Source organism: Streptomyces sp. NPDC059224 (genome assembly GCF_042754285.1).
Classification (GTDB): domain Bacteria; phylum Actinomycetota; class Actinomycetes; order Streptomycetales; family Streptomycetaceae; genus Streptomyces.
In genome coordinates this window covers 1-47,666 of sequence record NZ_JBHZAN010000058.1, presented here as the reverse complement: position 1 = coordinate 47,666, position 47,666 = coordinate 1, and the positions used below count along the sequence as shown (strand labels likewise).

Genomic DNA, 47,666 nt, shown 5'->3' with positions numbered 1-47,666 from the left:
TCGGATAGTCACCACGGACCTCGGCAACCATACGGACCGCTCGTTTGCGCAGCTCAACGGGATAGGAGGAGGGACGTGCCATGACTCAATCCTTTCACGGAATCGAGTCTCTACCGAACCCGGAACGGTTCAGTCCGCGCATGGGACGTGAAGCTGAAGAACAACGCCAAATCCATGGCTGCACTGGTCACAGAATCCGGAAGCCGGCTGACCGACACTCCCGGCATCGCAGCCATAACCGCCGCCCGCCTCCTGGGCCGGACCGGAAACCCCACCCGCTTCCCAACTGCCAGCGCCTTCGCCCAGTACGCTGGCACCGCCCCCATCGAGATAGCCAGCGCCGGCCGCGCACACCACCGCCTGTCCAGGCGCGGCGACCGCCAGCTCAACTCGGCACTCCACACCGTGGCCATCACGCAGATCCGCATGCCCGGCACCCGGGGCCACGCCTACTTCAAGGCCAAAATCGCAGAAGGCAAGACACCCAGGGAAGCACAGCGCTGTCTGAAACGCCGCCTGGCTGATCACGTCTGGCGCACGATGGTCGGCGATGAACGCCGCCGCACCCGAACGACGGGCCCAGGAGGACAACCGGGGGCGACTACAGCATCCAGCGCGGTCGGCCCAACCCCGACGGCCGACTCTTCGGACAAGTCACTTCCCGGACCCGCCGAAACCGACCTTACGCCACTACACCAGACACCTTGACAAACACAGAGGCACCCGAAGGGCAGCGATCTGTCCCGGTGGTCGTCCACGGACCTCGAAGCCGTCGCCATGGCGATCAACAACCGGCCCCGCAAGACCCTCGGCTGGCGGACACCCGCCGAGGTCTTCGAAGAGCAGCTACGCTCGCTGCAACAGCCCGGTGTTGCAACGACTGGTTGAACTCGCCCAGTACACCTCCGCCACGTTCGCCCAGGTCAACGAGCGTTTCGGGGTCCACAGAAGCATGGGTCGCGCCGGGTCGAGTTACGACAACGCGCTGGCCGAATCGTTCTGGCAGGGGCTGAAGAGAGAAGCCCTGCACGGCACGTTCACGACGGTTCGTCAGGCCCGGCTGGAGATCTTCCAGTGGCTCACCTACTACAACGCCCGCAGACGCCACAGCTCACTCGGCTACCTCTCACCTGTCGAGTTCGAACAGCAGCACCAGCGAGGACATAGACTCACACTCGCGGCATGAACCCCTGTGTCCACACTCCGGGGGTCACCTCACTGCTGGCCCATCCCCGGTTCCACATGCACTTCACTCCGACCAGCTCGTCCTGGCTCAACCAAGTGGAGCGCTGGTTCGCGTTGCTGACGGGCAAGCAAATACGGCGTGGTGTCCACAGGAACGTCCAAGTCCTGGAGAAGGACATCCGGGCCTGGATCGCCGACTGGAACGACAACCCCAGGCCCTTCGTCTGGACGAAGACCGCTGACGAGATCTTCGAACGCCTCACCGGATATTTGAACCGAATCAAAGACTCAGGACACTAGGGCGAACCTAGGACGGCGCGGTTGCGGCGCACCGAGGACCAGAAGGACCAGGCGATCAGGATCACACCGACCGAGCCGGTGATGAACTCGTTGATCTCGTACTGGATGGTGACCAGCAGGATCGCGGCGAGCGCGCTGATGGCGTAGTGCGCGCCGTGCTCCAGGTAGACGTAGTCGTCGAGGGTGCCCTGGCGCACCAGGTACACGGTCAGCGACCGGACGTACATGGCCCCGATACCGAGGCCCAGCGCCATCAGGACGATGTCGTTGGTGATGGCGAAAGCGCCGATCACACCGTCGAAAGAGAAGGAGGCGTCCAGGACCTCGAGGTAGAGGAACATGAAGAAGGCGGCCTTGCCAGCCAGGACGACCGCGGAGCGGGGCTTGCCGGTGCGCTCGGCCTCTTCCTCCGCCTCGTGCTCGTGTTCCTCCTGCTCTTCGAGCTTGTCCTCGAAGTAGCCGGAGAGACCGCCCACGATCAGGTACGTGATCAGGCCTCCGATACCGGAGAGCAGGACCGTCTCCGCCTTGTCGACGTGCGTGCCGCCGTGCTGGTGTGCGTTGGTCGCGAAGGTGAGGGCCGAGATCAGCAGGACGATCAGGGCGATGCAGACCGACAGCATGTCGACCTTGCCGAGCTTGGCCAGCGGGCGCTCCAGCCAGCTCAGCCACTTGATGTCCCTGTCCTCGAAGATGAAGTCCAGGAAGATCATCAGCAGGAACATGCCACCGAACGCGGCGATTGCCGGGTGCGCGTCCGTCACCAGTTGCTGGTAGTGGTCCTTGTCGTTGAGCGCGAGGTCGACCGCTTCGATCGGTCCGAGCGAGGCGCTGATCGCGACGATGACGACGGGGAACACCAGACGCATACCGAACACGGCGATCAGGATGCCGATGGTGAGGAAGACCTTCTGCCAGAAGGCATTCATCTTCTTCAGGATCCCGGCGTTGACCACCGCGTTGTCGAACGACAGCGAGATCTCGAGGACGGAGAGGATCGCCACGATGCCGAGGGCGGACCACCCCCCGAAGAGGACCGCCGCAACCAGGCCGAGCGCGGTGACCACGAACGACCAGCCGAAGGTTTTCAGAACCACTGGGTACTCCACTTCGGAGATTGAGCCCGTCTGCTGGAGACCCGGGCGTGGCAGGCAGCGCGCCGGCTACCCCCGGCCGGATGTGAGGCTGCGGGTAGCCGGCGCGCTGAGTGTCGGTCAGTCGGTCAGCACACGGGGCCCTCGATGAATGCTGCTCGGATCGAGCCGGCGTGGGCGCCGAGCAGTCCCAGGGACTCTGCAGTTCGGCCGCTGGCGACGAAGTCTTCTCCGCACAGGGTGTTGGTCAGGGCGATGAACGCGTCTGTCAAGGGCATGGAGAGGCCAATCTGTGCGGCCAGTGAGCTCCAGATGACCAGTCCGAACGGGACGTCTTCGGTGAAGTACCGGTGCTTGAGCGAGTCCGGCTCGGGGAATGCCTGACGGCCGTAGCCTTGTTCGATGCGCTCGGCGAAGCTGCCTTCGGAGACGCCGTAGGCGGTGTTGAGGAAGTCCCAGAAGCTCCCAGATTTCACCCCCAGCGCGTCCGCCAGGGCGATGCGCTCCTGGTCGAGTGCGTCGATGACTTCGGCGATGCGGGGGGTCACCAGGGAGTGAAGCGGCCGGCGGTCGACGTCCTCGACGGTCTTGAAGTTCAGCACCGCTGGCGGAACGTGGTAGATGGGGTTGGAGTTGGTGAGTCCGACGGCCAGCGCGTCACCTCCGGACACGTACCGATCGCCGAAGTACGCCCGCAGGATCGTCAGTGCCTGGGGAGTGTCCGCACTGGGGACGGCTGCCAGCGGGACAGTCTGCTTTATCGCCCCGATGTAGACATGGGCGGGCTCGCGCAGGCGGCACGTGTAGAGGCTGGTGGCTGTTTCAGCGATGAGGGACGGTGTCCGTCCGGCGACCCCGAACATGCGGGCGAGTTCAACGCCACTGCCGAGCACGGCTGGCTGGAACAGCACGAGCTGGGAGGGTTCGAGTACCGCCGCGAGTTCCTTCGAAATGTAGGCGTGGGCGAAGGCCGGTGCTGCGACGATGACGACCTGGGCGCCGTGGACGGCTTCAGCGAGGTCGGTGGTCAGCAGCGCGGGTTTGCCGTGACCTTCCAACTCGCCGATCAGGGTGATGCCGCCGTCGTTGGCCTTGATCGGTTCGAGATCGTGGCCCCACCTGTCGAAGAGCCGCACGTCGTGGCCCTGGATCGACATGTGGCCGGCGATTGCCTGACCGACGTTGCCTGCGCCGATAATGGCGATGCTTCCCATTAAAGGACTATCCGTTCTGTTGTGTTTCGATGGGAGACTCGGCTTTGCCGAGCCGCGAGGTGCGCAGGGGTCTCGGAGCTGTGACCCTGCGCGTGTCAGGCCGCGGCTGCCCGGCAGGGGAGTGCCGGTGCTGGGCTGCGGTTCTACCTGACGGCCACTCCTGGGCCGAGGGGGATTCCGATCACGTACCAGAGGGTGAAGAAGGCGGACCAGGAGATGAGCACGGTGAACGCGATGGGGACCGTGAACGACAGCAGAGTTCCGATGCCTGCGCCCTTGCGGAACTGCTGGACGAAGCTCAGGGCCAGGATGAAGTAGGCGTTCATCGGGGTGGTGTTGGTGACCGAGTCTCCGATCATGAAGGAGACCATCGCCGCTTGTGGGGCAAGCCCGACATACATCACCAGCGGCACCAGCACGGGCGCGAGGATGGACCACATCGCAGACCCGCTGCTGATGATGATGTTGAGACCGCTGATGGCCACGATGATCACGAGCAGGATGACGAGGTGGGGCGCGTCCAGGGACTTGAGGAAGTCGGCGCCTTCGACGGTGATCACCTGGCCGACGCCGGTCCAGGTGAAGTAGGCGAGGAACTGCGCTACCACGAAGAAGAGAACGATCACGGGGGCGATGGACCTGATGCCATCTGCCATGGCGGCCGGGACGGCCGACAGGGAAGGGAAGGTGCCCACTCGTCTGCCGTACACGATTCCGAGGATCGCGAACAGCAGGGCGATGAACACGGCAATGTTCACGACAACCACCGACTGGGCGATGCTGCCGCCCTCGCCGAGGAAGGGGGAGCCCGGGAGTAGGAGCGCAGAGACACCCAGCGCATAGATCACGAACACAGCAGCGGACCACGCCATGCCGCGCTTCTCCGCGGCTGTGAGCTCCATCGTGAGCCGGACGTTGCCGTCGGATCCGCCGTCATGGGTGGGCTGGGTGTGGCTGGCGTTGAAGAGCTTGTCGGCGGCCAGGTCGTCCTCGGGGGCCGGTGTGAACTCAGGCCGCTTTGCCAGGACTCGGTCGACCAGAAGGGCGATAACGGCGGCGAGGAATACCGATGACGCCGCAGTGAAGAAGTAGGTGGCTACCGGCGTAATGACGTAGTCCGGGTCCACGGTCTGCGCGGCGGCGGCCGCGAGGGATGAGCGGATCGCATCGGACGGTGTCACCAGCGGGCTGGCGTTGAATCCGATAGCCGTCGATGCGTAGGCAACCATCAGGCCGAGCAAGGGGCTTCGGCCTACGGTGCGGAAGGCCAGCGCACCCAGCGGAATCATCACGAGGTAGGCGGAGTCGCCCATGACGTGGGCGATCATGCAACTGAACGCGATGGAGAAGGTGAGCCAGCGCCTCGGCAGCTTGCCGATGGTGACGCGCAGCAATGCGGTGAGAAGGCCGCTCTTCTCGGTGATGCTGACGCCCAACAGAACCACCACGACGACTCCCAGCGGCGGGAACCCGGCGAAGTTGTCCAGCGCGGACTCGGCAGCGAACTTGGCCCCCTCGACCGAGAGCAGGTTCTTCACCTCGACGGAGTCCCCCGTCGAGGGAAGCGTGACGGACACATCAGCATAGGCCAGTACCGCACTCGTCACCCCAAGGATGGCTGCCAAAATCCCGAACAGCCAGAACGGGTGGGGAAGCTTGTTGCCCGCCCGCTCCAGGGCGCTGAGCGCCCGGAACAATCGGTTCATGGAACCGCCGGCGACCGGACGACTGCTCGGGGTATGCGTCATCTCAGAGGGCCTTTCGGGTGCAGAAGGGCTGATCTTCTTGAGGGGATTGGACTGCTCTTCCGATTCAGAAGGGAGGCATTTCGTGACGAAAATGATGCTTAAGGGCGGACCGGCGGGCGATGGAATCCAGAAAGGGAGCGGTGGGATCGCGCAGCACGGGTAGCGCATACGGGCAGACGTGCCCCTATGGGAAACCCCAAGGCATGGACCTGATTGCGGGACGACACCCGCACGCAGCTGTGGCGCACCAGCCGAGGCTGTGCGTGCACGCCCTGAAACGCTGTTGCGGGGGAGCCGTCCGGCAGCGGGAAAGGAATACAAACCCGCGTCGGACAGCAACGCGTACTCGGTGAAAGGCCTGATGGGATCGGGGTGAGAGGTGCCACCTGGCCTGGCAAGCCGACCGTCGGTCAGGTCAACCGGCGGGAAAGGGATGCGGCTAGAACCCCTTGGAGGGCTGAACGGTCTGTTCGAGGAAGAACTCGACGAGGTCCGGGCGGTTGATGTCCCACCGTGCCTCGGCGAGGTTGCCGTCGGCCAACCAGGTCAGCCGGCGTAGCCGGATCACTGCCTGGCCTTCGGGGATGCGCAGCTGAGCCGCGGTCGCGGCGTCAACTGAGATTGGATCGATGTAGATACGAGCTTTGACTGCAGGGATGCCGACCCGCGCGAAATAGTCGTGCATCGTCAGATGGTTGAGATCTTCGTCCTGCAGCCGCGGTGCCAGCGCGAACGGAACGGCGCTGAGCTCAACACCGATCACGTTGTCGTCGACGTCGAACTTCAGCCGTCGCAGCTGATGCACTGGCGTGTCGTCCGGTACGCCAGGCAACTCCACTCCGGCATCGCAGGCCGGGACCACCGTCACAGACTCCACGGCGTGCCGCCCGGCGATCTTCGGCCCAGGCAGCGCCGTGTTGACGAAGCGCAGCAGATTCTCCTGCCGTGCTCCCTCGGTGACGAAAGTGCCCCGTCGGCGGTGGCGCTCCACCAGCCCAGCCTGAGCCAGCTCGGTCAGCACTCGCTGCGCGGTCGCACGGCCGATTGAGTACTGCTCCTGGAGCTCGGCTTCAGTGGGAAGCCGGCTGCCAGGAGGAAGTTCGCCAGACCGGATCTGCTGCTCCAGCTCGGAGCGGATCCGCAGGTACGTCGGGACTGCCATGGCTCAAAATCTAACCCCCCGCTATTTGATCGGTCAATACCTGATTTTCACGGTCAAGAAACGTTACCGAACCGCCCCGTTCAAGTGTTCGACTGCTCGACTGTGAATGCGGCAGCCGTGGGGCATCCTTCGGGGATTCAGCGTTGTCGGCTCCCGTTGCCGATGAGACGCAGCCTGACCACATCACTGCCAGTTCCGGTGGGGTCACGTGCAGCCCTGCAGGAGGCCGGGAGGGCCGCCGCATCCCTCCAGCGGTCAGCAAACCGCCCGCCGGGCGCGAGCCGAGCTCCGCGCGGTCGGCGAGCATCTCGTGAAGCTGTGCATCCACGCCTGCACACCCACCGTCCGCGACTCGCAAGGGCGCATGGCGGTCGGGCGTGGCGGCATTCGTCTCCTCGCGGGGGCCTGCGCACCAAAGGGCACATCCGCCCGCCCCCGTAGGCGGCGCGAGATGGCTGCTGCGGGCGCCGCGATGGCGGGAAGGTACGCAAAAGCCACCCCTATTGACCGGTCAATACGTGTATTGTACGGTCCAACTAAGAGACGGATGCTCAGCGTCCGCATTACCGTCACAGCTCACGCCATCGGCGGCATCACCCCGAGATTGTCGGCTGCTTCCGAGGGTTGAGGAACACAGATACGGAGGTGGCCAGCCGTGTTCACCTTTATGAACACTGCCCCCTCAGACGTGGAGGGCCTCGGGAACAGCAGGAAGCCGTCGAATCCGGTCTCGGACTGGCGTGTGCACAGCGTCAGCATCACGGCGCCTGCGAAGCCTCGGTCGGTCGGCCTTCTCCGGAGCCATGTCTCGGTGCTCTTCACCGGATGGGTGATGACCACCGACGAGCAGGAGACAGCAGCGTTGGTGATCAGCGAGCTGCTCACCAACGCCGTAAGGCACGGGCGCGAGGAGATGACACTCCTTGTCGCCCGGAGTGGCTCAACCCTGGACATCACGGTGGTTGATCACGGAGCCATGCAGGCCACTGCTGCGGTCAGCGATCGTGACGAACACGGCCGTGGGTTGGCGATTGTCGCTGCTGTCACGCGTGAGCTGTGCATCGAGGAGTCGGCAATGGGATGGCGCACGTTCGCGCGTATGGACCTCGACCGCAGCTGCCCGGCCCAGGGCTGCACGGTGTGAGTCAACAGCTGACGGAACAGGTCAGTCCAGCGGCCGTCATGCAGGTAATGCCCGACGCAGAGCACCGGCGGACTCCCGGGCGGACCGCATCGCGCGATGGTCCCGAGCGGCACCTCTTCCAGCAGAGCTCAAACGGTGAAGCCTACGAGGTCGCTACTCACGCTGGCCCCAACGCTCGCAGCGGTTCATCACTCGGGCTTCGCTGCAGCTTCGTCGACGGCCCGCCCGGGGACATGCTGTGACGGCCTCCACGTCTCACTCCTGAAGCTTGCCCGCCCCTGGTACGGCTGGCCACCAGCGTGCCGGAGACGGGTCTTGAGCGGGCGGTCACCAGACGGTCGGCGATCTGGTGACCGCCCTTCTTTACGTCTGTGCAGCGCTGATTCCAGGTGACAGAACCATCCGCGCGGCGCCCGGCAAGGTACGGGAGAAGCCCGCCACCTTGTCGCCCTGCCGTGGTCGATCAATCTCTGGGACTCGATGATCACAGCATCCCCTCCCCCGCTCCGGTCGGTTCTCGACCGCATCGCGACCGAGATCGCCGACGTCCGGGAGCGCGGCCGGCCCGTCGACTACATCCCGGCGCTCGCCGCCTGTGACCCCCGCCGCTTCGGCATGGCCGTCGCCGAACTCGACGGCACGGTGTACGGCGTGGGCGACTGGCGCGAGCCGTTCTCCACGCAGTCCATCACCAAGGTGTTCACCCTCGCGCTCGACCTGGCCCGCGAGGGCGACGAACTCTGGGAGCACGTGGGCCGCGAACCCTCCGGCAACCCCTTCAACTCCCTGATCCAGCTGGAGTACGAGAACGGCATCCCGCGCAACCCGTTCATCAACGCGGGCGCCCTCGTCGTCACCGACCGCCTCCAGACCCGTACCGGAGACGCGGCCGGCGAACTCCTCGCCTTCCTGCGCGCCGAGAGCGGCAATCCGGCCCTGGACTTCGACAAGGACGTTGCCGCCTCCGAGACGGCGAACGGCGACCGAAACGCCGCGCTCGCCCACTTCATGGCGTCCTACGGCAACATCGACAACCCCGTACCGGCCCTGCTCGACCAGTACTTCCGCCAGTGCTCCGTCAAGGCGTCCTGCGCCGACCTCGCCCTGGCCACGTCGTTCCTGGCCCGCCACGGCATCCGCGTCGACGGCACCCGCCTGCTCACCCGCAGCCAGGCCAAGCAGATCAACGCGGTCATGCTGACCTGCGGCACCTACGACGCAGCGGGCGACTTCGCCTACCGGGTGGGCCTGCCCGGCAAGAGCGGAGTCGGCGGCGGCATCATCGCGGTGGTACCGGGCCGCTGCACCCTGTGCGTATGGAGCCCAGGCCTGAACGAACGCGGCAACTCGGTGGCAGGAGTGGCGGCCCTGGACAGATTCACGACACTGACCGGCCTGTCGGTCTTCTGAGCACAGGCAAGGTCGGCCGCACGGGCTGCGAGCAGGGGGCGTCGCCGTAACTGGCGCCGACACGCTGATTGGGCAGTTCCTGCGCACCTCCGGTGGCGTCGGAGACGATCGCCAGACTGCCCTGCAGCCGTAATCAAGATCTACAGCTGGAGTACTACGTGCCAGAATCCCGTACTGCGGCACTCACATTGGCATCGCAGACAGCTCGGATCAGCGCCGGCGTGTGACCGGCAGCGTATTTGCCGCACCCTTCATGTGATAAGCAACGTGATTTATGTGAGATACTGCCTACTTCAGACGCAGCCGCGGTCATCCGGCACCGTGAGAGGGAGAGGTAAATGCCTGATCCGAGGAATGGTGCTCGCCTGCCCTCACCCGTTGCGGGCCAACAACGCCGCGAGCGCATACGTGAGCAGGTGCTGGACTCGGGCTTTGCGCGTATTGAGGACCTTGCGCAGCAGTACTCCGTGAGCACCATGACCATCCACCGGGATCTGGATGAGCTGGAGGTGGCCGGCTGGCTGCGCAAAGTGCGTGGTGGTGCGACGGTGAACCCGGCCGCGCTGGTCGACACCACTGCACGGTCCCGCCTGGCGGCCATGGTGACAGAGAAGGAGCAGATCGCCCGGGCCGCCCTGCGTCATGTCGTTTCCGGCCAGACCGTGATCGTGGATGACAGCACCACCGCTCTGCAGGTGGCGCAGCTGTTGCCTTCCCGGGCGCCGCTGACAGTGATCACCAATTTCCTCGCGGTCATCAACTCGCTGGCCGGTGAGTCGGAGATCGATCTGATCGCTCTCGGCGGCTCGTACAACCCCTCCTATGACGCGTTCTTCGGGCTGAAGACCAAAGAAGCTGTGGGATCTTTGCGGGCTGACGTGCTCTTCATGTCCACCACTGCGGTGACGGACGGCTCGTGCTTCCACAAGTCGCAGGGAACTGTCCTGGTCAAACGTGCACTCATGGAGGCCGCAGCAAAGCGCATCCTGCTGCTGGATCACTCAAAGTTCAGCAAGAGAGCTTTGCACGAACTGGCGCCGTTGACTTCCTTTGACCTGATCATTGTGGACCGTGAGACTGACGAGAAGGACATGGCTGAGCTGAAGCAACTGGGCATTGCCGTCGAGGTCGCCGGGGCACCAACGTAGTACCGGCTGGCGGCATAGCTCACCTGAGGCCACACGCCGTGCCCGTGCGTCCTCTCGTTCGGGGCACTGACGGGTTCACGTCGCCGGAAGTCGTCAGCTCAGCTCGTATTTCACTTCGTCAACCAGCCCTTTTCTCTCACGGCCGCGAGGAACTGGCGGTATCGGTCCTCGAGTGCCTCCCGTTCCTCTGGAAGAGGCTCTACTGTCTGCCCCGTGCCGACCATCGCTTTCGACGCGGTCTGAAGATCCGGATGGGCGCTGCCGACGGCCGCGAGGATGGCAGCGCCGACAGAGCTTTCGGCGCGGGGTATGCGCTGCAGGGTCCGGCCCAGAACGGTTGCGCGAATGCGCAGCCAGGTCTGGCTGCGGTTGCCGCCGCCGGCGGTGCGCAATGTGGGGTGGATGCTGGCTCCAAGCTCGGTGAGGCGCTCGTACGCGAGCCGCTCGCAGAAGGCGACGCCCTCCAGCATGGCGCGGTAGGCGTCGGTCTCGCTGGTGGGCCGACCGAGCATGAAGCCGTGGGCTTGCTCGGCAGCGAATGGGAAGCGTTCGCCGTGGCGTGCCAGCGGGTAGCTCAGCACGGTGGCGGGTCCGTGGATGCGCGCCTGTTCGTCCAGTGCGGCAAGCCGGTCGCGGGGCCAGGAAGCCAGGGCCTCACCTCCTGTGTTGGAGGCGCCGCCGGGCATCCAGAGATTCTGTGGGTGGCGGTGACTGTATACGGCTCCTGAGGGGTCGCGCAGGAGTTGGCGGGATGTTCCTTTGATGACCAGCGTCGTGCCGAGGACGGAGACGTAATGGTCGACCACTCCGCCGCCGGCGGCGAGTTGCGCTGTGCAGCCGTCGGTCATCCCGAGTGTGATGATGCATCCTGCTGGAAGTCCCGTGGCTTCCGCGGCGGGTTCTGAGACTGCACCGACCGGGGTGCACGGCGCCTGCACTTCCGGGAGAAACCGCTGATCGACGCCCAACGCTTCGAATGTCTCGTGAGGCCATTCGCCGGCGAGGACGTCGTAGCCGTTGCGCAGGGGATGGCTCCAGTCCACGGGTGTCGGCGTTCCGGCCAGGTACCAGGTGAGGAGGTCGGCAGTGTGGCAGATGCGGAAGAGGTCCGGACCGGCATCTGCCACCAGTCGGGCGATGCGACCGGGGCCAAAAGCGGCGGACAGGGTGATGCCGAGTCGTTCGAAGCGAGCATGTGACGTGTAGGCGGCGACGGCTGTTTCTGCTTGAGCTCGGGCATCGTCGTACATGAGGGCCGGACCGAGCGGCCGCCGGCTGCGGTCCACCGCGACGGCGGTGCCGGAAGTGGCGGTAACCGTCACAGCCTGGATGTGACGGCGTGCGCCGCCGAGTGAAGCGGTCAGGGCCCGTAGAACGCGGGCAGTGGCGGGCCACCAGGTGCTCGCGTCCTGCTGTGCGTGGCCGGGCTGCGGGCGCTCGGGGGCTGGCAGATGTGTTTCGGCGCGGGCCTGGATGGTGCCGTCATCGGTGCAGCACACTACCCGGACGGCGTGGGTGGCGATGTCGATGCCGACGAAGAGCGGGTGGTCAAAACGGGGCTTCACTGACCGTTGCTTCCTGAGAAGTGGCCGCTTCGGGAGCGTTGCAAGAGCTCCAGTGCTTCGGGCAGTTCGGCGAGCGAGGAGATCGCGGTATCTGCTTCGGCCAGCTGCTGAGGCGTGGGGGCGTCCGGCGCTTCACCGCGCAGGACCCAGACCGTGCGCAGGCCCAGGGACCGTGCTGCGCGCACGTCGTTGTCCAGGCGGTTACCGACATGTACGGCACGCCGCGCGGACACTCGGGCCTTCGTGAGGGCATATAGGAAGATCGCGGGATCGGGCTTCTCCGCGCCGACCACTTCTGACAGGGCCCAGACATCGATGTAGGGGGCGACACCGTCGCGCCGCAGAGCGTCCTGGACCCGGGCGTTCTGGTTGGCGACCACCGCGATGCGGTACCGGCCGGCGAGAGCTTTCAGCGCGGGCAGGACGTCGGTGTAGAGGGCCTGGGGCGGGTACTGCCAGTAGCGGGCAGCCAGCGCGGACAGCTCATCGCGGTCCCCATCGGGAAGAAACGCACGGGCGATGCGCGTACGCAGGGAGCCTCGCTGGGCACGGCGATGGTCGTCGCGTACCTGATGGAAGGCCAGCTCATCGACGTCTGCACCGAGTTCCCGCAGTGCTTGTAGGAGGGCTCGAGAGTAGCAGGCGTCGTCGTATACGGGACCGCCGATGTCGAGCATGACCAGCTCGATCGGCTCCATGGAGCACTCGCCGGGTATCGGGCGGTGCACTGCCTGTGCTGCCGTCCCCGCCGGGCCACCCGCGGGGGGATCCGCTGCCGATGCGTTGCTGTTCATCAGGGCTCCTGCCTCTGTACGTCACAGTTGCTCACACGACTTAACGAGAAGTATTGCCATTCTAACGAAGCTGGCGTTAAATCTTCAGCACTTGGGTGACATCGACGTTTCCAGTCAGCTGCACTAACGTCTGGTCTCCCTGTCGCGCCACAGCAGGGAAGGAGGATGCGGATAATGAAGCTGTCATCGAGCACCAGCCGCATCTCATCCCGGCTGGTCGGCCCGCTCACACCGTCCCCTTTCATCATGTGCCGATGTGGTGCCGCTGAACCGGTACACAAGGCCTGGGCAAGGGAGCGTGCAGCATGAGCACCATGCTTGCCGTGGATCTGGGCGCCGAGAGCGGCCGGGTCAGCCTCGGCCACTTCGACGGAGACGAGCTGCGGCTGGAGGACGTGCGGCGCTTCGCCAATGTGCCTGTCAATGTCCATGGACGGTTGCACTGGAATACCCTGAGCTTGTTCTCGGAGGTGCGCCACAGTCTCGCTGACGCCGCACAGCGCACAGCGGGACAGGTGGAGTCCCTGGCGGTGGACGGCTGGGGCATCGACTTCGCTCTGGTGGACAGGGCGGGACGGTCACTGTCCGGTCCCGTGCACTACCGGGACTCCCGCACCGCCGGGCTCACCGCCAGTGCAACCGAGGTGATCGACTCCTACAGCCTCTTCCAGCGCACGGGAAGTCGGCCCCTGCCCATCGACACACTCCATCAGTTGTTCGCGATGGCCCTAGGCGGAGACCCCGCGCTATCGGCATCCCACAGGCTGCTGTTCGTCCCCGACCTGTTCCGGTACTGGTTGTCGGGTGAGCAGGCTTGCGAATACACCATGGCCACCACCAGCCAGTGCTTCGACATCCGCAGGCAGCGCTGGGATCACGAGCTCGTCGAACTGTTCGGGATCCCGAGCACCATACTGCGCGACATCGTACAACCAGGCACCTCGGTCGGCTCTCTCACCCGGCAGATCGCCGACGACACCGGCCTGAGTAACACTCAGGTGATCGCCCCCGCGGCCCACGACACAGCAAGCGCTGTGGTGGCGATTCCTTTCGAGAAGGACAGCGAAGGCGCCGCCTTCATCAGCTGCGGCACCTGGGCCATCGTCGGCGTGGAACGCACAAGCCCCGTGGTCAGCAAAGGCGCCTTCGACGCCGGTCTGTCCAATGAAGGCGGCGCGTTCGGCACGGTGCAGTTCCTGCGCAATGTCATGGGCCTGTGGTTACTGCAGGAGTGCCGGCGCACCTGGGTCGAGCAAGGCGCCGACTGGTCGTATCAGGAACTGGTCACCATGGCGGCAACTACCCGCCTCCACCAGCGCTTCCTGGACACGGATGCGGATGAGTTCTTGCGGCCCGGTGCCATGCCCGACCGGGTGCGCGCCTACTGCGCACGCACGGGACAGAACCCGCCCGGCAGCCCTGATGAGGTCGTGGGCTGCATCCTCGAAAGCCTGGCCATGCGCTTTCGCGCGACCCTCGACGACATCGAACTGCTGACGGGGAACCCGATCAGCACGGTGCACCTGGTCGGCGGAGGAGCCCGCAACGCACTGCTGTGCCAATGGACGGCGAACGCCACCGGGCGCAGGGTGCTGGCAGGCCCAGTGGAGGCCGCGACCATCGGGAATCTGCTCGTCCAGGCCGTAGCGATGGGACACATCGGCTCTCTGGCTCAGGCACGGCAAGTCGCGCGGAACTCGACCAGCACAATCTCGTATGAGCCTCGCGATCCGCAGGAGTGGCAGCACGCCTACGCGCGCTACCGCACTCTCACAGCCGCCTGACGGCTTCTTCCTATCACCGAACGAACGCCGCCCTCTTTGGCGCGCGTTAAAGCGCAGACTGCGCACCGCTGCATACAGCGGCAGGAAAGGAACAACTCATGACGAAGACGTCCCGTTGGACGGCTGCCGGTGTCGCGGCGGCTGTGGTGTTGACGGCCGCGGCGTGCAGTTCCACCCCTCCGGGCGGGGGCTCCTCCGCAGGCAGGGGCGGGCCGGTAGAGGTGGCCTTCGTTCCCAAGCTTGTCGGCATTCCTTACTTCACTGCGATGCAGAAGGGTGGCGAAAAGGCTGCCAGCGACCTGGGGGTGAAGTTCATCTACCAGGGTCCCGCCACGGCTGACTCGGCCGCTCAGATCCAGGTTATCGACAGCCTGATCACCCGCCATGTGGATGCGATCGCGGTCGCCCCCGACGATCCGGCGGCCATCTCGCCAGTCCTCAAGCGGGCCAAGGCAGCCGGTATCAAGGTGTTCACTTCCGACACCGACGCTCCCAACAGTGAGCGTGCACTCTTCGTCCAGCAGGCCACCGACAAGGCCATCGGTGATGCACTGGTCGAGTCCCTGGCGGCGCAGATGGGCGGCAAGGGCAAGTGGGCCATTGTCTCCTGCGGTCCCACCGCGCAGAGCCTGAACTCCTGGATCAAGGAACAGAAGGCTTACTCGGCCAAGAAGTATCCTGGCATGCAGCTGGTCAGCGTCAAGTACGCCGGAGAGGACCAGGACAAGGCCGCCAGCATCACCAAGGACCTGATGACGGCCAACCCCGATCTCAAGGGCGTGGTGGGAGAGTGCACCACCTCAGCCCCGGGCGTGGCGCAGGCCATCACGGACGCGGGCAAGACCGGCAAGGTCTTCTCTACCGGTGTCGCTACTCCCACGGTGATGCAGAAGTACGTCACGAGCGGGGCCATGGCCAAGGTGGTGCTGTGGAACCCCACCGATCTCGGCTACCTGACCGTGTGGGCGGGCAAGCAGCTCGCCGAAGGCAAGAGCCCCAAGACCAACGGCGTCGGTGACATCAAGGGCATCAGCTACCAGGAGGACCTCAAGACGCTACTCCTGGGGCAGCCCCTCGTCTTCGACAAGAACAACATCGCCCAGTACGCAGGAAAGTTCTGAGATGACGATCACTCCCACACCTGTGGGCGATGCCGGGGACGGCAACGGCCCGGTGCCGCTGCTGTCCCTGCGCGGGATCCACAAGCGTTACCACGGCGTGCACGCGCTGCGCGGCGTGGACTTCGAGGTCCGTGCCGGCGAAGTCCACGCCCTGTTGGGCTCGAACGGCGCCGGCAAGTCCACCCTGATCAAGGTCATCGCCGGCGCCATCCAGCCCGACGAGGGCGACATCCACCGTGACGGCGAGCCGGTGCGGATCACTGGCACCCAGGCAGCCTTCGCCCACGGCATCGCCACGGTTTACCAGGAGCCGCAGGTCTTCGCCGAGCTCACTGTGCTGGAGAACGTTTTCTCCGGCCGTGAGATGCGCAACCGCTTCGGCAACGTTGCCTGGTCCGCGCAACGGCGCCGCGTGCAGGAACTGCTGGGCAGCCTGCACGTCGACGCAGATCTCGCAGACGCACGGATGGGCGATCTGACAGTCGGCCAGCAGCAGATGGTCTCGATCGCCAAGGCCCTCGTGCACCGCGCTCAGATCCTTATCTTCGATGAACCGTCCGCGATCCTGTCCGACCAGGAAACACAGGATCTGTTCCGCGTCATCCGCCGCCTGCGCTCCGAAGGCGTCGGCATCATCTACATCAGCCACCGTCTCGGCGAGATCTTCGCGATCGCCGACCGGGCCACCGTAATGCGCGACGGGGAAATCGTCTCCGCGCGTCCTGTCAGTGAGCTGACCGAAATCGACATCACTCGCCAGATGGCCGGCCGCGCGCTTGCCGGGCTCGACGACATCAAACGCATCGAGCCCGGCAAGCCCGTCCTTCAAGCCACCGGCTTGGGACGGGCCGCAGCTTTCCAGAACGTCGACCTGACCGTCCGCGCCGGTGAAGTCGTCGGCCTGTACGGTCTGATCGGTTCCGGCGCCAATGAGGTCGCCGAGTCGCTGTACGGCATTTTGCCTGTCGACCGCGGCGACATGGTCCTCAACGGCCAGCCGGTCACGGTCCGCTCCCCCGGCGAGGCCGGGAAGCTCGGCATCGCGCTGCTGCCCCGTGACCGCAAATTGCAGGGCATCTTCGGCCCGCAGAGCATCGCCTACAACATCTCCATCGCGCACCTGAGCGTGCTGCGCAAGCTCGGCATCGTCGTGGACCGGCGCAAGGAACACTCCATCGCGGTGGAGTACCTGAACAAACTGGCCATCAAGGCACCCAGTGTCGCCACAGCCACTGATGCCCTCTCCGGCGGCAATGCCCAGAAGGTCATGCTCGCCCGCCAGCTCGTCCAAAAGCCCCGCCTGCTGCTGCTGGAGGAGCCCACCCAGGGTGTCGACGTGGCAGCCAAGGAGGAGATCCACCGCCTCGTCCTGGAGCTGGCCGCCGAAGGCACCGCGGTCGTCGTCGTCAGCACCGACCTGCCCGAAATCGCTGCGCTCGCCGACCGCATCGTCGTCATGCAGGACGGCGTCGTGCGGCGCACCTTCCCCCGAGGCGCCGACCACGCCGACATCCTCCAGGCTGCCATCGGCACCGTGCAACAGGAGAACGCCCCCACATGACCACGCTCCACACACCACCCCCAGTCATCGCTCCCGAACGCCGGCCACCGACGGCCCTGTCGCGCTTCCTTCGCGGCAACGAAGCGGGACTCATCGCCGTCCTCGCAGCCTTGTGGATCGTCCTAGGCATCACCTCCGACCCGTTCCTCACCCACCACAACGTCGCCAACATCCTTCTGGACATCTCCCAGATAGGCATCGTCGGCGTCGGCATGACCATGGTGATCATCACCAGCGGCATCGATGTGTCCGTCGGATCCGCCCTCGCCGTCTGCGCCGTCCTCACCGGCCAGTCCATGTCGGCGGGCAACCCCACCGTAGTGTCCGTTCTGATCTCCGTAGCCGCCGGGCTCGCCGCCGGCCTCGTCAACGGCCTCCTGATCGCCTACGGCCGCATCCACCCGATCATCGTCACCTTCGGCACCCTGAACCTCTTCCGGTTCATCTCCTACCAGCTCACCGGCGGAGAGTGGATCACTGGGCTCCCATCCAGCCTCCACGGCCTAGGCGTGGGCTCCCTCCTCGGGATCCCCTACGCCTGGCTGCTGACCATGGCTCTCGCCGCGCTCGCCGGCCTCTACCTGCGCTACCGGCCCACCGGCCGCCACCTGTATGCGCTCGGCAACAACGCAGAGACCGCCCGCCTGTCCGGCGTGCGCACCACCCGTCGGCAGGTCGCCGTCTACACCCTGACCGGGCTCCTCGCCGGCGTCGCCGCGCTCGTCTTCATCGGCCGCAACGGCGGCGTGCAGACCAACGTCGGCAACGGATTCGAGCTCCAGGTCATCGCCGCGGTCGTCCTCGGCGGCACCAGCATCCTCGGCGGCAAGGGAACCGTCCTGGGAACCCTCCTGGGTGCCCTCTTGGTCGGAACCGTCCGCAACGCGCTGATCATCGTCGGCGTACCGGCCCTGCTGGAAGGACTCTTCCTGGGCCTGCTCATCATCGTCGCCGTCGGCGTCGACGTCCTGCGTCAGCGAAGGAGGGCCACCGCATGAGCGTCACCCTCACCCCCAAGTCCCCTTCTGCCGGCACCCGTCAGGGAAGCCTGCTTGTCACCGCGGCGCGCCGCATCCTGCTCGACCGCACCATGCTGCTGACGGTGCTGCTCCTGGCCATGCTCGTCATCTTCGGCACGCAGGTCTCCTACTTCTTCACCTTCGCCAACCTCTCCAGCAGCACCGCCTACGCCGTTGAGATCGGGCTGCTCGCCCTGGCTCAGCTCATCGTCATCGTCACCGGGCGCGGCTCCATCGACCTGTCGGTCGGCTCCATGGTCAGCCTCTCCAGCATGCTCTTCGGTCTCGCCGCCACCCGCTGGCACCTCGGACTGGCCGGCGGCGTAGCCGTCGCCCTGCTGTCCGGCCTTGCCATGGGTGCGATCAACGGCTTCCTGATCGCGCGCCTGCGCTTCCCCGCGCTGATCGTCACCCTGGCCACGCTCTACGCCTTCAGCTCGATCCCTCTTGTGCTCACCGACACCGTGCCCATCTCCGATCTCCCCTCCGGCCTGTACGGGCTGACGAACTATCTGGCCGGCATCCCCTTGCAGGTTTTCGTCATCTACCTGCCCGTCATCGTGATCACTTGGTTCGCCCTCAACCGGACCAGCCTCGGCCGCCGCCTCTATGCCGTGGGAACCAACGACATCGCAGCCCAGTTCGCGGGCATCGACGTCGCCCGCACACGCTTTTGGGCCTACACCTCCTCAGGGCTGCTCGCCGCTCTGACCGCCATCGTGTCCACCGCACGCTTCGCCAGCGCCCGCCCCGATGCCGGCTCGAGCATGGAACTCATGGCCATCACCGTCGCCGTCCTCGGCGGTGTTGCGATCAACGGCGGCGAAGGACGGGTCTCGGGAGTGGTCCTGGCCACCTTCACCGTCACGATCATCAACAATGCCATCACCGTCGCCGACTTCCCTGCCATCTGGCAGGTCGGCGCGCTCGGCATCATTCTGCTCCTCGCCGCTCTGCTCAATTCCACCGCGCGCCGCGTCTTCGGGAGCGCCGGATGATCCACCACACGTCAGGCAGCTCGTCTGCCTCCCCTGGGAGGGTTCAGTGAGCGCCTTGCTCCTCGGCATCGACATCGGCACCTCCAGTTCCAAGGCGGTACTCACCAGGCCCGACGGCACCGTCGTCGCCCAGGCCCAGGTGCCGCACACCGTCTCCCTGCCGCAACCCGGCTGGGCCGAACACGATGCCGACCGCGTGTGGTGGGCTGACGTCACCACCCTGTGCCGGCAACTGCTGCCCGCCGCCGAAGGCACCGTGGCCGCCGTCGGCATCAGTGGCCTCGGCCCGTGCCTTCTGCCCGTCGATGCCGCAGGACACCCATTGCGGCGTGCCATCCTGTACGGCATCGACACCCGCGCCACCCATGAGATCGACGAACTCACCGCGCGCTACGGCACAAAGGAGCTCTTGCTCCGGGGCGGCTCCATCCTCACCAGCCAGGCCATCGGCCCGAAACTGGCCTGGCTGAACCGGCACGAACCAGAGGTGTACGCCCGCACCGACCGCTTCCACATGGCCTCCTCCTACATCGTGGAACGCCTGACGGGCGCATACGTCCTCGACCACCACTCAGCCAGCCAGTGCAACCCCCTGTACGACCTGCATGCCTGCGCGTGGATCCCCGAGATCGCCGAAGAGATCGCCCCCGGCATCCGGCTCCCCCACCTGATGTGGCCCGGCGAGATCGCCGGACGCGTCAGCAGCGAGGCAGCCGCCGTCACCGGCATCCCCGCCGGAACACCGGTCACCGCCGGCACCATCGACGCCTGGGCCGAAGCCCTAAGCGCCGGCGTGGACAAGCCCGGGGACTGCATGCTCATGTACGGCACGACCATGTTCCTCATCGAGGTCCTCGACCAGCCCAAGACCGATCCCCGTCTGTGGGCCACGCGCGGGATCACGCCCGGCACCTACAACCTCGCCGGCGGCATGGCCACCTCCGGTGCTGTCACCGACTGGCTGCGCAAACTGACCGGCGGCCGCTTCGAGGACCTGACCGCTGAAGCCGAGCACGTCTCCCCTGGATCACACGGCCTCGTCATGCTCCCGTACTTCGCCGGCGAAAGAACCCCGTTGTTCGACCCCGACGCTCGCGGAGCCGTACTCGGGCTGACCCTCCATCACAACCGCGCCCACCTCTACCGCGCAGCGCTGGAAGGAACCGCCTACGCAGTCCGCCATCACCTGGAAGTCATGGCAGAATCCGGGGTCCGTCCAAGCCGGCTCATCGCAGTCGGCGGTGGCACCACGGCAGACCTGTGGACCCAGATCGTCTCCGACGTCACCGGCTGCCCTCAGGAATTGCCCGACCAGCGTATCGGCGCCAGCTACGGCGACGCTCTCCTCGCCGCCCGCGCAAGTGACCTCGCAGAAGAGACGACCACCTGGGCACGCATCGGCCGCACCGTACAACCACAGCCCGACGTGCTCCCCGTCTACGACGATCTCTACGCCGTGTACAGAGACCTGTACGAGGCAACACGCACACAGGCCCACATCCTGACCGCCCACCAGCACCTCGCGGACTCCGCGGGCCCAGTAGCGCACCATTCCCCCGCTTCTGCCGCATAGCCCAGGCACCGATCGCAGGTCCAGCGGAAGGTCCTCTGCTAAGTCGGTGCACGGCTCCTCCTCTCCCCCGGGACCTGTCCCTGAGTGGTGGACACCTCTGAGCCCGGCCCCGGCGGGGGCCGGGCAGGAGGGATCTCTTATGGTGATGAAGGTCTATTCGCGCGAGTTCAAGGCGGACGCTGTCGCGCTGTACCTGTCGGATCCGAGCGACACCTTCGAGGGCATCGGCAAGGATCTGGGGATCAGCCGGGAGACGCTGCACTTAAGCATCAGGATTTCTGGCGCATCACACTACCGGTGCGTCACAGGGCACAGCTTCAACGGCGCCAAGGCCCTCATCGAGTCCGGTGAGACATTCCGTGCACGGCGGTCGTCCGGGTGGCGGCTCGGGGGATCCCCGTCGAACACGGGCGAGAACAGGCGATAGCTGTCAGGCGCCCCCATGGCCATCCGGAAGGGGGGCACCGCAGGTGTCGGCCGACGGCGGGACACCCCGATGCTCACAGTGTCCGCAGCAACTGGCGGACCGCGCGCCGGGTCGCCAGGCGGCGGGCGAGGCCGACCCGATCACGCACGACCGCACCCGCTCCCCCAGGCGCAGGTAGCGCACGATCGGCGAGCGCGTCGTGGCGACCGACGGCTCGTTCCACGCGGGCTTGCGGACGGCGACCCCCTGCACGGCCTGCCACGTCAACGTGCACGGAGTCTCCGCGAGCAAGGCGGCCGGGGCCGGCGGAGCAGCGGAGACGGCAGTGGCGAGGACGGCGGCAACGGCAGCCGTCGTGGTCAGCAGACGGCGGATCGAGTGCATGCCCGGTCAATTCCCGCCCGGGACCGGACAGTCATGGCCGATCGCTCAAGATCACCCGGCAGGGGAGTCTGGGCACCTTGTCGGCTCGGTCGGCGGCGCGACCGGGTACTTCGCTCCCCCGTGCCCGCTGCGGCGGTCCGCACCGCTCGGTGACCTGGCGTCCGGCGCGCTTCACCAGCCGGATGGGCGTAGATGTGAGGGGTGACGCTGACTCCGCCCTTCGAGCCGATGCTCGCCGGAGCGCGACGGGAGCTACCGCGCGACGGCACGCTGCCCGGCCATCTGGTTGCAGAACAGAAGCTGGATGGCTTCCGGACGCTGCTCTTCGCCCGGCCCGGTCTGGTGATGCTCCAGTCGCGCAACGGCGCGGACCTGACGCCGGCGTTCCCCGAGATCTCCGCTGCGGCATCGGCGCTCGGCGAGGGCCTGGTGCTCGACGCAGAGCTCGTCGTGCCGTACGAAGGCCGACTGCACTTCGGCCGGCTTCAGCAGCGCGCCCGCCGCAGGGGTCGCGGCGCCGCGGCGGCCGCCATGGAGCATCCCGCTTACCTGATCGTCTTCGACGTCCTTGAGGCCGCGGGGGTCGAGCTGCTGGAGCAGCCGTACCGGGAGCGTCGGGCCCGCCTGGAAGGCCTCTTCGCCCGTGCGGTTCTCGACGGACTGTTCACGCTGTGCCCGGCGACCACGGACCGCGCGACCATGCTCGACTGGCTGGACCCGGCCTGGGGCACAGCCGGGATCGAGGGCGTGGTGCTCAAGGGAAGCGAGCAGAGGTATCTGCCGGGCCGGAGGGCTTGGATCAAGGTCCGGTCGCGTACGACGGCCGAGGGGGTGATCGGCGGGGTCACCGGGCCTCTGGCGTCTCCAGCCTCGCTCCTGCTGGCCCGGTACGACGGAGCGGGACGGCTGCGGCTGATCGCCCGCTCTACTCCTTTGCCCACAGCCGTGCGGACGGACCTGGCCGGGCGCCTGCGCGCGGCCACTGGCGAGCACCAGTGGCACGGCCGGCGCTTCTCCGCCGGCTGGGGCACACGCGGCGAGCTGGAGTACCACCCCGTGGATCCTGATCTCGTCGCGGAGTTCGTGGCCGACACCGCGGTGGACGACGGGATCTACCGCCACCCGGTTCAGTTTCTGCGTCTGCGTGAGGACCTGCTCGCGCAGGAAATCCCGCTGCTCGGCTCCTAGGTCCGCCGGCCGGGAACGATCATGGTCGGCGGCTACACCTCCGTGCGTAGGTAGGCGCGGGCGATCGTGCACGGACAGGGCGACGGGTTCGCTGGCCCGGCCCGCCATGTACCAGGCGAGGGTCATTGCGGTGGCGTCCCGCAGCCCGCGGGCGGTGTCCAGGTCGCAGGTGGCGACCATCGCGGCCAGGTCCTCGCGGGTGCACTCGGTGGCCTGGAGGACGTCGCCCGCGTCGCGGCCGCGCCGGGTGTTGGCCGCTTCCGCCCCGGCGGCCCGGCGCGCGGTGCTCTCGTCGACGGTGAAGCCGCCGGGGGTGCGCATATGGCCGGGGCCCGCCGCGGTGTAGTGGCCGGGCAGCACCAGGCCCCCGGTGCCGGGGCGCCGTTCCGGCACCGGCAGCCCCGCGCCGCCGTCGGCGGCGGTGTCCCGGTCGTGCGCAGTGAGGTCCTGGGCCACGGCGGCGAGTTCGGCGGCCACGTCCTGCCCGGCCGCGGCGCGCGCGGCGAGCTGGGCGACCCGGTCGGCCAGGCCCGGCTCCGGAGAGCTGTACGGCGGTCATGACCGCGGTCCCTCGGCCGCGCGCAGGGGGGCGCACCGTCCGCTGGTGCGCACCGAGCGCACCGGCGTACCCGAGCGCCACCGGTACTCGCGGCAGTGCTGGTAACCCTGTCGGAACCCAGCGGAGCCCGGCACCCCCACGGTGCCGGGTTCCGCTGTTCTGCAACGCGGCACCGGCCGCGTACAGCAGATCGGGCCGACTCCTCCCGTCGGTCTGAACATACCGGGAGAGGCATGTCGGTCTCTTTTGCGTGCGGCTTCGGCCTGCTCTTGTCCACAGGTTAGGGCAGAGCCAGCTCCAGGGCGGTCAGGCGCCGGAAGACAATCCGCGGAGACCACCGGGTAGACGCACTGACGTACGGACGTTCAGGCCGCTTCAGGAGGGCACTGAGCAGCACGGATGCTTCGAGTCGCGCCAGAGAGCTGCCCAGGCAGTAGTGGGCTCCCGCTCCGAAGCTCAGGTGCGCCACTGACCCTTCGAGGCGTCGGCGCACATTGAACCGATCGGGCTCGATGTACTGGACGGGATCATGATGGGCGGCGCCGATCATGAGATGCATCATCTCCCCGGCGCGAACGGGGACACCGCCGAGTTCCACATCGTCTGGCGCAATCCGGCTGATCATGTGAATGGGTGCGTCGTAGCGAAGCACCTCGTCAATCGCTGCGGGTATGAGGTCCTGGTGCCGGCGCAGGTCCTCCAGCTGGCGCGGATGCTCCAGTAGGAGGCGCACGGCGTCGGCGAGCAGATGGGACGTGGTTTCCAGGGCAGCAAGAAGCATGAAGAGCGCGAGGGAGTGAACGCTCTCATCGGCTGCTTCGCGGTCAGGTTCGATCTCATCCCACGCCCGTATCCACAACGAGACAGGATCATCGCTGGGTCTTTTGCGGCGCTCCTTGATCAGGTCGGAGAAGTAGCTTCGCAGCCTGGCCGTGGCAGCGTCGGAAGTTGCTATACCGCTTGCCGTCGGGAAAAGCTCCTGGGTGAACACCTGGTCATGGGTGAGGTCCCGCAGCAGGCCGTAATCGGCGGCGGGTATACCCATCCACTCTCCGATGGTGGCCACAGGGATTTCCTCACTGACCAGGGTCACGAAGTCGGCGGGGCCCTCCCTCAGCTTGTTCATGAATCCGTCGAGAAGGCGATCGACGATCCTCACCGTTCCAGGGCGCAGTTCATCAAGGACTGCGGGGGTAAAAACATTCCCCAGTGCGCGGCGAGCACGTCCGTGATGTGGCTGATTGAGCATCGGCAATGTTTTGCTCATTTGCAGGAATGAGGGAGATTTCCACCGTGCTGCGTCGCTTTCGCTGGATCTCCAATCTTCATCTGGAACCCGCCAGGCTTTGTCACGGAGAATGAGATCGCACAGGCGGTAGGATGTGACAATGTATCCGCCCCACGGGGCGGGTATCACCTCCCCCATGTGCAGGAGATCCTTGTAGGCCGGCAACGGATCCGCCTGCCCGCTAGAAGTGCGCAATCGCGAGAACAGGGAGATCACTGCGCGCGGACTGAGAGAAGAAGCGACTTTGGCGGACTTCACCGATACCCCTTCACGCTAAAATCATGGCAATCGCCAGCGCTGCCTACCCTCGCCCCTGAAGCTCTATGCAATCACTCGCGATTCTGCCCCTGTCGCGGGTATCACGTTTCGAAGCCATACGGAGTGTCTGGTCTGCGCTCGCACGCAAAACGGCCCTTCCGGAGGCGACGTCCACCGCTCCGGAAGGGCCGTTGTCGGTACCCGCTGCTGCTGGCGGGACTGCTACTCGTCGAGCCCCCCGTCGCCATCGCTCTCGTCTGAGTTCTCCTCATAGAAGGCGCACATGAGAGCAGATCCGCGCCCTGTTGAAATATCGAGCTGACGCCTGACGTCGTCAATCGCGACGACATCCATGAAATTCATGTAGAAGCGAGCCATTCGTCGTTCAACACCACTCATGCTTCGGTCGAGAGTCTTCGACATGAGGACCATTCCCGACCAGCATCCGGCAAGTTGATCAGCCTGCTCCGCCAGGTCCACGAAGGGACGCAGCTCACCTTGCTCTTGCGCTTCAGCCAGCTGAGTAGTATTGAAAGCAGTCCAATCGTTCCAAGGGGTGCCGTACGTTTCCGGGGCATCGTTCTCGAACGACAGCTTGAGAGCGGCTTCCATGGCATCTTCATTCGAAATTCGATAAGCCAGGATCATGCCGATGTCGACTACTTCTTGCAGCTTGAGCCTTTGAGGCTTCAATCCATCCATGGAAAGCGTGTCGGTCATGATCGTTTTGGCGATCGAGAATTTACCCTCTGGAAAGTGCCGATAGAGTGACGCCTTGGGCGCCTGTGCCCTCGTGCAGATTTCAGTCAAGGAAGCACCCCGATAGCCATCCCTGACAAAAAGCTGGCCGGCGACATCTAGAATTCGCTCCCGGGTATGGATCGCACGCAGCTGCTGGCGGCGCGGCGGCTTCGGCGGATTGGTCATGAGGTCTCGCCTTCGAGCCCGGTCCGGCACAAGGCGGGGGACAGGACTGATTCGGGGTGTGTGCTTGCGCCTTGCAGAATACATGCCCGTTGACACCTGCGTAACTCCCACCGAAGAGTTCACCGATTACAAATCGCCTAGATCTGGACCACGCATCGCAGTGATACGACTTCGAGGACCTGGGCGCACCCATTAGGGCATTTCCGTTCCTCCGCGAGCTCGCTTTCAGTCAGCAGGTCAAGAATCAGTAGCACGCCGCAATCAGCAGGACAGGTTGCGTACCCATTCATCAAGCGCGTGCTCCCACGGCGACCGGATGACTTGCCGAGGTGCGGGTTGGCGTCACTGCTCATTTTCCCCTCCACCGTGAGACTGCGGCTTGCATCTCTGACCCAAACTGCACGGAACCGTAAAGATCATCACGTCATTGCCATACATCGCGAGACGGACAAATAACCCCCACGGACTCTCCCGTCACCTCAGTCGGACTCCCCTTCCGTGATCTCGTGGTCACTGTTCGCTTGACGTGTCCGACGTAAGAGTTTCAGACTTGGCGCGGATAGAACAGACCGAGCGGTCTCATGTTGCCCGAGGTTGCTCATGCAATCCGGACATACGAGCCATATGTCCACCGTTGCCATGGACGCCTACCGACCCGTAGGGGATCGGGGCACCGCCCGTGGCAGCCGTTTAATGGCCCTGTACCTTGGGCCCGTTGCACGGACGTTCTGTTCGAGTGATGACAGTTCCGGTTGGAGACTGCTTGGTCTAAACAGGCCGGGCGGCCTGTTTAGAGATGCGGAAACGGCGGCTTGCGTTTGCCCAGACGCAGGGCGCCGCCACGCATCGCGATCAGCAAGGAGGTTCTATGCACTACGTCGGGGCGGGGTCCGCCAGGTCATCGCCGGCCAGCAATCGGAACTGCCGCCGCCACGTCGCGCTGGTGCCATGGACACGCACCTCGGCAACTTCAGCGCGAGCGCGCTCGCAGCGCGTCGCATAGATCGTCGCCGGATGTGGAGGCCCCCCGACCGGGGTCGCGCCCAAACCGCAGCGGCCGCCCTCCGTTTAGCCTCGGAGGGCGGCCACCAGTAATCCGATTTCGCCCGAAATCAGACACACCACCCAAGATCGGTAGCCAACCAACCCAGTGGGGGCGCATTTTGCAGAGCGTGTGCAACCACGCTCTGCTTCAGGATAGTGGCACCGGGCTGCTCGGGACACATCTCCCTGCCCGGCACGACATCCTGCGATGCCAGACCCCCCCATCCCTAAGGGGTCCTCTGTGCATGCTTCACGGCAGCCCGTCGCGTGGAACGCGGTGGGCATGACAGCCACCACCGCGCCGCCTCCGGCCGCTTGCGGAATCTCACCAGGTATCTCAACGAGCGAGTAGTCCTGCGCCTCCACGCGTCCTCGTCGGCATAGGCACACGTCGCGCACCAGGCCTTTTCAGTTCTAGGTCGCCTGCGGCGCTGCGCCCTCTCTGAGCCGCTGCTGATGCCCGTCGAGGCACTACCTCGTTCTTCGCAGAACAGGACCCAGCGGGTCGAAGGCCGCGCCTTCGAGCTGGGCCCCCCGCGCCTTCGCCGCCTTTACCTGACGGCTACCCGCGCCCTCTGCCATCCGCTCGCCCGGCTCTGTTCGCCGGCAGCAGCGGACTTGCTACCTGGGAGACCTCTTGCCTTCTATCGTCCTGCCCGCTCCCCTCCGACCTCCTCCTCCCTCGTCACCGATCCCCCCGCCCCGTCCCTCTGCGCCACCGGCCGTATGGGTCCTGGTCGTCGGCGCGAGCCTGATCAGAGCAGGGGGTTTCGTCTACCCCTTCCTGCCGTACCGGCTGGCCGACCTGGGCTTCTCCACTCGCGGTATCAGCACGGCCTTGGCCGCCTTCGGCGTCGGTTGGCTGGTCGGCCAGATCCTTTGGGGCCGCCTGTCCGACGCTCTGGGCCGCCGGGCCACGCTGGTGACCGCCATGGTGCTGGCCGCCATCGTGCTGCCGCTGCTCGCCTGGGCAACAGCTCCCGTCGCCATCGCCGCGGCGTCCGTCGTCGCCGGCGCCTGCTACGACGCTCCTCGGCCGGTGATCTCGGCAGTCATCACCGACTCGGTGCCCGACGCGGACATGCGTGCCTCGCTCAACGGGTGGCGGCACTTCGGAATCAACATCGGTGCGGCCGTCACCGGCGCCACCGGGGGTCTGGTCTTGGACTCCACCGGGCTGCCTGTGCTGTTCTGCATCAACGGCGCCGTCTGCGCAGCCCTCGCGCTGACAGTCCTGGTGCTCGCACCGTCGGACCGGCCCGCCCCCAGGGTGCCGGTCCCGCACGCGGACGGCACCGCTGTTTCCCCGCTGCGCGACCGCCAGTTGTGGCTGCTGTGGCTGGCCAGCCTGGGCGCCCTGATGCCGGTGGCAGGCCTGGCCAGCACCCTGCCGCTGCTGATGGCGGACGCAGGCCTGCCCGCGTCCGCGTTCGGCTGGACGCAGGTTGCCAGCGCCGTGGCGGTCCTGGTGCTGTCGACGCCGCTCAACACGTGGCTGTCCCGGCGGGCCCGGTCCTCCTCCCTCGTCGGCCTGCTGGCCGTCAGCTCGCTCGTGCTGGGCGCCGGGATCGGGTCGGCGGGCCTCGCCTCGTCGCCCCTGGAGTACACGGCGGCTGCGGTGATCGCCGTGCCCGGCGAGATCACCGCATTCGTCGCCGCCTCCACAGTCCTGGACCGCATCACCCCCGCGCACGCTCGCGGCCTGTACGCGGGCGTGTGGGGATCCACCCTAGCCAGCGCCGTCATCTGCGCGCCGGTGCTCGCCGGCTGGTCGCTCACGCACGGCGGTCCCGGCCTGGTCGGCATCACGACCGTCGCCTGCGGCGTCCTCGGTACCGCCGTCTGCCTGCCGCTTGCCGCGCTCGTCAACCGGCCGCAGTTTCCGCCCGTCTCCCCCCGCTGAAAGGGACCTCTCCATGCGCACCGCCTTCCGGCTCGCCCGGCGCACTCTGCCCATTGCTGTGGGCAGCGCCCTGCTCCTCACCCTGAACTCCGTCCCCGCGTCCGCCAGCTCCGGCTGGTGGACGGCCCAAAACAACCGCGCCGAGGGGTTCTATAACAGCGTCAACGGCCGGGTGTACGCGAACGACTTGAAGCGGGACGGCTACTCGGCCCGCACCCAGGTCCGCACCGCCGCCCACGGCTACGTCGTCACGGACGTCACGGACAAATTGGCCGACGGCTACGGGAGCTGGAAGACGCCGACCCTCTACGCCGGCGTGGTCTTCAAGATGCGCGTCTGCGTCGTGAAGGGAAGCGCAGCGCCCAAGTACTGCGGCAGCTGGCACACCTTCGAGAGGTGAGCTGACCTTCCCGGGCCCCGGCATGCCACAGCGCTGCCGGGGCCGGCCGAGCGGCGCTCGGTCTCCTCCCCCTCCGTCAGGTTCTCCTGGAGTGCCACCGTGCCCCGCTTCGCCACGCCCCCACCCCGAATGAGCGCCGTACCGGCCGTCAGTCCGGCCGTCGTCGGCTATCGCGATGTCCTGCGCATGCCGTACGCGGCCCGGCTGCTGGTGTGCACGCTCGTGGGCCGCCTGCCCTCCGGCATGGCCCCGCTCGCCATCCTCCTGATCGGAGCGGGCAGCGGATACGGACCGGCGGCGTTGCTGACGGCCGCCTACCTGCTGGCCACCGCAGCGGGGGGTCCTGTCCTTGGCCGCTCGGTCGACCGGCTGGGGCAGACCCGGGTACTGACGTTGAGTGCTGTGGCGGCCGCCGCCGGCCTCGTGCTGGTTCTGGTCGACGGCGGACAGCTCGCGGGTGCCGTCCTTGCCGGCTGCGCGCGGCCGCCGCTGGATGCGACGCTGCGCGCGCTGTGGCGGCCGCTGCTGCCCGACCGCGAGCACGAGCGGGTCGCCCTCTCCCTGGACGCCTCATCACAAGAGGTGATCTACATAGCGGGTCCGCTGCTGGTGTCCACGCTGGCCTGGACGACGTCCGCCCGGGGCGCACTGATGGCAACCGCCGCGCTCGGCCTGGCGGGCACGCTGCTGGTGGCCACCGCTCCTCCCTCACGACAGTGGATCCCCACACCGCGCGGCACCGTCGGGTTCCTCGGGCCGCTGCGGGTGGCCCGGCTGCGGCGGCTGTACGCGGCGATGGTGTGCGCTGGCGTGCCGATGGGGGCGGTCGTCCCCATCGCGGTCCACACGGCCGACCGCCTGCACGTCCCTGGCCTGTCCGGCGTGCTGCCCGCCGCGGTGTCGGTGGGTGCCATGGCCGGTGGACTCCTGTACGGCGCACGGTCGTGGCCCGGGTCGGTGTCCAGCCAGCTCGTGGCGCTGTGCGCCGCCTGGTCGGTGGGTTGGCTGCCTCTGCTGGCCGCTGACGGCACGGTCGCCGCGGTGGTGGCCTGCCTCGTGCCGGGCCTCGCCATGGCACCCCTGCTGAGTGTCGCCTACGTGATCACCTCGCGGTGCGCGCCGGAGGGGACTGCGACCGAGTCCGGCGCCCTCCTGGTGGCCGCGCTCGACATTGGCTGTGCCGTCGGCACGGCGGCCGCCGGCGGCCCCGGCGGGCCGCTGCTGCTGCCGGTCAGCGGCACGGCCGCGTTCCTCCTGCTCACCGTCGGCCCTGCGCTGGGCCGCCTGCGTCTGCTGCCGGCCGCCTCGGCTCGCCGACGCGCCGCGTGACCCCCCATCTCTCCCCTACGGAGGCCTGTTCCCATGACCACACCCACCCGCACCACCGACCCCGTGCAGCTGGCCGCGCTGCGCGAGGACGTCGTCCGCGGTCTCACCGCGGAGCGCAAGACGCTGCCGCCGAAGTGGCTCTACGACGCCGCCGGGAGCGACCTGTTCCAGGAGATCACTCTCCTGCCGGAGTACTACGCCACCAGGACGGAGCAGTCCCTCCTGGGGGACGTGGCCGGGGAGATCGCCGCGGCCACCTGCGCGCGGACCCTGATCGAGCTGGGTGCGGGTGCGTCGGACAAGGCTGCGGCCCTCCTGGGCGCGCTGGCGGGGACGGTGACGACGTATCAGCCCGTCGACATCAGCGCTCATGCGCTCGCCCTGACCGCTCCGTCCCTCACGGATGCGCACCCTGGGCTGTCGGTCCGGCCGCTGGTCGCCGACATCTCCGCTCCCCTGGACCTCCCCGAGGCGGACGACGGGCCCTGGCTGATCGCGTTCCTCGGCGGCACGCTGGGCAACCTGCTGCCCGCCGAGCGGGCCGCGTTCCTCGGCGGCCTCGGCGCCCAGCTCGAGCCGGAGGACCGGCTGCTTCTCGGCGTCCAGCTGGTCACGGACCCGGCGAGGATGCTCGCGGCGTACGACGACACGGCCGGTGTCACCGCCCAGTTCTCCCGCGGCGTGCTTCACCGGATCAACCGCGAGCTGGGCGCCGACTTCGACCCGGACGCCTTCGAGCACGTCGCCTACTGGGACGCCGAGAACCAGTGGATCGAGATGCGTCTACGCGCCCGCGAAGCGCAGACGGTGACCGTGGCGGATCCCGGGATCCGCGTCCACTTCGCCGCCGGGGAGGACCTGCGCACCGAGGTGTCGGCGAAGTTCACCCTCGACGGACTTGCCAAGGAACTGATGGCCGTCGGCCTGGACCTGGCCGTGGTCTGGAGCGACCCCTCGCACCTGGTCGCCCTGGTGCTGGCCGCCCCCTCGACCTCTCTCCCGGTCTCATGAGCAGCACTTCCCAAATCAGCCGCGCCACCGGCATCGCGTCCACGGCACCGCCCGCGGCACGCACGCCCGGCCGCTTCGTCCGCGGGACCGCGGGCCTCAGCAGGACGACGCCCGTGGCCGTGACCGTCTACGCCCTGGAGGGACCTGCCGCCCTGGCGTGGATGAAGGACCGCTGGCCCGCCCTGTACCGGCACGACGCCGGCGCCACCCCATTCGGGTCGCCGAACTGGCTGCTGGGCTGGGCCGGGCAGCTCCCGCCGACCGCCGTCCCGCTGCTGCTGGTGGCGGCCGACCAGTCCGGGGTCCAGGGGGCCCTGGCCCTGGTCCGCGAGAGCCGTGACGGCCGCAGCATCGTGCGCGCGATGTCCGCGCACTGCGAGTGCATCACCGTGGTCGGGCCCGGCTCACAGGATCCGCGGGTCGCGGAGGCCCTGGCCCGCGAGCTGACACAGCTCACCCAGGACGGCACGTCGGTCACGCTCCCGAACGTGCCGGCCAGGTCGCCGCTGAATCTGGCGATGCGCAGTCAGCCAGGCTGGGCGCACACCGCGTGCAGAGCCGCGGCCGTGGCGCTGCCGCTGACCGTGGCAGTTCTGCCGCGCTCGATCCGGCGTCAGCACGAGCGGCGCGAGCAGGTCCTCAGCGACTGCGGCGCCGCCATCACCTACCGCCGGACGCGCACGCACGGCGACCTGCTTGCCGCACTGCCCGTACTCCAGGCCCTGCACGCCAAGCAACGACAGCTCGCGGCGGAGGACGGCGATCCGTGGGAGGCGGTCCTCCGTCGCCTCGGGGCGGCTGAGGCGTTCATCGCCGAGGTAGCCATGGACGGCGCCGTCATCGCCGCCCAGCTCTGCCTGGTCCGCGGGCGTCACTGCTACTCGGTGCTGCCGGCCATGGACCCCGCCCACAGGGGCCTGGCCCCGGGGCACGCCCTGCTGCGGCGGCTCATCGATGACCTCACGGGCAGCGGCTTTTCCTGGCTCGACCTCGGCCCGACCCGGGAGACGCCGGGTCAGATCGCCTATAAGGCCCAGTACCAGCCGGTCTGGGATGCGGTCGGCATTTTCACCAGTACCTCCCCCCAGTCACCCGGTGGACCCCTCGCCGGCCAGCTCATGGAGACAGCGCATGTCCTCTGACGCCCGCACCACTGCATCGACGCCCTACGCGGCGCCCCGCCCGCTACTCGTCCTCGGGTCGGGTTCGCAGCCCTACCGCCAGCATTCGCTGAGCAGGCTCGCCGCCCGGCACCCGCTCGTGCTCGCCGACCCGGAGCCGCCCCAGTGGACCCGGCCCTACGTGCGTCACCAACTGCTGGTCGACCTCACCGACACCGAGGGCACCGCGGCCGCCGTCAAGGACTTCACCGAGCAGATGCCGATAGCCGGCGTCTGCACCTACCTGGAGCACCACGTCGAGCTGGCCACCCAGTTGGCCGCCCAGGCCGGGCTGCCCGGCACGTCCCCGGCCTCCGTGGCGGCGTGCCGCGACAAGGCTGCCACCCGCCGGCACCTCGCCGAGCACGGTGTGCCCTCCGCCCGGTCCGTGCCGGTCACCGACGAGGACGACGCGGTCGCGCAGGCCCGGCTGATCGGCTACCCGGTCGTCATCAAACCGCGGGCGATGGCAGGCAGTGCCGGCGTGCTGCGGGCCGACCACGACGGCGAGGTCCGCGCCGCCTTCCCCGCGGCGAGCCGGGAGACGGTCCTCGGCCTGGACGCGTACGCGCCGGTGAGCGGTGTCCTGGTCGAGGAATACCTGGACGGGCCGGAGATCAGCGCCGAGACGGTCGTCGAGAACGACCAGGTGCACATCGTCGCCGTCACCCGCAAGCGCTTGGGCGCCGAGCCGCGGTTCCTGGAGACCGGCCACACGGTCGACGCCCGCGACCCCCTCCTCGCCGACGACGCGGTACGGCAGACGGTCACTCACGCCGTACGGGCGCTGAGCATCACCCGCGGGGTGCTGCACGTCGAACTGCGGCTGACCGAGCGGGGGCCCGTCCTGATCGAAGTCAACGCCCGGCCGGCAGGTGACCTCATTCCGGTGCTGGTCGAGCTGGCCACGGGCGTCGACCTGATGGCGGCCGTCGCGGCGCTGGCCACCGGCAGCACCCCGGACCTGACCCCCACCCAGCAGCAGGTTGCCGCCGTCGAGTTCTACTACCCGGCCTTCTCCGGCCGTGTGGCGCCGGTCGGTCCGCTGACGTCCCTTCGTGCCCGGCCGTGGCTGGAGCGGCTGGTGTGGACGCGGCACTTCGGTGAGCTCGTCTCCGCCGCCCCGCGAGCCACCATAGACGACCGGCTCGGCCACTGGGTGGTCACCGGGTACTCCGCCGACGAATGCCAGCAGCGGATCACCGAGGTCCTGATGGAACTCCCCCCGCTCACCGGTCCGGCAGGACACACCACCACCTGCGCCCGCTGATCTGTCCCGCCCACCACCCCCTCGCCTGGGAGTCCTGTATGACCATCACCACGGCCGCCGTCGCCGCCCGTAGCCGCGCCGGGGCCCTCGCAGGCACCGCAGCGGTCGTCGCCCCCGACGACAGCGCATGCGCATACCTGGAGGCCTTCGCCCGGCACGGGTGGCGGACGCTGGCCGTGACGTCCGAGGCCGGTCAGCGGCCACTCGCCTACCGGAGCGAGCCGCTGCCCGCCTGCTACGGCACGACGGTCGTGCACCGCGGGCTGCGGCAGACGGTTAAGACTCTGCGGGCGATGGGCGTCACCGCTGTCCTGCCGGGCAGCGCGGAGGGCATCGAGCTGGCTGAGCGGATCTCCTGGCACCTGCACCTGCCCGGAGGCGACCCGGCGTCCTCGCCGCTGCGGCGCGACCGCGGCATGCAGGCCTCCGCCCTCGTCCGGCACGGCCTGTCCGCACCCCGCAGCGTCCGCACCGCGAGCCTGTCCGACGCGCTGGACTGGGCGGCCGCCAATCCGCTGCCCGGCTACCTGCTCGCGCCGGCCGCGACCGGCGTCCCCGTCGATGCCGTGGCCTGCGCCACCGGTCAGCACATCAGCCTGGCCTGGCCCGCCATGCGGCGCCTGGCCGCCATCTACTCCGGCGACCAGAGCCTGTGCCTGACCGAGTCGCTGCCCGCACGCCAGTACCTGGTCACCAGCACGAGCCGTCCCGGCCCCGACCAGCGGCCCGAGCACAGCGTCTACGACGTGTGGGCCGAAGTCCGCAGCGCCGACGGGCAGATGGACCGTGCCGACCTGCTCGACGCCGGCACTCTGCTGACCCGGGCGCTGTCGCTGGCCACCGTGCGGGCCCTGGACGTCCTGGGCGTCGTGCACGGTCCCGTCACCACACGCCTGGCCTACCGCGCCGGGGAGGACGAGGACACCAACAGCGGACCGATGGTGATCGCGGCCCTCGCGGCACCCGCCGCCACCCCGGCCGACACCGTGCTGCGGACGTCGACCGGCCGGGACCGCACCGCCGACGTCCTGGACGCCTGGATCCCGCCCGCCGCCGGCCAACTGGTCCCCGCCGCGAGCAGGCCCCGGACGCACGTCACCCGCGTCCACCTGTCCCTCCCGGACACCGGCCTGCCCGGCTGGCTGGAGGAGGTGCTGCACCGCCTGCCCACCGCGGCCGCCGTGCACGAGTACGCTCCGCCGTCGCCGTCCGCCGCCGCACCCCTCTCCGCCGAAGTCGTCCTCGCCAGCACCGACCCCACCGCCATCGAGGACGACTACCAGGTCATCAGGGCGCTGGAGAGCAGCGGCCCCGCGCTCCGGCTCCGGCCCAACCGCACACCCCCCACATCCGCAGCCCGCGAAGGACGATCATGATCGCGTCACCGGCGGCCCTCCGCCTGGACCATGCCCTCGCCGCCAGCCACGCCCAGGGACGCGCAGCACTCGGCGTATACCTGCCGGTCGGCTACCCCGACCGGCACACCAGCCGGGACGCCCTGCACCTGCTGACACAGAGCGCCGACATCCTCGAACTCGGTCTTCCGCACACCAACGCCCACCTGGACGGGCCGATCGTGCGGCAGGCCGCCGCGCAGGCCCTGGACGGCGGCTTCGTGATGCGCGACCTGTTCGACACCGCGGTGGAACTCGCCGCTGCCACCACCACGCCGCTCGTCGTCATGAGCTACTGGGAGCCGATCGCCCACTACGGCAGCGCCCGGTTCGCTCACGACCTGGTGGCCTCAGGCGCCGGCAGCGTACTCATCCCCGACCTGCCGGAGTCCGCGGCCGCCGACTGGCGCCGCATCAGCCGCGAGGCGGGCCTCCACACCGTCACCCTGATCCCGCCGCACGCCTCCGACGCCCACCTCGCGGCGATCGGTCAGGCCACCAGCGGCATGGTCTACGCCCCCGCCACCCCCGGCCTGACCGGGGCCCGCCGCCCGCTCAGCCCCTACCTGCCGCGCCTGGTCCGGCGCCTGCGCACCGCCACCGGCCAGCCCGTCGCGGTCGGCATCGGCATCAGCAGCCCCGAGCAGGCCGCGCAGGCGTCCGCGTACGCGGACGCCGTGATCGTCGGCTCGGCCGTCATCCGTTGTATGCAGACCCAGCCCCGCAGCGCCGCCGTCGCCGCGGCCCAGGCAGGCTGCGACTTCGCCGCGGGCGTCCGCCGAGCCCAACGAACCACGGCGTGATCCGGATCCACCAACTCGCCCCCCACTCACCGAACACCCATGGAGGAACGCCCCCATGTCTCCCGCAGCCCGGACCCCTCACCGGCTCTCGCCGGCGGTCCTCGCCATCGCGCTGACCACTGCGCTCACCCTCACCGCATGCAGCGGCCCGGACGACGACACCCACAGCAGCGCGGGCGCCGCGTCGCACGCCAGCCCGTCCGCGCAGGGCGTGATCGGCCTGAAATCCGCGAAGGCCGTGGTGGACGCCTACGAGAAGACCAACATCCGTGCCAATGCGACGCAGAACGCTTCTCTGCTGGCAACGGTGGAGGCCGGGACCGCCTACGTGCAGGACCGGGCCCACTACGAGCAGTGGAAAACCTGGTCGGCGAAGGACCGGAAGGTCTACGCCTCGCCCTTCCACTACACCCACCGCAGCTACCTCATACCGAAATCCGGCGCCGACGCTGGCAACTGGTTCGCCATGACCGCCACCACGTCCGACCCTTCCCACGAGCGGGGCCTGTTCGTCTTCGACAAGCGCGACGGCCAGTACAAGCTGGTCGCAGCCATCTGGGCCGCCCACAAGCTCCCGATCCCCGACATCGCCATCGACAGCCACGGGCTCGCCACCGCGGTCGACCCCGCCACCAAAATCGGCACGCTCTCGCCGAACGCCGTCGGCGATGCCGTCACCGATCTCGACGTCTCCGGCGGCAAGCGTGAGGGCACCCACCTGACGTCCACACCGGCCAGCAGGCAGGCGATCAAGGAGTACACGGACCGCAACGCGGGCACCGAAGGCAGCTGGCGAACCGCCAACTACTTCCCGATCAAGATCGCCTACCCGCAGGTGTACGCACTGCGCACCACCGACGGCGGGGTCCTCGTTCTCGCCCCGCACGCCTTCAAGATCGAGTACCTGCACAAGCAGTTCATGTACGGCGGCACGATCATCCCCGGCAAGCAGGAGGCGATCTACAACCCCGCCCACCGGCCCGTCATCACCGACGACTACCAGGGCCAGGCACTGGTCGCGCTCCCCACCACGGGCCGGGCCCGGCTGATCACCCGCGACGTCCGGATGGTCGACTCGCGATGACCGACGACGGGTACGAGCCGCCCGACTACACGTTCCCCGACTGGTACCTGGGGAAGGAACCCGCCGCCGTGGAGGCCGCAGACGGGCCGATCGCCTGGTACTCCGTGCACAATCCCGCAGGCCCAGCCCCCTCCACAGATCCCCCGCTACGGCAGCCGTCCGCCCGCAGTCGCCTGCTGCGCCGCCCCTGGAGGTACGCCGTGCTCGCCCTGCTGATCGCGCTCGTCTGTCTCTGCGTCATCGCGGTCTAGCGGGCCCGCGTCCTCACCGGGCGCCCGGGCCGCCGGGGGGCGTCTGCCCCGCATCTCTTCCACAACGTCACCCCCCACAGCCCACTCAAGAAAGTGATCAACACATGACCCTTCAGGCCGACGCCCCTCGCTGCCCGTACCACTTGGACCCGACCGGGTCCGCCCTCCAGCGCGAAGCCTCCGCCCTCCGTGCAGACGGCCCGGCCGCCCGGATTGTTCTGCCCGGCGGATACCCGGCATGGGCCGTCACTGACCCCGGCCTCATCCGCAGGATCATGGTCCACCCCGACGTGTCAAAAGACGCCACCAAGCACTGGCCCCCGTACATCGCCGGCGAGGTCCCCGCCGACTGGCCGCAGCGGATTTGGCTCGACGTCCGCAACGCCCTGACCGCCTCCGGCCGGGAGCACCAGCGGCTCCGCCGTCCCCTCGCCCGGGCGTTCAGCCCCCGCAGAGTTCGAGCGCTCGTCCCCCAGATCGAGGCCATCGCCACGCAGCTCCTGGACGAACTCCAGCCGTTCAGCACCGAGGAGATCGACCTGCGCGCCCGCTACGCCTGGCGGCTGCCACTGCTGGTCATCGGCTGCCTGTTCGAAACCCCGGACCACCTGGCTGACGAACTGCACGACTCGGCGACCGCCCTGTTCACGACGAACCTTGAGCCCGATGCGGCCGTTGCAGCCTGGGGGCGGCTGTACGCCCTCATCGCCTCGCTGATTGACCACAAAATCGCCCACCCTTCCGACGACCTCAGCACCGACCTGGTGGCGGCGCACCTGGCGGGCGACCTCACGGCGAAGGAACTGGCGGACTCCTTCGTTCTCCTCATCAGCGCCGGGCACGAGACGACCGTCAACCTGTTGGACCATGCGATCGTCAACCTCGCTACCCATCGCGACCAGCTCGCGCTCATCACCAGCGGCCGCGTGTCGTGGGATGCGGCAGTGGAAGAGTCCCTGCGCCACGAGCCGCCCATCGCGAATCTCATCTTGCGCTTCGCGGCCGCCGACATTGCCGACGAGCGCACCGGGCAGCGCTTCAACCAAGGTGACGCCATCGTGGTCAATTTCGCCGCCGCCGGCCGTGCCCCGCACGTCCACGGCCCCGATGCCGAAGACTTCAACGTCGCACGGACGACCAGCAGCAACCATCTCTCCTTCGGGTATGGAGCACACCTGTGCCTGGGGTCCGAACTCGCCCGCGCCGAAGCCCGAATCGGCCTGCGGCTGCTGTTCGAACGGTTCCCTGACCTACGGCTGACCGTCGACTTCGACCAGCTCCAGCCTGTGCCCAGCTACATCTCGAACGGCCACCAACACCTGCCGACCTTGCTCAGCCCGAACAGTCGGTGACCTCTCGCACCACAGGGCCCTCCACCCTCATATCCACCTCGTGCTCCCGCTGCAATTGGGCAGCGGGAGCGGACGGAAAAGACGCACTGCGCGGGTGGGACCCCTGCGCACCGCCGAGCGCCACCGCGCCGAGGCCGCCGCATGGGTCGCCGCGGTCCGCACCTGTCTGGTCAAGGTCGCCGTCCGTGAGAACCGGTACGGCCGGGTCCGTGGCGGTGCCCGTGAGCGCCTGCGGCACGTCGTTCCGCTCGGCGAGGTCTTCTCCGGGCGCCGCCGGCGCCACCTGGCGGACCGCGCCCTTTGTGAGACGCCCGGCCGCGCCAAGCCTCTCGCGTTAGACGAGGACCCGATCGACGCTCCGGCGACGTGCCAGCGCTGCCTGGCCTACGTCTCCCAGATCCGTACGGCGGTAGCAGCGTGACCCGTCCGGTACAGCCCGAGTGCACGGGCTGCGGGATGACGGACGTCAACTTCGTCTGGGCGGCCATCGCCGGGTGGCGCCTGGTGCTCGGGCGTCTCCGCTGCCGCCGCTGCGCGAGCGGCTTCCCCACCTGGATGCACCGGTCCTTCTGACAAACTCCTCCTGAAAGGAACGAACATGACGTTATCGACTGGCGCGTTGAACACGGCGGTCATGCTGTGGAAGCGCCTCACCGAGGATCAGCCCGCCGTGGCCGCCGCGCTCGCCATGCAGGTGCGTGCTCTGCCCGAGGACTGGTCCCAGCGCGTTCTCGGCGTGGCCCGGCCGCACGCCGCGCTGGAACTGCCCACCAGCGGCGACGTACCCATGGAGATCGAGGCGTACGACGCCGCCGACTGGGAGAACTGCCCGGCCTGAGCCGAAGTGGCGGACCAGCTCTGCCGCTACCACGAGGGCTACGCCACCGGCTACGAGGCGCTGAACCAGCCGCTCACAGAGGCCTCCCGCGTCGACCCGAAGGTGACCGTCGCGGACGCCCTGCGGCGGCTGTCCGAGGCGGACGAGGCCGCCGCGCGCGGGGAACTCGCCGCCGCCGTGGAGCGGCTGACCGAAGGACAGGGATGACGGCGCCCGCGGGCTTCCTGGTCGTCCCGGCCCTCGACCTGGCCCCCGGCACACTGCTGGTTGCGGTCGGCCCCGGGGCCTCGGGCAAGTCGACGTACGCGGCCACCGCGGCGGTCGACGTCGTCATCTGCCTCGACTCCCTGCGGCGCGAGATCGGGGGCGCCGAGGGTGACCAGTCCGTCATCCCGGCCGCCGTGGAGCGGCAGAACGCCCTCCTGGAGCAGCACCTGAGCGCCGGGGCGACGGTCTTCCTCGACGCCACTTCCCTGATGCGTGAGTGTGTTCAAGCTGCGGGTCATGCCGGTTCCAGCAAAACGGCTGGCAGCGTTCCGTTGACGATCGGGTCCCTCGGCAGTGTGAGCCCGAAGAACTCCTCGACAACACCCAGCGCGGCGCGGTGAACCTCCCGTCGGTTCCGCTCCGGGTCCGGGAGGCCGGCGGCCGTGAGCCGCTCCTGCAGTGGAGCGGCTGTAGCGGGGTCGCCTTCGACCTTTTCGTAGCCCCATGACCTGGCCAGGTGCAGGTTGAAGGCGGCCAGCAGCTGGCCATCGTGGAAGTAGGCGAACTGGGGCGGCACTGGCTTGCCGTTCTCCTCTTCGTACTCCAGGAGGCAGACATCCGCGCCGCCGAGTGAGACCGGTGTCAACGGTCCGAACTCGGCCTGCCAGCCGCCGTACGCAACCGCGTATGTCCAGTCCCCCGCAGAGCCGAGGCGTAACCCGACGTCGTCGTAGTCGTCCATGAGCTCCAGGAGCGAAGCTCCCGTGTGGTCCCCGACCGGCACGGCGATGTGCTCCGTGTTGTACCGCAGGGCCGCGGCAAGACGCTTGGCGAGTTCCTGTGGGAAGAGCCTGCGGGCGAGGACCACGTGGTAGCCCCCGAAAGCGATGGATTGTCGATCAGCGAGCCAGGTTGTTCCTTCTGTCATGGCCGTCATCCTGCCCGGCGCCTGTGACAACGCTTGCCGCGAGACTGTGGTGTTCAGTGCAGCGGCGGTCCTGGAGTTGGTATCGCTGCGTTGTCAGCACTCGCACACATCGTTCTCGCGCCGCACCGGGCGACCTCGCCATTGAGCAACAAACGTTCCCGACGCTCCCCTGCAAAGCCACCCGTCTCAAGGGCCCCTGAATCAGACCAAGAACCTGAACATAAGAGCTCGACAGGGAACAGCACGAACGTGGAGCCCCGCGTGCGGGCCGAACTCGTGCAGCGGGCCCGCCGGCACGGTCGTCCCGTCGTCGCCTTGCGCTTCCTGCCCAACCTCGACACCTGCCTGACCCGCAACGGGCAGCGGCCGCCCAACCGGCAGGTACCGCCGGACACGCTGCGCTGGCAGCACCAACTCGCGCGAGAGGCCACCCCGGACGTCCTGCTCCGGGAGGGCGTCACCGCCGTGCATCAGGTCCACCCCACCTCGACAGGAGTCCCCGTGTCCAACGACGTCATTGCCCCTGAGCGGATCGCCGAGGCCGTTGCCGTGCTGCGCAAGGCGCAGGAAGGCGACGAGGAGGCACGCCGAGACCTCGCCGAGTTCTTCCCGGAGTAGGAAGGGCTGGTGATGCAGACCGATCACGCCCGCTACCTCGAACTCGCCGCCCGTGCTGGGCTGGTGGCCACCCACCTCCTGCTCCTCCAGAGCGGCGGGGCGTGGCTGGCCTCGGTCGACACCTACACCTCCGACCTCGCCCTGCCGGTCGCGTCCGTGGCCCTCGGCGACTACGGCAGCAGGACCGAGGCGGTCCGGGAGACGGTGCGCGCTGCGACGGACAACGGATGGACGCTGGCCCCCGAGCAGCAGTGGGCCGACTTCGACTGCGGCGACGGGGAGATCCACATTCCGATCCACGCGCGGCCGACGCACTGACCAACCAATCCCGCCTCTGACCAGCGAAAGAAGCGTATCCGATGCGTACCTGCACCCGTATCCAGCGCCGCCGAGACCGCGGTTGGAGCAAGCCCGAGCGGTGCATGATCGTGGACCGCACCTCCCACTTCGGCAACCCGTTCACCATCGCGGGCGCCATGGACATCGGCTACAAGGAGCCGGAGGCCCGCGCGACGGTGATTGCCCAGTTCAGCCCGTGGCTGCGAGGCAGCCGCGCCAACTGAACCGCCGACGAGAGCAACCAGCGCCGGGAGAAGATCCTCGCCCGGCTGCCGGAACTGCGCGGCATGGACCTAGCCTGCCCGTGCGAGCCCGGCGAGCCGTACCGGCTTCCCGTTGTCGGTCCTCGGCTCCGGTGAGGGCCGCACCGCCGCGCGAACACGATCGAGTGGCGCTGAGCCCCGTGCGGGGCCCTGCTGACGGGGTCATCCGCACGCCGCCTCGGGTGATTTGTCGTCGGGCCAGGTCGGGCGGAACGGGTCGTCGATGATCCACCCCCGCCATGCGGTGTCGCGGAGCTCGCCCGTGCTCTCGTCGACCACGCCTTCGGGCACCAGCCGTAGCCGGGCAGGCCTGCGACGCCCGACCGCGTGCTGCGCGCGTTCGGTGAGCCACTGCCGGTAGAAGCGCCGCTGGTCGCCGTGCCGTTTTCGGCGCTGCTCCCCCAGGCCGGCGGTACCTCGGGCGAGGGCGACGTGCTCGAGCTGGTCGGGGTCGGGGCGAAGGCCCTCGTCGCCGGCCAGGTGGCGGGGCAGGTAGACCAGGCCGTCGACTTCCTCGGCGAGACCGTCTTCGGCGAGCTTGTGCATGCGGCGGCGCACCGTGGTGCGGTGCAGGCCGGTCGCCGCGGCCAAGCGCGCGACCTCGGCTCCGTCGAGCGGGTCGAGGGCGGCGAGGATCCGGGCACCGGACGTGCCGTGGGCGTAGTGGTGACATGCGTCGGTACCCATCACGGCGCCCAGCGCGCGGGTGCTCACCTCCCGGCTCGTGTGCATGTCCGGGACACCCTCTGCCCCCCTCTCCCCCGAGGCTGGACGGTGTCCCGGGCGCGCACACGATTCCTGATCTTCAGCGTCTGCCGGGGGGATGCGCAGGGACCAGGTCGAGCTGTGCTCCCCGGTGCCGGCCGCGACCAGGATCAGCCACCGGGCCGCACGCAGGCGGGCGTTGCTCGCTTCCGCGGTCGAGCGGGCGCAGCCCATCAGCTCGGCCAGCTGCCGTACTGAGACCTCGTGCTCGAGTCCGCCAGCCTGTTCGGCCAGCTGCAGCCGCGCAGTGAGGTTCTTGAGGTCGGTGCCGCCGCCGGGCCCCGGCCACACGACGGCTTCCACGGCGGCCCGCAGGCGGGCGATCGCCACCACGGCATCGGCCCGGCACACGATCGTGCCCGAAGTGCCCACGAACGCGCGTGCCTTGTCGAGCATTCCGGCGAGCTTGCCCTCGGCGTAGCGCTCCCCCTTGCGCGAGCGCAGCGACCGTGCCCAGGCGCCACCTGCCGTCGGGCGCAGCACCAGGGCCTCCCACAACTGCGCGAGGGTCCACTCCCGGCCGGGCTGGGAGACCGCGACCGCTAGGGCCATCGTCAGCCGGTAGCCGGAATCGGCGGCCGTCCTGCCCGCGTACCGGTGTTCGGTGTCGCCCTCCAGCAGCAGCCGGCGCGCCCGCCCCGACAGACCCGGCAGCCCTTGCACCCATTCAGTCAACGAGGGCCGCCGCACCGGCCGGTGCGGGACGCGGCGTACGGGACGGTTCATGCGCCCACCCCCGCCAGCGCCTCGCTGTCACTTGCCGGCGAGCCCGGCGAGGTTGGAGGCCGTCGTACGGACATGGCGCGCTCCGGCGGCGCGGGGCGGATCAGGCTTCGGACCACAGAGGCCGCCTGCGCGTACCCGTCCGGTTCGGCATCCGCCTCGGTCGTGGGCCGGGCGGCCCGCAACGTACGCAGCCGGTCGTTCAGGAGCGCGTGCGCCGTGTTGAACCGTGCCGTCTGGGCGGCCTCTTCAGCGGCCTCGCGGGCCTCGTCGAGGCTGTCGTGGAGGTGGCTGCGCCGCATCTCGGTGGCGAAGACCTTCTCGAACTCGGCCTGGGCCGACGGCTGGTAGGCGAAGTGGTTCACGGCCCGGCGCTGCAGCGCACCCAGCTGGAGTTCCGCGGCCAGCCTCGCGGCGAGCGCCACCGACTCGGCGAACACGCCACCGCCCGCAGTCAGCAGGTCCGTCACCGCCTGGTCGACCGCGCCACGCATGTCCCGCTCGGTCCTGCCAACGGCATCAAGCCGGTACGCGTCGCCGCCCATGCCCCAGGTGGCCACCGCCACGTCGACGGCCTCGGCCACCAGTTCCTCGACGCGGCGCTCGTCGCGGCACCGGCCGCACAGACCGGCTGTCTCCGGCTTCCCGCACACCGTGCAGGCCAGCGCCCGCCGGGCGGCCTCCTGGGCTGCACGCTGGGCCCGCTGCTCGGCCCACACCTGCTCACGGGCGTGCCGCTGGCGGAGTGCGTCCTCGCGGCGCACCGCCGCGGCGGCGGCCTCCCGCTGCCAGCACGCGTTCAGCTCCGCCTCGAACACCGGCCGGTCAACCCGGCCTCCGGCCAGAGCGTTTGTCGCCTTGGCGAAGGCGCGGGACCGCAGCGCCCGTCCGTCCAGGACCAGCATCTGGCAAGCGGCGCAGTCGGCCCGGGTGTCCATCCGCCGTCCGTCGTCGCACCGGCTGTCAGGGCACAACGCCCGGCGCGGCAGAGCACGGCCGAGCAGCCAGCCCACCGGGTCGGTGACCGGCACTGTCCCCTGCTCGGTCAACCGGCGCTTGAGCCGCTCCCGCAGGACGCGCTCGGCATCCACCCCCGGACCGCACGCCCCCGAGATCTCGCCCAGCCGCGCCCGCACCACCTTCGTGACGTACTGCCTGGTCGTCAGCCGGTCCAGCCGGCCCCACACCATGGCCACCGGCTCCAGCACACGCTCCAGCCCTTTGGGCACCTGAGCCCACACCGGCGGCGGCCCCCCCGACGCTGACCGCCACGCCTGCAGCGTCGACACCGAGGCCGACGAACCCGACTCCCCCTCCGCCAGCAGCAGATCAGGCTTGTCCCCGCGAAGCGGGCCAGCCCCGCCATCGACGACCGTCACGGCACCGTGGAGACCATCCTCCAGCGCCGGGGAGTTCCCGCCCTCACACGCGCGTACCGGCTGACGGCAGTACCCCGACGCGGCTTCGCCGGAAAACCCGAGACCTCCAGCACCCTCACCACGTACATCAGCCACAACAGCGTGGTCGGCGTGAGGGTCTGCAGCAGCGCAACTCGCCTCGAACGTCTCAAAGACGGCCTGACCTGCGAAAAGATCGCTACCAGCGTCGTAGAGATCCCTGGGTGCAGTTCCGGAACCCTCCTCGACGCCTCCAAGGTCATCCCACGACAGCTGCCGCCACCCATCCCCGTCCACCACAAGCACGTCGGCCTCTTCATGCCCGGCACACCGAACGCAGCGCGACGCATCACCGGCAGACGCCGGATCAGCAGATGCAGAACTCTCGAGCTCGGCAGCGTCCGGCACCGCGGCCGCGGACCCATGCGCGGCCGCTACCGCCGGCACCACGAGTCGACCCGGCGCGACCATCACCGCTTCCACTGCCACGAGCCGACCCAGCACCCTCGCGGCTACCGGCACACGACACCCCAGCATCCGCGCCAGCGTCACCGCCGCCCGGCCATGACGAGCCACCGTCTTCGCCAACGGACCACCGACCAACGGCACCCGCCCGTCCGGCCGTGCATGCAGGGCGAGCAGAACCAGAGCCAGCCGATCCGACGCCGCGCCCCTCCCCCGCCGCCCCTTCTTCACCAGCAGGCCCGGGGGCGTGGCGCACTGCTCACCCCACCCCGGAGCGAACAACTCCTCCAAGAATCGCAGGAGCGTCGCCAGCTCGGCCTTCGACAACGCCAAAGGTGCGCCGACGTCGTTTCGGGCCTCCCACAGAGCTTCCACCCGATACTCGACACCGGTCGGCAGACCGTCGCCGCCCCGCAGCACACGTGCAGCGACGGCATCAACGTCACGGAGAACGTTGAGTACTTCGTGGTCGACGGTCGACTCCGACACCCCGAGCCAACGACCCAGCTCCCTGGCCGTGATCTCAACCCGGCAGCTGCCATGGCTGGCCTTCGCCATCAGCACGAGGGTGCCGAGACGCACAACATCCTTGCGGCCGGCGAGCCTGGGATCGGCAAGCAGGGCGCGGACGGCCGTCAACAGCCGGAACCCCATGCCGCGCCCCAGCTGAAGGGCCAGAGTCGGTCGGTCGGCCAGGTATGGAGAGGTTGACGAGACGCCATACGAGGGCGCTCGCCCTGGAATTTTCGACTTCTTGGGTAGGCTTCCGCCTGCTTCAGGCATGACTGAGCCGACCCTCGTACGGGTAGGTATGATCTGCTCCAGTCGAGGAGGTACAAGGACGTCCGTCATCGCCACCCGGCGCGCTAGGCCGTAGCAGAACAGCCGGGCATGCGACGTGATTCAGCTAGGGATGTCGGTTGTGCCTCACCTCCTCGACAACAGCAGTGGCCCGGGACCGCAGATCCCGGGCCGTCCTGCTACATGAGCCCCCGCAGGGCGTTTCTCAGTGGAGCGTGCCGGAAGCCAATGCTTCGCGGTCGACTCCGGCTGCTGGCCTCTCGGCGGAATGCCCGGCGAGTCACTTTGTTTCCCGGTCAGGACGCCGGCCAAAGTGCTTGAGCTGGGGTCCGTACTCGTTGCGAAGGCTTATGTCGTCCACCGGACGACGAATGAGTCCGCCGTCCGGAAGGCCATAGAGCTCGGACCAACGAGACTGTGCACCCTTTGTTTGGTGCTCGATGATTCGGATCGCTGAGCCACGGTGCTGCGATGACACTTGCTGCTGCACCTTCTGGTACGTGGCGTCGTTGAGTGCGATGCTTGATGTCGCAAACACCGTGACCTGTTGGGGAATGGTGCTGAAGCCCAGGACAGCGATCTCCGTGTCTTGGACAGTGATCGTGGTGTCCAAGATCTTGCGCGGCCAGTGGAAGATAGTTTCGAGGTTCGGTGGAAGTTCAGCGATCCATTCGCCGATTGGGACTGCGACGAAGTTCGACCGCTGGTGCGCGAGGACAAATCCCGTGTGGGCACCGAAATCGTTGGTTACCTCAACACCCTCAGGGGTAATCCACAGGATTGAGTCCATCTTGGTGGCTGGGTCACGTGCTGCATCTCGCGCCGCGTTGACCGCAAGCGACACCCAGGGCTCCATCGCCCGAGCCTCGCTTCGAGAGCGCTTCTTGCCCGGCCAGACGAGCTGATCCACAAAGGCGAACACGCGTACGACAATGACGTCTTCCCCGTCGAGCGCACTTGCGTTCACGAGACCGAGCTGGGCGGCCTTGGTAACCCAGGAGCGGTTGACGTTGGCCGTGCTCGCGAGAACGGCCGGCTGCACGTAGGCGGACAAGGCGTCTCCAGTGTGTGTCCTTCAGGCTGTGGATCACCGTAGCGCATTGCGGCCCGTTCTCGTGTCACGACGCGACACGCGCTTCCCTCGATTCTTCGCCCCCGCCTGGGAGTTCGTCCGAGTTGTCCGGTTATACCGAGCTGTTTGCGTGTCGCGTCGCGTCATAGTCGAGGCACTCAAGAGGGCCGAACGATACGAACATAGGAGCGCACCTAGATCCCTACGGACATCGCTACAGGCATCCCTACAGGCATCCCTACAGAACTACTGATGTGACTACGAAGGCGCATTCTCAACGGCACGCCGATTGTCGCTGCTCATGGAAGGGCAGGCAGAAGTGCGGAGGCGCCGACCACATCGCTGTGGGGGGGGGCGCCCCGGAAAAACAGGGGGGGGGGGGGCCCAAAAAACGAGCG

The 47,666-nt window shown here is 68.1% G+C and carries 43 protein-coding genes and 4 pseudogenes; 35 read left to right on the top strand and 12 right to left on the bottom strand.

What is annotated here, in order from left to right; translation table 11 throughout:
* Positions 1-147: 147 nt before the first annotated feature.
* The 4 genes and pseudogenes from ACFXI4_RS40820 to ACFXI4_RS40805 form a co-directional block, all read left to right on the top strand.
* Positions 148-708 (top strand): transposase, encoded by a 561-nt coding sequence (locus ACFXI4_RS40820; protein WP_385001619.1) that lies wholly within the window; start codon positions 148-150, stop codon positions 706-708.
* 6 nt (positions 709-714) lie between these two features.
* Positions 715-888 (top strand): annotated as a pseudogene (locus ACFXI4_RS40815) (IS30 family transposase); the annotation flags it as partial.
* 4 nt (positions 889-892) lie between these two features.
* Positions 893-1,186: pseudogene (locus ACFXI4_RS40810) on the top strand (integrase core domain-containing protein); the annotation flags it as partial.
* A 14-nt stretch (positions 1,187-1,200) separates the two neighbouring features.
* A pseudogene (locus tag ACFXI4_RS40805) lies at positions 1,201-1,485 on the top strand (IS630 family transposase); the annotation flags it as partial.
* Here ACFXI4_RS40805 and ACFXI4_RS40800 read toward each other — a convergent pair.
* The 4 genes from ACFXI4_RS40800 to ACFXI4_RS40785 form a co-directional block, all read right to left on the bottom strand.
* Complete coding sequence (locus ACFXI4_RS40800) at positions 1,482-2,582, bottom strand: DUF475 domain-containing protein (RefSeq protein ID WP_385001616.1); 1,101 nt, start codon at positions 2,580-2,582, stop codon at positions 1,482-1,484. The pseudogene ACFXI4_RS40805 and the gene ACFXI4_RS40800 overlap by 4 nt on opposite strands.
* A gap of 125 nt (positions 2,583-2,707) precedes the next feature.
* Positions 2,708-3,793, bottom strand: a complete 1,086-nt coding sequence (locus ACFXI4_RS40795; protein ID WP_385001614.1) for an NAD/NADP octopine/nopaline dehydrogenase family protein — start codon at positions 3,791-3,793, stop codon at positions 2,708-2,710.
* A 143-nt stretch (positions 3,794-3,936) separates the two neighbouring features.
* A complete protein-coding gene (locus tag ACFXI4_RS40790; protein ID WP_385001611.1) occupies positions 3,937-5,541 on the bottom strand; it encodes an AbgT family transporter in 1,605 nt (534 codons plus the stop codon).
* A 439-nt stretch (positions 5,542-5,980) separates the two neighbouring features.
* A complete protein-coding gene (locus ACFXI4_RS40785; RefSeq protein WP_385001608.1) occupies positions 5,981-6,703 on the bottom strand; it encodes a GntR family transcriptional regulator in 723 nt (240 codons plus the stop codon).
* A 667-nt stretch (positions 6,704-7,370) separates the two neighbouring features.
* Here ACFXI4_RS40785 and ACFXI4_RS40780 point away from each other — a divergent pair.
* The 3 genes from ACFXI4_RS40780 (at position 7,371) to ACFXI4_RS40770 (ending at position 10,405) form a co-directional block, all read left to right on the top strand.
* A complete protein-coding gene (locus ACFXI4_RS40780; RefSeq protein WP_385001625.1) occupies positions 7,371-7,847 on the top strand; it encodes an ATP-binding protein in 477 nt (158 codons plus the stop codon).
* Between the two features lie 480 nt (positions 7,848-8,327).
* A complete protein-coding gene (locus ACFXI4_RS40775) occupies positions 8,328-9,257 on the top strand; it encodes a glutaminase (protein WP_385001605.1) in 930 nt (309 codons plus the stop codon).
* Positions 9,258-9,595: 338 nt separating this feature from the next.
* Complete coding sequence (locus ACFXI4_RS40770) at positions 9,596-10,405, top strand: DeoR/GlpR family DNA-binding transcription regulator (protein ID WP_385001602.1); 810 nt, start codon at positions 9,596-9,598, stop codon at positions 10,403-10,405.
* Positions 10,406-10,515: 110 nt separating this feature from the next.
* Here the strand turns inward: ACFXI4_RS40770 and ACFXI4_RS40765 are convergent, their stop codons facing one another.
* Both ACFXI4_RS40765 and ACFXI4_RS40760 read right to left on the bottom strand, forming a co-directional pair.
* A complete protein-coding gene (locus ACFXI4_RS40765; RefSeq protein ID WP_385001599.1) occupies positions 10,516-11,970 on the bottom strand; it encodes an FGGY-family carbohydrate kinase in 1,455 nt (484 codons plus the stop codon).
* Entirely contained in the window at positions 11,967-12,764 is a 798-nt protein-coding gene (locus ACFXI4_RS40760; RefSeq protein ID WP_385001596.1) for an HAD family hydrolase, read from the bottom strand. The genes ACFXI4_RS40765 and ACFXI4_RS40760 overlap by 4 nt, the downstream gene beginning before the upstream one ends.
* Positions 12,765-13,069: 305 nt before the next feature.
* Here ACFXI4_RS40760 and ACFXI4_RS40755 point away from each other — a divergent pair, with 305 nt between their 5' ends.
* The 9 genes and pseudogenes from ACFXI4_RS40755 to ACFXI4_RS40715 all read left to right on the top strand — a co-directional run bounded on the left by ACFXI4_RS40755 (position 13,070) and on the right by ACFXI4_RS40715 (position 23,380).
* The gene (locus ACFXI4_RS40755; protein WP_385001593.1) at positions 13,070-14,548 is read left to right on the top strand and encodes a rhamnulokinase family protein; all 1,479 of its coding nucleotides are present in this window, start codon (positions 13,070-13,072) and stop codon (positions 14,546-14,548) included.
* 98 nt (positions 14,549-14,646) lie between these two features.
* Positions 14,647-15,669: an autoinducer 2 ABC transporter substrate-binding protein gene (locus ACFXI4_RS40750; protein WP_385001590.1), complete on the top strand. Its 1,023-nt coding sequence runs from the start codon at positions 14,647-14,649 to the stop codon at positions 15,667-15,669.
* Position 15,670: 1 nt separating this feature from the next.
* On the top strand, positions 15,671-17,230 hold the full coding sequence (locus tag ACFXI4_RS40745) for a sugar ABC transporter ATP-binding protein (RefSeq protein ID WP_385001587.1): 1,560 nt from the start codon (positions 15,671-15,673) through the stop codon (positions 17,228-17,230).
* Positions 17,227-18,228 carry an ABC transporter permease gene (locus ACFXI4_RS40740; protein WP_385001584.1) on the top strand — a complete coding sequence of 334 codons (1,002 nt, stop codon included), beginning with the start codon at positions 17,227-17,229 and terminating at the stop codon, positions 18,226-18,228. The genes ACFXI4_RS40745 and ACFXI4_RS40740 overlap by 4 nt, the downstream gene beginning before the upstream one ends.
* Positions 18,225-19,247 carry an ABC transporter permease gene (locus ACFXI4_RS40735; RefSeq protein WP_385001581.1) on the top strand — a complete coding sequence of 341 codons (1,023 nt, stop codon included), beginning with the start codon at positions 18,225-18,227 and terminating at the stop codon, positions 19,245-19,247. Before ACFXI4_RS40740 ends, ACFXI4_RS40735 begins: the two co-directional genes overlap by 4 nt.
* A gap of 46 nt (positions 19,248-19,293) precedes the next feature.
* Positions 19,294-20,820: an FGGY-family carbohydrate kinase gene (locus ACFXI4_RS40730; protein ID WP_385001578.1), complete on the top strand. Its 1,527-nt coding sequence runs from the start codon at positions 19,294-19,296 to the stop codon at positions 20,818-20,820.
* 139 nt (positions 20,821-20,959) lie between these two features.
* A pseudogene (locus ACFXI4_RS40725) lies at positions 20,960-21,094 on the top strand (IS3 family transposase); the annotation flags it as partial.
* Between the two features lie 738 nt (positions 21,095-21,832).
* Positions 21,833-22,819: an ATP-dependent DNA ligase gene (locus tag ACFXI4_RS40720; protein WP_385001575.1), complete on the top strand. Its 987-nt coding sequence runs from the start codon at positions 21,833-21,835 to the stop codon at positions 22,817-22,819.
* Between the two features lie 321 nt (positions 22,820-23,140).
* Positions 23,141-23,380, top strand: a complete 240-nt coding sequence (locus tag ACFXI4_RS40715) for a hypothetical protein (RefSeq protein WP_385001572.1) — start codon at positions 23,141-23,143, stop codon at positions 23,378-23,380.
* A gap of 278 nt (positions 23,381-23,658) precedes the next feature.
* On the opposite strand, the gene ACFXI4_RS40710 is transcribed toward ACFXI4_RS40715, so the two are convergent.
* Together ACFXI4_RS40710 and ACFXI4_RS40705 are read right to left on the bottom strand one after the other, a co-directional pair.
* Positions 23,659-24,924 (bottom strand): cytochrome P450, encoded by a 1,266-nt coding sequence (locus ACFXI4_RS40710; RefSeq protein ID WP_385001569.1) that lies wholly within the window; start codon positions 24,922-24,924, stop codon positions 23,659-23,661.
* 222 nt (positions 24,925-25,146) lie between these two features.
* On the bottom strand, positions 25,147-25,851 hold the full coding sequence (locus ACFXI4_RS40705; protein ID WP_385001566.1) for a TetR family transcriptional regulator: 705 nt from the start codon (positions 25,849-25,851) through the stop codon (positions 25,147-25,149).
* Between the two features lie 1,681 nt (positions 25,852-27,532).
* On the opposite strand from ACFXI4_RS40705, the gene ACFXI4_RS40700 reads away from it, so the two are divergent.
* The 16 genes from ACFXI4_RS40700 (at position 27,533) to ACFXI4_RS40625 (ending at position 40,298) form a co-directional block, all read left to right on the top strand.
* On the top strand, positions 27,533-28,798 hold the full coding sequence (locus tag ACFXI4_RS40700; protein ID WP_385001563.1) for an MFS transporter: 1,266 nt from the start codon (positions 27,533-27,535) through the stop codon (positions 28,796-28,798).
* 13 nt (positions 28,799-28,811) lie between these two features.
* Positions 28,812-29,198, top strand: coding sequence for a hypothetical protein (locus ACFXI4_RS40695; protein ID WP_385001560.1), 387 nt, complete (start codon positions 28,812-28,814; stop codon positions 29,196-29,198).
* A 129-nt stretch (positions 29,199-29,327) separates the two neighbouring features.
* The gene (locus ACFXI4_RS40690) at positions 29,328-30,527 is read left to right on the top strand and encodes an MFS transporter (protein WP_385001557.1); all 1,200 of its coding nucleotides are present in this window, start codon (positions 29,328-29,330) and stop codon (positions 30,525-30,527) included.
* A 6-nt stretch (positions 30,528-30,533) separates the two neighbouring features.
* A complete protein-coding gene (egtD, locus tag ACFXI4_RS40685; RefSeq protein ID WP_385001622.1) occupies positions 30,534-31,538 on the top strand; it encodes an L-histidine N(alpha)-methyltransferase in 1,005 nt (334 codons plus the stop codon).
* On the top strand, positions 31,535-32,680 hold the full coding sequence (locus ACFXI4_RS40680; RefSeq protein WP_385001554.1) for a GNAT family N-acetyltransferase: 1,146 nt from the start codon (positions 31,535-31,537) through the stop codon (positions 32,678-32,680). The genes egtD and ACFXI4_RS40680 overlap by 4 nt, the downstream gene beginning before the upstream one ends.
* Positions 32,670-33,968, top strand: a complete 1,299-nt coding sequence (locus ACFXI4_RS40675) for an acetyl-CoA carboxylase biotin carboxylase subunit family protein (RefSeq protein ID WP_385001552.1) — start codon at positions 32,670-32,672, stop codon at positions 33,966-33,968. Before ACFXI4_RS40680 ends, ACFXI4_RS40675 begins: the two co-directional genes overlap by 11 nt.
* A 38-nt stretch (positions 33,969-34,006) precedes the next feature.
* A complete protein-coding gene (locus ACFXI4_RS40670) occupies positions 34,007-35,344 on the top strand; it encodes a hypothetical protein (RefSeq protein ID WP_385001549.1) in 1,338 nt (445 codons plus the stop codon).
* Positions 35,341-36,165, top strand: coding sequence for a tryptophan synthase subunit alpha (trpA, locus tag ACFXI4_RS40665; protein ID WP_385001546.1), 825 nt, complete (start codon positions 35,341-35,343; stop codon positions 36,163-36,165). The genes ACFXI4_RS40670 and trpA overlap by 4 nt, the downstream gene beginning before the upstream one ends.
* Before the next feature lie 55 nt (positions 36,166-36,220).
* Positions 36,221-37,249: a hypothetical protein gene (locus ACFXI4_RS40660; RefSeq protein ID WP_385001543.1), complete on the top strand. Its 1,029-nt coding sequence runs from the start codon at positions 36,221-36,223 to the stop codon at positions 37,247-37,249.
* A complete protein-coding gene (locus tag ACFXI4_RS40655; RefSeq protein WP_385001540.1) occupies positions 37,246-37,500 on the top strand; it encodes a hypothetical protein in 255 nt (84 codons plus the stop codon). The genes ACFXI4_RS40660 and ACFXI4_RS40655 overlap by 4 nt, the downstream gene beginning before the upstream one ends.
* 275 nt (positions 37,501-37,775) lie before the next feature.
* The gene (locus ACFXI4_RS40650; protein WP_385001537.1) at positions 37,776-38,852 is read left to right on the top strand and encodes a cytochrome P450; all 1,077 of its coding nucleotides are present in this window, start codon (positions 37,776-37,778) and stop codon (positions 38,850-38,852) included.
* A gap of 94 nt (positions 38,853-38,946) precedes the next feature.
* Complete coding sequence (locus ACFXI4_RS40645; RefSeq protein WP_385001534.1) at positions 38,947-39,273, top strand: hypothetical protein; 327 nt, start codon at positions 38,947-38,949, stop codon at positions 39,271-39,273.
* The gene (locus tag ACFXI4_RS40640) at positions 39,270-39,425 is read left to right on the top strand and encodes a hypothetical protein (RefSeq protein ID WP_385001531.1); all 156 of its coding nucleotides are present in this window, start codon (positions 39,270-39,272) and stop codon (positions 39,423-39,425) included. The genes ACFXI4_RS40645 and ACFXI4_RS40640 overlap by 4 nt, the downstream gene beginning before the upstream one ends.
* 25 nt (positions 39,426-39,450) lie before the next feature.
* The gene (locus ACFXI4_RS40635; RefSeq protein ID WP_385001528.1) at positions 39,451-39,690 is read left to right on the top strand and encodes a hypothetical protein; all 240 of its coding nucleotides are present in this window, start codon (positions 39,451-39,453) and stop codon (positions 39,688-39,690) included.
* A gap of 6 nt (positions 39,691-39,696) precedes the next feature.
* Complete coding sequence (locus tag ACFXI4_RS40630; protein WP_385001525.1) at positions 39,697-39,897, top strand: hypothetical protein; 201 nt, start codon at positions 39,697-39,699, stop codon at positions 39,895-39,897.
* The gene (locus ACFXI4_RS40625) at positions 39,894-40,298 is read left to right on the top strand and encodes an AAA family ATPase (protein WP_385001522.1); all 405 of its coding nucleotides are present in this window, start codon (positions 39,894-39,896) and stop codon (positions 40,296-40,298) included. The genes ACFXI4_RS40630 and ACFXI4_RS40625 overlap by 4 nt, the downstream gene beginning before the upstream one ends.
* Here the strand turns inward: ACFXI4_RS40625 and ACFXI4_RS40620 are convergent.
* On the bottom strand, positions 40,193-40,825 hold the full coding sequence (locus ACFXI4_RS40620; RefSeq protein WP_385001519.1) for a DUF6461 domain-containing protein: 633 nt from the start codon (positions 40,823-40,825) through the stop codon (positions 40,193-40,195). The genes ACFXI4_RS40625 and ACFXI4_RS40620 overlap by 106 nt on opposite strands.
* Positions 40,826-41,074: 249 nt before the next feature.
* Between ACFXI4_RS40620 and ACFXI4_RS40615 the strand changes: the two genes are divergently transcribed.
* From ACFXI4_RS40615 to ACFXI4_RS40605, 3 genes are read left to right on the top strand one after another with little or no spacing between them, the layout of a single operon-like run.
* Entirely contained in the window at positions 41,075-41,443 is a 369-nt protein-coding gene (locus tag ACFXI4_RS40615; protein ID WP_385001516.1) for a hypothetical protein, read from the top strand.
* A 9-nt stretch (positions 41,444-41,452) separates the two neighbouring features.
* A complete protein-coding gene (locus ACFXI4_RS40610; protein ID WP_385001513.1) occupies positions 41,453-41,761 on the top strand; it encodes a hypothetical protein in 309 nt (102 codons plus the stop codon).
* Positions 41,762-41,802: 41 nt separating this feature from the next.
* The gene (locus ACFXI4_RS40605) at positions 41,803-42,006 is read left to right on the top strand and encodes a DUF4326 domain-containing protein (RefSeq protein WP_385001510.1); all 204 of its coding nucleotides are present in this window, start codon (positions 41,803-41,805) and stop codon (positions 42,004-42,006) included.
* Between the two features lie 201 nt (positions 42,007-42,207).
* Here ACFXI4_RS40605 and ACFXI4_RS40600 read toward each other — a convergent pair whose 3' ends face one another.
* From ACFXI4_RS40600 to ACFXI4_RS40590, 3 genes are all read right to left on the bottom strand, one after another.
* Positions 42,208-43,536: a helix-turn-helix domain-containing protein gene (locus ACFXI4_RS40600; protein WP_385001507.1), complete on the bottom strand. Its 1,329-nt coding sequence runs from the start codon at positions 43,534-43,536 to the stop codon at positions 42,208-42,210.
* Complete coding sequence (locus ACFXI4_RS40595) at positions 43,533-46,049, bottom strand: hypothetical protein (protein ID WP_385001504.1); 2,517 nt, start codon at positions 46,047-46,049, stop codon at positions 43,533-43,535. The genes ACFXI4_RS40600 and ACFXI4_RS40595 overlap by 4 nt, the downstream gene beginning before the upstream one ends.
* 427 nt (positions 46,050-46,476) lie before the next feature.
* Positions 46,477-47,250: a hypothetical protein gene (locus tag ACFXI4_RS40590; RefSeq protein ID WP_385001501.1), complete on the bottom strand. Its 774-nt coding sequence runs from the start codon at positions 47,248-47,250 to the stop codon at positions 46,477-46,479.
* Between the last annotated feature and the right edge of the window lie 416 nt (positions 47,251-47,666).

Coding starts and splice junctions, on each gene's coding strand:
- ACFXI4_RS40740 (WP_385001584.1), top strand. CDS start 17,227: ATGACCACGCTCCACACACCACCCCCAGTCATCGCTCCCGAACGCCGG.
- trpA (WP_385001546.1), top strand. CDS start 35,341: ATGATCGCGTCACCGGCGGCCCTCCGCCTGGACCATGCCCTCGCCGCC.
- ACFXI4_RS40715 (WP_385001572.1), top strand. CDS start 23,141: ATGGCCGGGGCCCGCCGCGGTGTAGTGGCCGGGCAGCACCAGGCCCCC.
- ACFXI4_RS40680 (WP_385001554.1), top strand. CDS start 31,535: ATGAGCAGCACTTCCCAAATCAGCCGCGCCACCGGCATCGCGTCCACG.
- ACFXI4_RS40785 (WP_385001608.1), bottom strand. CDS start 6,703: ATGGCAGTCCCGACGTACCTGCGGATCCGCTCCGAGCTGGAGCAGCAG.
- ACFXI4_RS40655 (WP_385001540.1), top strand. CDS start 37,246: ATGACCGACGACGGGTACGAGCCGCCCGACTACACGTTCCCCGACTGG.
- ACFXI4_RS40790 (WP_385001611.1), bottom strand. CDS start 5,541: ATGACGCATACCCCGAGCAGTCGTCCGGTCGCCGGCGGTTCCATGAAC.
- ACFXI4_RS40600 (WP_385001507.1), bottom strand. CDS start 43,536: ATGAACCGTCCCGTACGCCGCGTCCCGCACCGGCCGGTGCGGCGGCCC.
- ACFXI4_RS40620 (WP_385001519.1), bottom strand. CDS start 40,825: ATGACAGAAGGAACAACCTGGCTCGCTGATCGACAATCCATCGCTTTC.
- ACFXI4_RS40755 (WP_385001593.1), top strand. CDS start 13,070: ATGAGCACCATGCTTGCCGTGGATCTGGGCGCCGAGAGCGGCCGGGTC.
- ACFXI4_RS40605 (WP_385001510.1), top strand. CDS start 41,803: ATGCGTACCTGCACCCGTATCCAGCGCCGCCGAGACCGCGGTTGGAGC.
- ACFXI4_RS40705 (WP_385001566.1), bottom strand. CDS start 25,851: ATGACCAATCCGCCGAAGCCGCCGCGCCGCCAGCAGCTGCGTGCGATC.
- ACFXI4_RS40775 (WP_385001605.1), top strand. CDS start 8,328: ATGATCACAGCATCCCCTCCCCCGCTCCGGTCGGTTCTCGACCGCATC.
- ACFXI4_RS40750 (WP_385001590.1), top strand. CDS start 14,647: ATGACGAAGACGTCCCGTTGGACGGCTGCCGGTGTCGCGGCGGCTGTG.
- ACFXI4_RS40595 (WP_385001504.1), bottom strand. CDS start 46,049: ATGGGGTTCCGGCTGTTGACGGCCGTCCGCGCCCTGCTTGCCGATCCC.
- ACFXI4_RS40695 (WP_385001560.1), top strand. CDS start 28,812: ATGCGCACCGCCTTCCGGCTCGCCCGGCGCACTCTGCCCATTGCTGTG.
- ACFXI4_RS40675 (WP_385001552.1), top strand. CDS start 32,670: ATGTCCTCTGACGCCCGCACCACTGCATCGACGCCCTACGCGGCGCCC.
- ACFXI4_RS40760 (WP_385001596.1), bottom strand. CDS start 12,764: ATGAACAGCAACGCATCGGCAGCGGATCCCCCCGCGGGTGGCCCGGCG.
- ACFXI4_RS40660 (WP_385001543.1), top strand. CDS start 36,221: ATGTCTCCCGCAGCCCGGACCCCTCACCGGCTCTCGCCGGCGGTCCTC.
- ACFXI4_RS40795 (WP_385001614.1), bottom strand. CDS start 3,793: ATGGGAAGCATCGCCATTATCGGCGCAGGCAACGTCGGTCAGGCAATC.
- ACFXI4_RS40650 (WP_385001537.1), top strand. CDS start 37,776: ATGGTCCACCCCGACGTGTCAAAAGACGCCACCAAGCACTGGCCCCCG.
- ACFXI4_RS40745 (WP_385001587.1), top strand. CDS start 15,671: ATGACGATCACTCCCACACCTGTGGGCGATGCCGGGGACGGCAACGGC.
- ACFXI4_RS40735 (WP_385001581.1), top strand. CDS start 18,225: ATGAGCGTCACCCTCACCCCCAAGTCCCCTTCTGCCGGCACCCGTCAG.
- ACFXI4_RS40670 (WP_385001549.1), top strand. CDS start 34,007: ATGACCATCACCACGGCCGCCGTCGCCGCCCGTAGCCGCGCCGGGGCC.
- ACFXI4_RS40690 (WP_385001557.1), top strand. CDS start 29,328: ATGAGCGCCGTACCGGCCGTCAGTCCGGCCGTCGTCGGCTATCGCGAT.
- ACFXI4_RS40780 (WP_385001625.1), top strand. CDS start 7,371: ATGAACACTGCCCCCTCAGACGTGGAGGGCCTCGGGAACAGCAGGAAG.
- ACFXI4_RS40625 (WP_385001522.1), top strand. CDS start 39,894: ATGACGGCGCCCGCGGGCTTCCTGGTCGTCCCGGCCCTCGACCTGGCC.
- ACFXI4_RS40635 (WP_385001528.1), top strand. CDS start 39,451: ATGACGTTATCGACTGGCGCGTTGAACACGGCGGTCATGCTGTGGAAG.
- ACFXI4_RS40770 (WP_385001602.1), top strand. CDS start 9,596: ATGCCTGATCCGAGGAATGGTGCTCGCCTGCCCTCACCCGTTGCGGGC.